This window comes from Paenibacillus sp. FSL H8-0261 (assembly GCF_045040645.1).
GTDB lineage: Bacteria > Bacillota > Bacilli > Paenibacillales > Paenibacillaceae > Paenibacillus_AQ.
In genome coordinates this window covers 1,672,471-1,730,141 of record NZ_CP150297.1, presented here as the reverse complement: position 1 = coordinate 1,730,141, position 57,671 = coordinate 1,672,471, and the positions used below count along the sequence as shown (strand labels likewise).

Here is a 57,671-nt window from a genome sequence, read left to right as displayed (position 1 = left end):
AGGAACGATGAGCTTCTCTGTATCCGCTTCCAGATCGACCTCCAGTTCAAGAGGGATTTCGTTGCGGATCTTCATGATGTCGATATAATGGCTAAGCAGTCTGCATTCTTCCCGTAAGGTAGCCGGTTCATTGACCTTCAGATAGGCACGGAGAAGACTCATTAGCGAATCAATGATCCCGCTGTGCAGCTTATCTTTAGCCAAAATAAGGCTACATTTGATCGAATTCAACGTGTTGATCAAAAAGTGGGGACGAATCTGCATAAACAGCGCCTCAAGTTCCATCACTCGCTTCTGTTCTTGCTCCAGCTCGATGTCGTGAATCAATCCTTGCAGTTGATCCAGCATAGTATTCAATGTCTGCCCTAGCTCAGCGATTTCATCCTTGCCCTTGACCTCCAGCCTGACATCAAGATTCCCCATCCCGAACTGGCGCACAACGCGCTGCAGCTTCATGATCGGACTATGCAATCTTTTGGCAATCAGCATGGAAGTAGCCGAAAAGACAATAAACAAGAGAAGCACTAAACCAATACCACTATAAAAAGTTCGCGAAATCTGGCCCGACCATTCTTTCTCTGAAGCTTCATAGACCAGCTCCCAATTGGATTTGTCGATGGCTCTGGCCGTACGCAGGCTCCCTCTAGCTTCCTTACCTTCTGGGGCTAGCTCTGAGTTCCCGGCGATAAGACCTCCTCTGGAATCAAACAACGCCAGCTTGCCAAACTCGACCGGCCCGAGCAATTTGTTGAAATAGGCATCAGGAATCGAGATGAGAAGCACGGACACCTGCTGTTTCTCCCGGCTATCATAGATTACTCTGGCAATATAGTAGCTACTGCTTTTACCGGAACCGCTGTCAGCCATCCCAAGCCATTGCAAGGTCTCCGGTTCGTGAATATTGACACGTCCCATCAGCTTGTCCATGTTGGCATTAATCACGGATAAATTCTCAGTCCCAGAGGAAATCACAAAGTGTTTCCGGTTAACCAAATACATGCGAATGTTATTATTTAGCGGCTTAGAGTTGATGAGCGAAAACACATCCTGAATTTGCGTAAACTGTACGTAATCCTGATAGGTATTCAATCGCTCGGTATCTGCAAAGACCTTCAGATTGGCGCGAAAATTGGTATCGTTTACAATAAAATGCGATGCAAATGTCACATCATCAATGGTCTTGTTTAGTTCGTCAATCATAACGTTCAGAAAGTTATCGTTGCTGAGCTGCAGCTTTTCTACCATCGTATCCCGAATAAGCACAAAGGAGACGATCGATACTGCAATCAGCGGAATAAAAATCAGCAAAAGAAATGAAACCTGGATACGTCTATAGTAAGTGAATTTGAACATGTTTTCTCCGCGCCTCTCTCATGCTCTTTTCTTTTATTCTATCAGCCCGTTATCCAGTATACATGCATTATTTGATTACCGTGACTTTCTTTTGACCGTTTGCGAAAACTATAAGCACTACTTCACCAAATATTTGTATACCTTCCACTACATAGGAATCTAAGTGACTGGATGGAACCTCGTGGCTGATCACGATAATATGCTCCTCATTCCTTTCAGGGAAGCTGATCCGGCATGCCTCCGCCTGCACGGCATCCACAGGTTCACCCGTATGGCGGTAAATCGGCACCTGTTCAACCAGTGGACAAAACAGCTCACCGGAAGGCTGCGGGTACAGCATCTGCATCATCGATACCGTTCCTTTTCCCGTTCTGGAGTAAACGGCATGTTGATTGGGTTCCAGCAGATTGTATTCGCGGGAGATTACCCCGTCATCAATCTTGCCCTGAAGTCCTTTAACATTAACGGGAATGATGCAAAGATTGGCTTCCTGCTCATTTTTTGTACGGCAAATGAATGTCTCGTCTTCCATCTGAACCGCTCCGGGTGCAAAATGAAAATGCTGGGAAAACGTATGCTCCTGACGGCAGCTAAAGCTGTCGACCAGAAGCCAGTAATAAGGCTTGATGAATATGATCCTCCTTAGCAGGTGTACCGGATCATCCAAATGACGGTAGCCATCATGGCTGCCCTCAACATAATCAAAGTCCGGATTGCTGATCCATTTGCTGCCTGTCGGCTTCGCAATTTGGGAGAAGGACCATGTATCCGTGATTTCAGTGAATCCAATTCCGTCAACAGTAGTCGTATTATGGGCAGCGCTTTCTTTTAACGCTTTTCTGAGTGGTGTGTGATCACTATAGTTGTATCTGCCCAGATCGGTAAGCATATCCCGCCCAAAAGCATACAGATCGAAATGTAGCAAATCCGCGTGACCATGTCCACCACCAAGCGGTCCGCAGTGGAAATATAGGTACAAGTCCTGCTCGTCCCAACCCGTTCGCATCATATAATGACCGGAATGTGTGAAAGAGCGCGACAAGTAAGGCGGTTCCTCCGCAATCAGCTGCTCGTAGCCTTCAACTCCATTCATTCCGAACAACCAGGCATTGTCATAATCCATATGATCATATCCGCCAAAGCGGAGCACAGAATCCTGGAACAACCAACCTGCATAAGTCAACATCGAACGGACATCGCTGTCATCGCTATCCCCGAGCATCGGCTGCCGATGATTCGGTTTGGCCCAATACAAGGAAGCGACGGCCATTTGATGAACTTTTTGCTGAAGTCCATCCTGTAGCTCCAGTCCATTCATGCGAGCCAAGCGGATGCAATCGAGAAAACATACCAGAACCTCATGGTGATAGGTGGGCGATTGCTCCCAATGGATACCATCCGCCATAACCTGGATTCTAGCTGTCTCCCCCAATCTCTCCTCACCGAGCTGTCGCCAAATCTTAGCTTTAGAAAACTCAGGGAAGTAGAGCGCGGTTTGGAATAAGCCACAAGTCTCCAGAACGCCCCAATTGCTGATATTCTTCCAGCCCGTAAACGATAAAGCTAAATATTCGCTGTGTTCATGAAGGGATATCATCACTTTCGCCAGAAGCGTCGGTGTGAGCAGCGGACTATCCTGTATATAGGACAGCGCTTTGATCCAGTTCGCACAGCGAAGACCCGCTTCAATTGTGCGCCAAGTCAACGTATCATTCGTAGGCATGTCTGGAACAGGATTACGGTCCATCCAATCTTCAAGCTGACAGCAAAATGTTCTCGCATACTCCTCATTACCTGTTATCGCATACGCTTGTCCTAATGCCACCCAGTAGCGGTGGCGATTCAGCATATAAGCCCATTCTACATCCTTATCCGGAATATAACGCCAGTCAATTTCTTCCTCAAAGGTAACCGGAATGCGGCTGCGCTCCATATCCCAGGGAAACCGAAAAAGAAACGTCTGCTCCATAACTTCATCCGCCGTCTTCATTACGACTTCCAGCTCATCTGCGCAATATTGCTGTATATAATCGATATGCTGCTGTTTCCGACTGTCCTCTGCCCGCCAGCCCGGCGTGCTCCGACTAGTCAAATACCGATGCAATTCAGTCAGCGCATCGTCCTGCCGTGCTTGGCTGAGCGCATCCTTCACGGGCGCTAGAGCAGGTAACTCAAGGTCGAGTAGCGTAAAGACAGCATAGGGAGAGGTTGATCGGACATCAGCGTTCATACCAGTACCCCCTGGTGCCTTTTTGCAGCCGCAGCAACGCTTCGAGGTAGAAATAATCTCCCCAGATCATGAAATCATCCGGAGACAGACCGCCGCGTACATGGTAAGATCCGTGCTTCAGCAGCCCCTCCGCATCTTCACCGATCGTGGAATAGTTCTGCACAAGTGAAGTCATCGACTGTATTAATCCCTGCTGAAAATAAGCCCGTTCGGAATCTTCCTCCTCCATTAGCTCCAGCAGTTCCAGTAGTCCAGCCGCAACAATTGCAGAGGCCGAGCTATCCCGGTACGTATCCGCAGACACTGGAGCATTAAAGTCCCAGTAAGCGACATGATCCTGTGGCAAATGGTCCAGAAAATATCGGGCCATCCGCTTGGACGTTTCCAAATACAACGGATCCTTAGTATAGCGGTAAGATAATGCAAAACCGTAGACGCCCCAGGCCTGCCCGCGCGTCCAAGTCGATCCGTTAGTATAACCCTGGTGTGTAGCGCCGCCAATCGGCTCTCCTGTCTTCTGGTCGAAGAAAAACGTATGGTAGGAGCTGTCATCTCCCCGCACCAGATAACGTTTCGTTTTATCCGCCTGCATGACCGCCACCTGCCGATATAGGGAATCACCGGTCTGTTGTTCCGCCCAATACAGAAGAGGGAGATTCAACAGACAATCAATAATGATGCGCCCACCTTCCTGGGCATCTCCCACAGGTCCCCAAGCCTGAATATAACCACCGCCTGTGCGCCAGCGCTTCAGTAATAAGTCCGCCGCCTGCAGTGTCAACTGACGCGCGGATTCGTCTTTATCTATAATCCACTGGGCCTTGGAGGATAACGAATACAAAAATCCGATGTCGTGATGATCAAGCACCGTCTTTGCCGCGAAACGGCGGTGGAAATCCTCTACGGTATGAGATGCCGCGATACGAAAGCTGTCATCCTGCGTATATTCATAGCACAACCACAACATGCCGCTCCAGAATCCATTGGTCCAGTCGTCATTGTTATTGAGCTGGTAAGTTCCATTCATGCTGACATGAGGGAATCTGCCCCCGAATCGGTCTATATTTTTACGTACCTTCTCTATCGCATCTTCAATCGCATTGCTCCACATAAGTTCCTTGCTCCCTTCGGGCTCTTCGTTTCTTATGTTTCATGATAAGGAGAGTCAACAGGATCTAATAGGGGCGATTTTTGCTTTGATGTGCATTATTTTGACTTTTGTACGAAGTAACAAAACGTATAACTGTTTATGGAAAAATACGTTAGAATCAGAAAGTGACTTACAACTTTCATTTTTTTTAGAAACGGAGTGTCCTATTAATGAAAAAGCTAGGTGCATTATTTTTATCCATTTTCATGGTTATGTCTGTCTTTACCACTGCCCATGCGGCTGAAAAGCCTGTCGGTGTGTGGATTGATGGAACAGAAGTAAAGTTAGGCAATTCTAATCCTGTTGTAGAAAAAGGAACTACCTTGGTTCCTATGCGTCCACTCCTAGAGAAGCTTAATGTAAATATGAATTGGAATAAAAAGACCCAAACCGTAACGGGGACCAAAAATGGACTAGCCCTCTCACTGACTATCGGCAGCACCATAGCAACGGTAAACGGGGAGAAGAAAAAACTAGAGGTGGCTCCTAAAACCATCAACAATGTCACCTATGTTCCTGTCCGCTTTATCGGTGAAACGATCGGCTATAAGGTAGAATGGAATGCGGCGCAGCGCACCATCACCTTTGTAGCTAATAACGAGGCTGCAGGGAGCACCGGATTCTTATGGAAAGTGGAGAACAACGGTAATACCGTCTATCTACTTGGCTCTATCCATGTGGCTAACGACAAAATGTACCCGCTACGCACGGAAATTGAAGCTGCTTTTGAAGCGTCTCAATATCTCGGGGTCGAAGTTGACTTAACAAAGGTTGATCAAACGGAGATGCAAAAGTTCCTTACGGAGAAAGGTTCTTATACAGATGGGACCAAGCTCAAGGATCACGTATCCGCTGATACCTATAACAAAGTTGTTGCGCTTCTGAAAGCGAATGGTCTTGCAGGAAATGCATTCGATTCCTATAAGCCATGGGTCGTTACTCAAGGTATCTCAAGCCTACAAATGCAAACAACAGATTATACACCGGATACGGGTATCGACCTATATTTCACACAGAAGGCAGGCAAACTGAATAAACCTATCATTGAATTGGAAAATATGCAATTGCAGCTGAACATGTTCAATCAATTCTCAGATGGATTGCAAGAAAAGCTTCTCCTTGATACACTCGATAGCCTCAAGCAAACGGACAAAGCTGCAGCAACGGCTTCGCTGGATGCATTATCCCAAATGTGGATGCAGGGGGATGAACAATCCCTCGTAGCTATGACACAAGCGGTCGCTAAGGAGCCAGAATACTATAAGGGTCTCGTTTCGGATCGGAATGCCAACATGGCGAAGCATGTAAAAGAGTATTTAAATAGTGATAAAAAAGCGACTTATCTTGTCGTTGTTGGTGCACTACACATGCTGGGTGATGATGGCATTGTGACTCAATTGCAAAAAGACGGCTTTAACGTCGTCAAACAATAAATACTAGTGTCAAAATAAATAAGGCTGTCTCTTAGTCATCTACAATGACTTTGGAGGCAGCCTTTTATTTTTACTTTTTTAGCTCAATCTAAAAATAGTAGTAAATTGACGTGAAGACAGAGCGGAGGGGTGGAGGGATTCTGGAGAAACGCCAGTGTTCGCCTTTAAAGACCAATTTCAACTGCTAATCTTTCTACCACTTGATTAACTGATCCACCTTCACCGGAAGTCCAGTAGCGATCGAACGATTAGCCGCAATCCCGGTCATAATAGACAACGCCCCATCCACATGGGAAGCTGCACGATTAAACCGATCCTCCACAGGTCGTTCAAAAATATCACGGAGCATGACCGGATCTCCGCCCCCATGTCCCCCAACGCCTTCTTCAATTTCAACTTCATAAGGCGGCGCAAAATGAGGGAATACAGTGATTTGCTTGTCCTTTAGTGCCCCTTCATCTTCTTTCTTCCCCCCGGCGTTTACATAGGACTGTTCAACAACCTTAACTTCCATCCGCCCCTTCGTCCCATTAAATACTACAATGAAGCCTTCCCAAGGCAAATAAGCATTAAGTGAATAGTTCATAATCGTCTTGTTTTTGTATTTGACCATGACTGCCATCGTATCCTCAATGCTGATATTATCACCGAATACACTTTGATCTCGCAGGTACCCATCTTCATGCTCGGCATCCAGATACATTTGCTTAAGCTGCTCGTTGTCTTTTAGATGAAGCGCAAAGGGATCATTTTCCGCTGCACTACTACCATGGGCACGCTGATAAAACTCTGTCACCCCGCGCTTCTCCGCATTCTCTCTGCCATAGAACCTTAAATCTCCCATGGCATAGACCGTATCCGGACGAGAGCCCAACCAGAAATTCATCAAATCGAAATGATGTGTTGATTTATGAACCAACAGCCCTCCGCTGTTCCGTTTATCCCGATGCCATCTGCGGAAGTAATCCGCCCCATGCTGTGTATTTAGCAGCCACTCAAAATTAACGGATAACACTTCTCCAATCGCCCCATCCATGATCAATTCACGGATTTTGGTATTGTGCGGGGCATAGCGGTAATTGAACGTAACACGCAGTTTTTTCCCCGTCTGCTCAATCGCTTCAAGAATTTCCTGACATTTCTCTTCATCTACCGTCATTGGTTTCTCCGAAATCACATCACAGCCAAGCTCCATCGCCCGGATAATATAATGGTGATGTGTGCGGTCAATACTCGTAACGATAACTACATCCGGCTTAGTCTCTTCAATCATACGATCAAACTCATGAGCTTTATAAGTAGGAACCGCATGATACTGATATTTCCCTTTCAGTAATCGATTCGCATAATCCATTCTTGCCCCATTCACATCGCAAAAGCCTACAATTTCTGAAGTTTCACGATAATTCGTAGTTATCTCACCATAGAAGAACTCCGCTCGGCCACCGGTACCTACGAATACATATTTCTTCTTCGACACAAGGATCACTCCATCGCTATTGATTTTGATGCCGTTTCTTCTTATAGTTTATAGTATAAAATACATTCAAATCTAAGCGATTATTAGCAAAAATAGCGAAAACTTTGCATATATTAGCTTCATTATCTGAAAGGGGCAAATCTACAATGGAACAGGAGCTAGAACCTCCATTTATCATTGAACAAATCAAAAGAGCCGGCCCATTCAGCATGGATTCCGACCATTATCACGATACATATGAAATTTATTATTTACTCGCAGGTGAGCGCAGCTATTATATCAACAATCTGATTTATACCTTACGCAAAGGTGATCTGATATTTATTAACAAAAATGAACTCCATCGCACCACTTCTAAGGGCTCAGTACGCCATGAGCGAATATTGATTAACTTTGAGGAGGACTTTCTGCAAAAAACGTTGGCGAACTACGACCTAAGTATTCCTTTTTTAACTACACAAAGCTTACTTCTGCGTCCCGGAGTACATGAACAAGGAGCCATCGAATCTATCCTCTTCTCCATGCTAAAAGAACAAGAAGAGCATCGATCACAGCAAATCCCCTATCTTCAGACACTGCTCATCCAGTTATTTATTGAAATGAACAGAGTACAAGAAATAAGCCGCGAGCCCATCGCTCCTGAGAGCAGTGAGAAGCAGCTTAAAGTCTACGAAATGATCGATTATTTACAGGCACATTATGTTGAAAAGCTTACATTAAAACAGCTATCCGAAACTTTTTTCATCAGCAGTACCTATCTTTGCCGTTTATTCAAACAGACCACTGGCTTCACCATTGTTGAATATCTAAACTACATTCGGATCAAGGAAGCCCAACGACTCTTGCAGAGCACTAACACTAAAGTCACTGCCATTGCAGAGAATACAGGCTTTGACAGCATCGCCCACTTTGGGCGGGTGTTTAAGCAAATCGCGAAATGCTCACCTCTGCAATACCGCAAACAGAATCGCTGATCATCAGGCCTTGATTACACCTTTTTTGATAATAATATTTCCATAAAGTGCTTCTTCACCTGTGACTACAACAGCATAACTTTGCTTAGAACGATTGTAGAAATCAAACCGCTCCTCATATTTAATCGTCGCTTCAGCGTCATGTTTGGCGATTATCGACTCGTACGTGGACCATATCACCGGCACCGTAGGATCTCCCTCAACCACAGCCATAAACGCCACCTGATGTTCCACATAATGATCAAGGGGCAGCAGTTCCAATATTGCATCCAAAAGCTCAGGTATCCCAATACCATCATATCTTAGTACTTTTGAGTTTAAGGAGTGTCCTGGATAATTAGCATCTGCCAGTACAAGCTCATCACCATGACCCATTTCCATCATCACACGTACCAGTTCCGGAGATAGTAGCTTAGGGATTTTTTTCAACATCCAAGCACCTCATTACTTCCCATAAAAAGATCTCAAAGCAACCAGCTCATCAATCCGATGCTGTGGCAGCTCTCTCTCCCCGTCAATCATACGTGTAATAAAGGTAATCTTGGCTGTATATTCGAGTCTCTCCATATTCAGATAAGCCTCCATAACATCCGTTCCCCAAGTAAGTGCTCCGTGATTTTCGAGCAGGACTGCTGTTTTTTTGCCAAGGAAAGGCATCAGTGAGTCCGGGATTTCTTCTGTTGAAGGTGTTCCGTATTCCGCCAAAGGAATATCCCCGATCATGATAACCGACTCTGGCATCATCATTTTATCGAGCGCCTCACCTTTAATGGCAAAAGCGGTAGCATACGGGGGATGTGCATGAACCACACCATTCATCTCAGGTAGCTCATTATAAATTCTCAAATGCATTTTGGTTTCCGTTGAAGGTCTGTATCCTTCCGCCGCTTCAAGAACTTCACCTTGCAAGTTTACTTTTACAATCATATATGGCTCTAAATATCCCTTGCTTACCGCTCTGGGGGTAGTGAGAATTTCATTCTCTGATAACCGTGCTGAAATATTCCCATCATTGGCGGCAATGAAATCTTTATTAAACAAATTTCTGCCAATATCACAAATCTGCGAACGTAGTTTTTGTTCCAAGTTATCCATAAATTCTCTCCTCGTATCCTATTTTTTAGAGTTTTTCACCAAAGAAGGCTGGTATGTCTTAAAGGTAAAAGATCGTGCCACGAACTCTTTCGCCTTAGAAACTCCCAATTTCCCCAGGGCAGCCAGCTGGACAATGATATTGCCAATTCCACTGGCCTCCACTGGCCCTGCAACGACTTCTCTACCCGTAGCATCAGCGGTGAGCTGGCATAATAACTCATTTTGAATCCCACCGCCAACCATATGAATGATAGTGATTGTCTTGCCGGTGATCTCTTCCATTTCTTCAATCGTTCTACAGTATGATTGCGCAAGGCTCTCAAGGATAACGCGTATAAACTCAGCTTTCGTATTAGGCGACTGTTGCCCCGTTCGCTCACAATATTCCTGAATCCGCTGCATCATCACACCAGGTGTGCTGAAAAGCTGGTCATTCGGGTCAATGATCGCTGGCGCCCCATTAATCGTTTGGGCTAATTCAACCATTTCACTTTGACTAAAATTCTCTCCTGCTTTCGCCCAATTCCTCTGGAGCTCCTGTAGAATCCATAGTCCCGTTGTGTTTTTTAGCAAACGATTAGAATTACCGTAGCAACGTTCATTTGTGAAACCATATTCATAGCTTTTCTCTGAAATGACCGGCTCAGGCGTCTCCATACCAACCAACGACCACGTACCACAGCTTAAAAATGCTGCTTCATCCTTACGAGTATAAGGGATCGAAGCTACTGCTGAAGCCGTGTCATGTGAAGCGCCGGCTATCACTTTCATCGGGCCTATATTAAGCTCCTCTTGAATAGTCGGCAGGATAGATCCAATAACTGTTCCCGCATGAACCTGTTGTGGAACTAGACTACTCGGAATCCCAAGCCTGTTAAATAATTCAGAGGAGAGCTCTCCCGTTACAGCATCCACTAAGCCGCTTGTACTCCAGATCGTGCTTTCTGCTGCTTTTATACCTGAAAACAGGTAATGAAATAGATCTGGCATCATTAAAATCGTATCCGCGGTCTTCATAAGAGAATCATTATCCTGAAAATCAGAGAACAGCTGATAAAGCGTATTAATGACACTTGGCTGAAGACCGGTCATACGGAATTGCTCCGCCGGTGACAGTAGCGCTTCCAATTTGAGACGGTGAGCCTCCATCCTCCGATCCCTGTAATGATGGGGGGAATAGAGCATCATTCCTTTTTTATCAATAAACCCGTAGTCGACTCCCCATGTATCCACACTTAAGGACGTCAGTTCTCCATGTTGCCTAAAGGCTTTTTGAACCCCTTGCTTCATTTCATGGAAGAGCCTTAGAGTATCCCAATATAAATGCCCGTTGACCTGTACCGGGGTATTCTCAAACCGATGAATTTCTTCCATTTGCAGCTTATCGCCATCATATATCCCCAGCATAACTCTTCCGGAACTGGCGCCGAGATCTATGGCTAGAAGCTTAATCGTATCACCCATTGTTCACCACACCTGCTTCACAGGAAGATTTTAATAGAGGGGTCCAAAGTTCTGACATGCTCTGTAATCTGCTCCCTCCAGATCTTCGGTACCAAATAACGACCATACCCGAGGTCTAAAAATACGTGATTCCTCAACATTATGCATGCTGACCGGAATGCGCAGAATAGACGCCAGCGTAATCAAATCTGCCCCAATATGCCCATAACTGATCGCTCCATGATTCGCGCCCCAATTATTCATGACATCATACACTGATTGGAAAGAACCACTATTGGTTAACTTAGGCGCAAACCAGGTTGTTGGCCAAGTCGGATCTGTTCTTTGATCCAGTGTATGGTGAACATCTTCAGGCAGCTCAACCGTGTGCCCCTCTACAAGCTGAAGAACAGGTCCAAGCCCTTTAACCAAGTTCATCCGTGCCATAGTAACTGGCATCCCGCCTTTAGTTAAATAATCCGTAGAGAAGCCGCCCCCACGGAAATATTCTTGAGAAGCCGGACGGAATTGGGTATGGCTCAAACAAGCTTCTACCTCATCCTCCGAAATTTCCCAAAAAGGTTTAATCGCAGGTTTACCGTCTATCGTCTGCTCACCCGTCCCATCAAGAGCAGCCGAACCCGAGTTGATCAAGTGAAGTATTCCGTGTGCTGCCTCACCTTCCAATTGATGACCCGTTACTCGCTTAACTGCATCTGGACTCCAAAAGGTTCGGACATCCGCAAAAATTTGTGCAGTATTCGTAAGCAAATAATTGAACAGCATCGTTACTCCGTTCAGGCTATCATTCTCTGTCGCTACGATATAAGGTGTACGTTTGCCATTCCAGTCAAAAGAGGAGTTCAGTATCGTTTCCATGAAATCCCCATTAGGAAAATGATCCGTCCATTGGCGCTGACCTTGGAACCCACCCACAATCGCATTATGACCGTTGGCCTCTTCCTCAAAGCCCAGCTCAGCGAGAACAGGATTTCCGATCATCAGATCACGGGCGATCAATGTCATTTTCACACAAGTCTCCCACTGCTTCTCTTTCTCATCATCACTTATTTGCAGATGCTTCGGATTATTATCGGCACCAACTTGGCAGTTTTCTTTGGTCCACGCGAGTGCTCGCTTATATTCCTCTTTATCATAAATCTCCTCTTCAAAGCGGCGTACATATTCTGACATATCTATATATTCATTACGCATTCCCAGATACTCTTGGAAGAACTGTTCATTCACAATCGATCCAGCAATCCCCATCGAAACAGAACCCATTGATAAATAGGATTTCCCTCTCATTTGAGCGACAGCCAACCCAGCTTTGGCGAACTGCAGCAATTTAGTCTGCACATCCGCTGGAATCTCCTCACTGCTAGACTCCTGAACATCCTCACCATAGATACCAAACGCCGGAATTCCTTTTTGTGCATAAGCAGAGAGAACAGCAGCTAGATATACCGCACCTGGGCGTTCTGTTCCGTTAAATCCCCAAACCGCATGTGGGATTGAGGCATCCATATCCATCGTTTCAGAACCATAACACCAGCAAGGGGTCACAGTAATCGATACGCCAACATTAGCCCCAGCAAATTTCTGAGCCGCAGCAGCAGCTTCTTTAACACCACCAATCGTAGAATCGGCAATGATGCACTCTACGGGGCGGCCATCCGGATAAAATAAGTTCTCTTCAATAAACTTAGCTACCCGCTGAGCCATACCCATGGTTTGAGCTTCTAACGATTCGCGAACCCCTCTTCTTCTGCCATCAATGGTCGGGCGGATGCCAATTTTCGGATAGTTTTCTATCACTGCTGTTCCTCCTCAAGATCATCTTAGTATCATCGGTAATGGACCTATTTCTCCTTCATCATAAAATATGGAAACGCTTTAGTCAACATAAAACAACATATTTATAGATAAATTATGTGGTTTTATGTGGTATTAATATTATTATACTGTGGTATTATGTGAATATGAGGTTATTTCTTTGATTTATTGGGCAATGTAGTAAACTAGGAAGTAGATGATGATAGAGGTGAGTGAACGGATGAAAGCATTTGAACGGCGGGATTTAATCATTAATGAGCTGTATAGACAAAAGAAAGTCCATGTCGCTCAGCTGGCGCAAAAATTCAATGTCTCGGAAGAGACCATTCGGCGGGATCTGGATAAACTGGATAAGGAAGGACTTGCCAAGAAAAATTATGGCGGTGCAATCCTTAATGCCCACACGAATGAGGACCCTCCCTATGTGAGTAGACATCAGGTAAATATAGAGGCCAAACGTACGATAGCTGATCATGTTCTCCAATTAATTAATGATGGGGACAGTTTGGTGACGGATACGAGTTCAACAGTTTTTGAGGCTTTACGGAGAATTATAGAGGAGAAAAACAATCTGACGATTATTACGAATTCTTTGGTTGTATTATCCGAATTTCAACATTCTGGGCAAAAGCTAATTTCTACTGGTGGAATACTAGGCCCCGAGACTAGCTCCTTCGTTGGACATACCGCCTCACAGACTATTCAAAAATATAATGTGGACGTAGCCATATTCAGCTGTAAAGCGTTGTCTATGACTGGTGGGCTCAGTGATTCGAACGAAGAAGAAAGTGAATTGAAGATTCTTATGCAACAGCAGGCGAATAAAGTAGTTCTGCTCGCAGATCACTCTAAGTTCGACAGGACTGCGTTCATTAAATTATTTAGTTTCGATAGAGTGGATTATATCGTTACAGACGAGAAGCCTTCTGAGGAGTGGATCGAGTTTCTGAATAACTATCATATATCTCTTATCTATGCACCCGCTGAGTAATCAGTAGGTGCATAAATAAAGATAAGGGGAAACCTTTATTTCACTAGTCGTTTAAAAGACCGCTTTTCTCTACGATCTTCAGCCACTCCCCAGCAATCAGATCATGCCCAGCCGCTGTCGGGTGAACGCCGTCCCACAGCCAGTAGGCTGGATCTATTCTACGAGTAGCTGCATCAAATGCTTCCTGTAAAGGAACAAACTCAGCATTAAATTCCTCTGCAAGCTGCTTAACAACACCCTGATAATGAGTAATCCGCTCTTTCCATTCGTCCCATTGTTCTGCCGGAGCTCCGGTATTTAGAATAAAAGGCTCACACAAGACCAGCTTCGTTTGCGGAAGTACTTCCCCAGTTTCTTCAAGCACATGACGGTACGCACGTTCAAAGCGGTCCGTTATACCACTTGGTTCCCCTTTCATTGTTCTCCAAAGATCATTAACACCAATTAAAATACTGATGATATTCGGTTGAAGGTAAATCGCATCCTCATTCCAGCGTGCATATAAATCGGAGATCCGATCCCCACTAATTCCACGGTTATAGAACACGAGATTCTGCTCAGCCCGTTCGTTGCCTAGCTTACCGCCAATGATATATGCATAGCTATGTCCTAGAATATGATTGGGATCTTCATCACGACCACGGTTTCCATCCGTAATAGAATCACCCTGAAACAAAATCACTTTTTTAGCTTTAGAAGTTGGAATAGTCATTACTACGATTCATCTCCTTGATCTCGTCTTTTACATGAAACATTCAAGTTGAATGTTTCATAGGATACAAGTAAAGTTAACATATACAACTCAAGGAGGGAAGAAAATAATGAAATACAGAAGACTAGGCAAATCAGGAATAAAAGTCAGTGAAATCGGCTTAGGCAGCTGGCTTACATATGGAACAGCAGCAGAGCAAAAGGCAGCAGATGCCTGCATCAGCAAAGCTTTTGAATGCGGTATCAATTTCTTTGATACAGCTAATGCTTATAACCGTGGTGAAGGCGAAAAAGCAATGGGCGCTGCTCTTCGCGCCTATGAAAGATCATCTTATGTGCTGAGTACAAAGGTATTCTTCCCCATGGGGGATGATGTGAATAATCGCGGTTTGTCTCGCAAGCACATCATGGAGCAATGTGAAGCTAGCCTTCGCCGTTTAGGAACCGATTATATTGATGTTTATTTTTGTCATCGCTTTGACAGAGAGACGCCTGTGGAGGAAACTTTACGCGCGCTGGATGACCTAACTGCACAAGGTAAGATTCTGTATTCGGCAGTGAGCGAATGGAGCGCAGCTCAAATTTCTGACGCCACCGGCATTTCGCGCAGACTAAATCTGCGTCCGCTTATTTCCAATCAGCCTATCTATAACATGTTCGAACGTTACATTGAAGATGAGGTACTTGAGGTATGTCAGCGTGAGGGCCTCGGACAAGTGGTCTTTTCCCCACTCGCTCAAGGTATTCTGACAGGTAAATACAAACCTGGACAACAGCCTCCGGCAGGAACCCGCGCAGCTGATGATTCGGTAAATGGCGTCATTCGCAGCTACTTCCGCGATGATGTACTGACTGTTGTCGGACAGCTGGATGAACTAGCTAACAGTCTTGATTTGAAGCTGTCGCAACTAGCGTTAGCTTGGACCCTACGGCAACCTGGTGTAAGTTCTGCAATTATTGGGGCCAGTAAGCCAGCACAGGTGGAAGAGAACGCCCAAGCTGTTGATGCCATTCTATCTCTAGATACTTTGGAGAGAATTGAAGAGATTCTAAAGCCAGTAGCCGATTTCGCTCCAGCGAGATAATCTAAAAGAGGTTGTACCAAAAGCCACAGCAATTGGCTTAGGTACAACCTCTTTTTTTCTTAAGAAATCAATTTGGATTCTTCGGCTTGTTCAGCCGCCTTTTCGATATAACGCTCCAGCGGCTTTTTGAGCGTTAGCGCCAGTAAGAGTGCTATTACACCGAATAGGATCAAATAAAGACAATCGCGAATCGCCACTTCCGGCAGAATCCCCCCTACCGCCTCCCGCATCAAACTAATCGCATAAGTAAATGGCATAAACGGATTCAATATTTGAAAGAAATGGCCTGTTGTACTGATTGGAAACGTACCGCCAGAGCTTGAGAATTGAAGCACCATGAATACGATTGCTATCCCCTTCCCAACATTGCCGAATACGGAGACAAGTGTAAAAACAATCGTCACGAATACGATACTAATTAATACTGCAAAAAGGACAAACCACACCTTGTCCACCACATAACATTTCAGAATAAAGATATTACCAAGTACAGCCACCAACGCTTGCAGAATCCCAACCGTAAGAAACGTCAGCAAACGTCCAAAATACAATTGATACCGCTTGTACACAATTCCCTCAGTATCCACTCCCGTACGGAGAAGTGAGATTAGGAGTGTGCCACCTACCCATAAGGAAAGTACAACATAAAAAGGAGTCATAGCCGAACCATAATTCGGAATAGGATATAACTTATTCTCTTTTAATACTACCGGATTGGCCAAAAATTCACTTTTGCTCTTAATATCCCCTCCGAGCAGCTCAGCAATCTCTCCCAGATCCACCTCATCTTTGATCTGACGGATGGTGGCTGCCGCTTTACGAATCGAATCTTCCAGTATCGGAAGATCATTTCGCACCATATCCGCTGCGACCGCCACTCCCTTATCCGCACGGGGGAGACCTGTACGTATCAGATCAGAAATCTGGTGCACCCGTTCCTCTACAGCCGGCAGATCCTGACGGACGAAATTTGCAGCTTGTTGTATTTTTTCTCCTGCAACAGGCAAGCTGCTCTGAATTAGTGGAAGTGTATCGCGAACAAAAGTACCAAAGCTCTGTGTCTTATCTGCGACACCGCTAGCTGCTGTATGTACCGCTTCACGAATAACTGGTAAGTCCTGCTGTAGACTAGCCAAGCTTGATCGTCCGAACTCAATTGCTGCCATAGTCTCCTCAAGAAGGGTACCCAGCGCCGATAGACGATCCGGAACTTGTTCCAGGGCAGTGGCTGTAGTCTCAGCAGCAGTGGATATTTGCTCTAATGTATTTTTTATAGCAGGGATAGTTGCCGCTTCATATTCGGAAATAAGCTTCGAAATGGCTACGTTCCCTTCGCCAGATTTAAGACCCAATTGCTTAACATTACTCGGATCAGGCTGACCCTCATTTTGTAGATCCGTCGCCAGTGAGTTTACCAAAGAAGTCTGTCTGCTCAAGGCATTGTTTACAACCTTCAAGGTGCCAATCTCAGCATTAGTTACTGTTCCTGGTGAGAATGTATTCAGTGCCGATAACAAAGAAAGCGTATGATCCATCACGTTACTTCCCGACACCAGCTGAGCGGAAACTGACTCAAGTTGCTCGCGTACCGCTTGCGGGTCAAGATCTTCTCCCTGCAGCTGTTCAGCAAGCTGAACTACTGCGTTCTCCGTATTTTGCAGCAGGTATATATTTTGTTTGAGGGCGGCAGGTACCGCTTCAAATGCAGCATTACTCTTCTCTAAGAACTGTTGAAGCTCTAGAACAAAATCATTTCCAGCAGTTACAATTTTGTCGGCCTTAGGTAGCGCAGTTAGGGCAGTGTTAACAACTTTATTTGCTTCCGCAAGACCTTCCGACGCCTTGTCCATGATTTGTTCCACTTCACCAAAATGATTATCAAGTTGAACGATTAGCTGTGCTGCTTGTTCAATTTTGGGTAGCTTATCCTGCAGCTCCCCTAAATGATCTGCAACATTGGCAATTTGAGGCCAATGTTCAGCTATTTTTTCTAAAGCCAATCCCGCCTTTTCCACATCAGGCAGCTTATTCTCCAGCTTAGAGATGCGCGTTGCCGATGCATGAATTTGCGGCCATTGCTCCTCAATTTTCAATACATGTTGGCCTGCCGTTTCAATCTCGGGGAGACTTGCCTCTAACTTAAACAACCCTTTTTCAACCTTGCGTATAATAGGCAATTCAGATTGGAATTTTGAATCAATTTGCTTTAAAGCCGTAAATACGGTTTCGCTAATGGTTTCCGTAAAATTCTCACTGATCTGTGTTGTAATTGAAGAGGCACCTTTATCTGTGATTTTAGGGGCAATCGCATTTATCTTCTCATTGACGGTATATTCAATCTCTGGTTTCACGATCCTGCCTTCGAGGATTCCTGTCATTCTTTTGGAGAAATCAACAGGGATAACAATACTAGCATAATAATCTCCACGCTTCACACCGTTGTGCGCAGCTTCTGCATCTACGAAGGTCCAGCCTAAGCTTTTATTATTCCGAAGACTTTCCATGACATCATTGCCGATATTGAAGCTCTTATCCTTCACAGTGGTCCCTTCATCCAAACTGGTTACAGCAATCTTAATGCCAGAGGTATTACTGTAGGGATCCCACACCGCCGCAACGTTAAACCAATCATACACAGAAGGTAACACCACCAAAGCAGCGATCAGGAACACGGCCACAGGAACCTTAAATACGTTGCGCCAGTCGTTCCTATAAATCCGTAGTATTCCACCCATTCGTTGCTCCCCCTAATCTGTATGTTTTGACATTTTAATATGCCCGAGGAGACAAACTTTTACTATCATTTTTAGTGGATTCATGACCGGCATCGTTTTTCAGAAATATTTTTTTAAAAATTGCAACAAAACCTGCTCGTTTAACGTAATAGAAGTATATAGCCCGTTTAGGAAAAAACGTAGCGGGTAATAAGATATATACAACCTTTTTACATATCTCAAGGGGGAGATTTCTAATGTTTAAGAAAAAGTCAGCGTATGTGTTACCGGTTGTTGTTCTATTGTTTCTTTCCCTAATTACTACTGCTAGTACCGTTGGAACACGAGTAGATGCGCAAGATAGTGGCAAGACTCAGCAACAGACGGTATATATCCATACTATTCAATCCGAGAATGGCAAGCTTTCCATTACAGCCGATGAAATAAACTGGTATCAGGGTGCTGATGCTGACCGAATCTTTGCTGAGAGAGACCCAGAAGGTGCAGCAGAAATTGGCGGAGCTCCAGACGGATATTATGTTGTTAATGATGTTGATACACTGACAACCTATCCGATCGCGGATAACGCAAAAGTCACCATGCAGATCTTTGATCACACTGGTAACATTGAGGACTTAGACATTCAGTGGAACGAAGCTATCACCTTACAGCAATTTATCGATCAATTTAATAAAACGGATATTTTCGATCTAAGCCAGTTCCCTTATCACCTTACGATTCAGGACGGCGTAATCACTTCCATCGTGCAACAATATATACCTTAAGCAGCAACACGTAACATATGAAAGAGAGGGTTACCCAGCGGCCATTTACGTGGCTAATGGGTAACCCTCTTTTTTTGCAAAACGGATTATTTTTATTGCGCATCCTTAACAGGAACTCCAAGATTCGGCGTGCCATCTTCATTCCAATGGAAGACCTGAGCACGAGTATGACGGTTTGGATCATAAAGAGGATCGCCAGTAATTTCTTTATAATTGCGGCAGTGGTAGATGAGCACATCTTCCCCATTTTCATTGACTGTAAAGCTATTATGGCCTGGACCGAATTGTCCATTTTCTTCATTCGTTTGGAATACTGGATTTGGTAGTTTAGTCCATGAAGCTGCCTCCAGAAGTTCGCTGTCTTCATCCGCTACTAAAAGTCCCATGCAATAATTGAAGTCTGTAGCACTCGCCGAGAAGCTGATAAAGATACGACCATTTCGTTTCAGTACTGCTGCGCCTTCGTTTACTTTGTACCCAATAATTTCCCAGTCATGCTCTGGAGTAGCAATCATAGTCTGAGGACCTGTGAGTGTCCACGGATTGCTCATTTCAGAAATATACAGATTAGAATTACCCTCAATATTCAGGTCCTTCTGAGCCCATACGTAGTACAGTTTTCCTTTATGCTGAAACGTTGTCGCATCCAAAGCGAACGATTCCCAAGCAGTCTTCACTTGACCTTTTTCTACCCATGTTCCTTCTAAGGGATCAGCAGATGCATTCTCGAGCGCAAACATACGGTGATCGAACAAACCATCCGTCGTCTCCGTAGTCCGTGCTGCAGCAAAGTAAATGTACCATTTTCCGTCTATGTAATGAATTTCCGGCGCCCAAATGTTAGCACTAAGTGGCCCCGTCTCATACTTGCGCCATGCTACAACTGGTTCTGCAGTAGTTAATCCTTCGATGGTTGTCGATCTTCTTACTTCGATCCGGTCGTATTCTGGAACAGAAGCTGTGAAATAATAATATCCATCCGTATGTTTATATACCCATGGATCAGCACGTTGCTCCACCAATGGGTTGTTGTACTCTCTACTCGTATCCATAATCTCTCTCCTCTATAAAAGCTTTAACAATGCAGAACCATGCGGTGGAAGAACCTGCGTAACCCCTTCATTAGTAACTTCCAGGTCATGGCTTTGCCACAGATTACGTATCGTTTTTGGAACTGAAACATTTAGCTTTTGGAACGATACCTGAAGTGTCGACTCTTTGTCACTGAGATTAAACAACGCTACATAGTGGTTACCTTGTTCATCCTCAGAAGTCCAGATCGCATACTCTTCGTTCCGCTCTACTTGTCTACCACCCTTACCAAAATGATGCAGATGAAGCACTTCCCTATTGGTTAACAAAGATAATGTCCACTCATCATTGTCTCTAAGCTCTCCCCCGAACATTAAAGGTGAACGGAAAATAGTCCAGAGCGTCATCATGGTAACCTGTTCGTCTGGAGTAAACCTTGTAAATCGGTCTCCCCCGCCATCAACGGAACGAATCCCAAGATGACCTAGCGGCAGCATATCGCAGTCTGGCCAATGGCCTGGCTGAACGTAAGGAGCCCATTTTTCGCAGCGCTCGAACATTCCACGCAGCAAATGCCAATGATCCCAATAATCGTCGGTCATTCTCCACAGGTTAGCATGTTCAGCTAAGTGTTCAGCCTCTTCTACCGGAGCAGGTCCAGGTGAAAGACTAAGCACCATTTCACGACCACAGCGGTCGATAGCCTTACGGATCATGGCAACTTCGTCTTTGTGGTATCCATAAATACGTGAAGCGGCAATATCATCCACCTTCACATAATCTACGCCCCAACTGGCATACAGCTGGAAAAGAGAATCATAGTAAGCCTGACTGCCTTCTTTAGAAGCATCTACTCCATACATATCTGTATTCCACGGACATATAGAATTGGGATGTGCGATATCACGTGCAGTTTGCTCAGATCCTAGAATGGAACTTGCCGCATGAACGGCCTGTCGAGGGATTCCACGCATAATATGGATGCCGAATTTCAACCCTAATCCATGCACATATTCAGCGAGTGGGGCAAAACCTTTGCCTCCCTTTGCGGAAGGAAAACGATTTTCTGCCGGTTGAAGTCTGGAATACTCGTCCATGACCAGCGGTACAAAGTTACGATATTGCGAAGAGTTCGCTCCAGGCTCATACCACTGAATATCTACAACAACATATTCCCAGCCAAATCCCTTCAAATGAGCAGCCATATATTCAGCGTTGCCTCTTACCTCTTCTTCATTAACACTAGCTCCGTAACAGTCCCAGCTATTCCAGCCCATCGGGGGCGTTGCAGCTAACATAATGATTTTCACGTCCTTTTCTAAGACTTTCAGTTTAAAAATAGCATAGACAAAAAGACTTGTAAACACATTTATTTAAACCTTTTGATGCTTTTATAAAATAAATAGTGAAAATAACATGATTCCGGTGTAAAACCATCTTATTTCGTGAATTAGTTTCATTAATTTTTAAATTAAATTAGATTAAATGCAAAAACAGGAAAAAATCCCCCTTATTTTTATCATTCTACAAAATAAGGAAGGATGCTTTATTTATATGCTATATTAGTTTATAATTTCATAAAACAGTATTCATTTATGACCATTTGGAAGAAGGTATTGATAAAATGATCTATATTAAAGATTTAATGAGTGGTCTTGAAATATTCAAGGCGCTTAGTTCTGAAATCAGAATCCTCATACTCGAACTTTTAGCTACCAATCAAGCACTGAATCTGAATGAAATTGCCAAGAAGCTGAACCTCAGCAATGGCGCAATTACGATGCATATTAAAAAGTTAGAAGAAAGCGGTCTCATCGAGATAAACACATCTGTGGGTAAACACGGTATTCAGAAGGTCTGCTATTTAAATAAGGATAAGCTTATTGTTGATCTTCGCAGCAAGGATGTTGATAATCTCTACGAAGTAGAAATCCAAGTAGGACATTATAGCAACTATCAGGCTGTTCCGACCTGCGGTCTTGCTACCAAAGACAGCATTATCGGCGACTTCGACGAACCCCGTTATTTCGCTGATCCTCAGCGGATTGAATCCGAAATCATTTGGATGGCTGAAGGCTTTCTCGAATATAGAATTCCGAACTATCTTAAAGCAAATCAAACGTTCCGCGAAATCCAATTCTCGATGGAGATTGGCTCTGAGGCCCCTGGATCTAACGATAACTATCCCTCCGATCTTTATTTCTACTTAAATGGAATTGAAATCGGCTACTGGACTAGTCCTGGAGATTTCGGAGACACGCGTGGAACGTTTAATCCAGACTGGTGGCCTCCACATTTAAACCAATATGGTATGCTCAAACTGATCCGTATTAATAATGAAGGTAGCTTTATTGACGGTTGCCGGATTTCTGACGTGACCCTGGATGATATTCAGCTTGATTACAAGAGCGAGCTTACTTTCCGGATAGCCGTAACGGACAAGCCTGTAAACAAACGCGGGCTCACCATTTACGGCAAACATTTTGGCAACTATAGCCAGGACTTACTGGCGCGTGTTCTATATGATGTTCATGAAGTAGAAATTGGCGCTTCTCGTACTGCCGTTACCTTATCAGAGTAAAATATTCCCTAAACAAAAAGACCTTAGAACCAGCAATAACTGGTCTAAGGTCTTCTTTTGCTTTGTATATTTTTTTGAGTTTGACTCATAATAACCTTGTCTCCCAAACCACCGAGAAGGAGTGTTTCGAATGCGTGAAGGTCTAATTCCCGCTGTTCTTGGAACCGTCGTAACCGCTTCTAGCGCCGCTTTTCTTGGAAGCAAGTATAAGATGGCAGCAACAGGCGTACTTGGATTTGGTCTGGCTCATGTCGTATTGGGTGCCATTGATCTGTTTGAGCATCGGTAAGGATTGGAAGATGCCGGGTGGCATAAACACTGCCCGGTTTTTTTGATATACATATTTTGCGCAATTAGAGCTACTTCTTCATACACGAATCATGAACCATGAATCCAACATTCCAGGAAGCATACGGACTCAGATGACGTTATCTGCTTATTTTTAGCCCATCGTTTTCAATAGCAGGAACCACACCGAACTCAAAAAAGAAGGGCTGTCCCATCAGCTATTTTCATAGCTTTTGGGACAGCCCCTCTTAGTATGTTGAATATTTATTTTATAGCAATATAAAATAAACGTTCCGCATCATCATCCGCCTCTATCCACTCGAAATCGGCGTAGGTCTTCACATCACTAAATCCAGCCTTAAGCAGTTCATCCTTCATCCACTGGGGATCGTAGGCACGCTGAATATGTGTCTCTTCGAAACGGCGATATACATCACTCCGTCCCTCTTCGCGAGCGAAAATGGACAGATGATGTTCTATTTCGCGGCGTGGAACATCCATCTCACAAGTCCAAATATAAGACACCGATGGTTCGTCCAGAATAAAGGGCTGCTCTTCTTCATAACGGATCAGTGTGTTTGGATGATGTACATCGAACAGAAAGGTGCCGCCTTGCTTTAGTCCTGCAAAGGTACTAGCAAAGACAGCTCTGATATCGTCTTCTTCCAGCACATAATTCAGACAATCACAGAAAGAAATCACAGAATCCACAAGCTCTGGAAGCTCCCATTCCTTCATGTTTTGTCTAATCCAACGAACACTACCTTCGCGCAAGAAACGCCGTCCCTGGGGATGCTCTTCCATTTTGCGCTGTGCCACTGAGAGCATATCTGAAGATAGATCGATTCCGGTCATATGATACCCTGAACCCGCCAAAGGAATAGTGATACTCCCGGTGCCGCAGCCAAGCTCAGCCACGGTTACAGGCTTACCGTATTTGCTCCATGCGGTTTCAGCAAAGGAGATCCAATCAGGATACGGCATATCTGCCATGAGCTCATCGTATACATAAGCAAATTTCCCATAGGAAGACACTAGTACACCGCTTTCTATTACAACATTTAATATGATTCTATTATTGACCCATCGAGCATAAACGCTCTAGGCGTCCCCACAAGATCTCTTATGTTTTAAATTATTCGGTTGTTTCTTCATTTCCCTCGGTTGAACCTTCCTCTTCCTTAGGAGCAAGATACGTCCAATTCTCTTTTTGGGTAATATGGCCTTCCTTCATCAGCTTTCCAAGCGCACGCTTAAAGGCTGATTTACTAATTCCGAAACGCTGCTTGATAATATCCGGTGGTGTAGCATCCGAATAAGGCATCGCTCCACCCGGACGGGCATGCAAGAATTCCAAAATCGTGGCAGAGTCTACATCCATGCCTACTTCTTTACGGAGACCCATAGAAAGGTTAACACGACCATCCTCGCGAATATGGGAGACACGTGCTTCGAACTGCTCTCCAAGACGTAGTAGACGACTCCGTTCAGAGGAATGGACCATACCGATAATACCAAAGCCTAAAACCCCAGCATCTACAAGAACAAAAGTCCCCATCTGCAGCGGTTTGTACACCCGGGCTGTCACAGTCTGTCCCATCCAGGATTCAGGCGCAGGAAGAGCTAGCGGAGCTAGTTCCTGTTCTCCAGCTAATTTAGCACGAAGACGCCCCTGTTTATCATGCTCCATAATCGCATACACATAGTCGCCGATCTGAGGGCGCAGCTCTGGAAGTTCTGGAAGCTCACGAATGGGCAGCAGCAGCTGCCGTCCGAGACCCATTTCCAAGAAGCAACCTAGACGCGGATGGATATCAGCCACTTCCAATAAGGCCATTTCGCCCAATGTCAGAAACGGTTTCTTCATCGTTGCTGCTAGACGATCCTCGGTATCGAAGAAGATAAAGACTTCAACTTTATCGCCTGTCTTAACCTTCTCGGTAAGCTCAGTATAATGCAGCATAACATCCTGATCTCCTGCATTCAGGAAAAATCCGTATGGGGATACCTCTCTTACTACATTAAGTGTAACTGTAGTTCCTGCAATCAGGCTCATACAGTCTCCACTACCTTCGCATCCGACCACAGACGCTCAATATTGTAGTATTCACGTTCATCGCGGTGGAAAATATGAACAATAACATCTCCAAGATCCATCAGCACCCAGCGTGCTGAATCCATTCCTTCGATCCCCTTAATTACTCCGCCGGCTTCATGGACCACTTTGCGGACTTCGGTGGCGATGGACTGAACTTGCGTATCCGAATTACCGTGACATACAACAAAGTAATCACTAATCGGTGAAACAGTACGCAGATCTAATGCCACTACGTTCATTGCTTTTTTATCTTCCACAGCCTTAAGGGCCAGTTCTAACAGCTTGCTTGGTTGTACACTCATATTTTATCCTCCAATATTCTAACTAAATCATTACGCGCCAGTACCGTTAACGGAAAGATCACTCGGCGTTTTTCCAGTAGCAAACTAATCGTAGAATCAAATCCAGCGACTAGTCCTTCTTCCAAACTTACTTTAGCCAGCTTACGTATCTTATCAACCCCTGGAAAATCGCGGCCAGGCTCGATATAGTCGGCGAGACAGACAATTTTCTCAAGTAAACTCATGTCTTCACGACCTGAGGTGTGAAAACGGATCGCATTAAGAATATCCGGATCTGTGATCCCATAATCTTGCTCTGCTACAAAGGCACCTACTTCTGAATGCCACAGCTGCTTGTCATGCTTCAGAAGATTCAAGTTCAGATGATTCTGCTCGATAATCTCCTTCATTCTCTCCACAGGCCAATACTTGGCCACATCATGCAGAATTGCCGCTGTCTCCGCACGCTCAGGATCAGCGCCATATTGCTCCGCTAGTTGAATGGATGACTCCATGACGCCCAGTGTATGCTTCCAGCGTTTAGCAGGCATTTGTGTCGAGACCACCTCAATCAGAGCTTCGCGGCTGTATGCCATACAATCCACTCCTTTGAACATAATCGAACACTGCCTCAGGTACCATATAACGAATGGATTTTCCAGTTGCAGCCCGTTCTCTTAACATCGTTGACGAAATATCAACCAGAGGCATATCTGCTAGCAGTACCTTTTCTGCTATATAAGTTGGCAATGCGTCTAGATCAAGAGGTGTTCCCGGACGACCTACGCCGATAAATGTAAGCCGCTGCACAAGCTCTTCAATCTCGTTCCATTTCGGTAAATACTGGACCATATCCGCTCCGATGATGAAATAAAGATCGAAATGCGGATATGCCTCTTGCAGCCGTCTTATAGTCTCATACGTATAAGAAACGCCACCTCTGACAACTTCCCAATCTAATGTGCGAAAAGCTTCATGATTGTGTATCGCTTCCTGCACCATTGCCAGCCGATCTGCTCCAGATACCCCTGCCTCATGTTTATGAGGCGGAATATGTGAAGGCATAAACCATACTTCTTGAAGTCCATAAGTTTCTCTAGCTGCTTCCGCTGCCATCATATGACCAATATGAAGAGGATCAAAGGTACCTCCCATAATTCCAACTTTCAAGAGGACACCCTCCTCGGTAGTATGCTTTCAGGTATTAGCGTGGCAGCTCAATAGTTTTGTTATCACGCGATTCCTTGTAAAGGACAATGGTCTTTCCGATCACTTGTACAAGCTCAGAACCCGATTGTTCGGCCAATGCAGCACCGATTTCCTTGGGATTCTCAATATTGTTGCTCAGTATACTAATCTTCATAAGCTCACGCTTCTCAATAGCTTCTTCAATGTGACGTACGAGGTGATCGTTTACTCCACCTTTGCCCACTTGAAAAATAGGATCGAGGTGATGCGCCAATGAACGAAGATACCGTGTTTGTTTACCAGTTAACATAAATGAATAACTCCTTAATTAACATATATTATTACCCTAAATTGATGAATCCATTTCTTACTCTTTTCCACCCAGACAATGGAGTATGGTCTGTCGCATGATTTCCGTAGGAGCAGGCTGCCCTGTCCAATATTCCAGTGCATAGGCTCCCTGATAGACAAACATCCCGAGGCCTCCATGAATCGTACAGCCTCGTTCAAGTCCTTCTAACAATAGACGCGTGCGCAGTGGATTATAAATCAGATCACTTACGACCATCCCTGCACGAAGCAGTTCAGGATCTATAGGTGTCTCATCCATATGAGGATACATTCCTACAGAGGTTGTATTGATCAGTACATCAACGCCATCTAGCATTTCCGCTACTTCGTTCATGCTAATCCCGACCACATTCCCTTTGCTCTGGCACTCTGCAGCCAAGTCCTGTGCCTTATCAACACTGCGATTAGCGATAAGGATAGAAGAAGGCTTCTCCTGAAGCAGTGCGGCAACAATTCCTCTTGCTGCTCCACCGGCTCCAATCACCATAATCTTCGTACCTGACAAATCAGAAATAGCTTCCGCTTTAAGCGAACGTACATAACCGATTCCATCCGTATTATATCCGGTGAGTATCCCGTTATTATTAACAATCGTATTGACTGCACCAACGGCTACCGCACTTTCATCTAATAGATCCACATAAGCCATCACCGCAACCTTATGCGGAATCGTCACATTTACGCCACGGAATCCAAGCGTGCGAATCGCTTGCACCGCATCCTCCAGATTCTCTGGAAGGATATGAAGCGGCACGTAAGCACCCGGAATTCCCAGTGCTTGCAGTGCTGCTTCATGCATAATAGGAGATTTGGATTGTATAATAGGATCTCCCATTACGCCCAGTAAAATATTCCCGGTATTGTAGCCCTCGGTTGCAGTTATCAAAGACACTGTAATAGCCTCCCGTTAGATCATCGAAGGGCGGGTAAGCACCTTCACACCACGCGGAACGTGGATAGCCACGACTGCGCCTTCTGTCCCGTTGACCTTAATCCAGCCCAAACCTGAAATATATAGATCGCTCCGACTGCCTTTATTAATTCGGAACTCATGCCGTTGCCATGGTGGCAGCTTGTCCATCCGGTCACTTCCTGGAGGAGACAACATTTCACCACGATGGTCCGCATAAAGGGAATCTGCACGTTCCAGTTTGGTGCGATGGATTTTTAAAGTACCACTAATAAAGCAAGTGAACGATTGATGCGGACCTTGCACAAAATCAAAACGTCCCAGTCCACCGAAGAATAACGTCTGTCCTTCATTCAACTGGTAGACAGCAGGCTTCAACGGATTGGCCGGCATAACTGCATCCAGATCCTGACGCTCAACTAGTTCACTATAACGCCATGGATACACGATCCCTGGCGTATCTATAATATAGTGGCCATCATCTAGTGGGATTTTGACCGTATCCAGTGTTGTACCAGGGTAACGCGAGGTGGTTAGCTCCTGCTCCAAATCACTATAGTCCGAAATCAAACGGTTGATAAGCGTGGATTTCCCTACATTCGTAGCACCCACTACATAAACATCACGTTGACCACGCAGTTCTGTTACAGCTTCCAGTAAACGGTCAAAGCCTTGATTACGTTTCGCACTACAAAGTACGATTTCAGCTGTCCGCAATCCTTCTTCTTTACAGCGTTGTTGCATCCAGTTACGCAGTTTATTCCAGTTCGTAACCTTAGGCAGCAGATCACATTTATTCACTGCAAGAATAACTGGGTTATTACCGACAAACCGCTGAAGGCCGGAAATCAAACTGCCTTCAAAATCGAAAATGTCAACAATATGAATAACAAGTGCATTCTTCTCCCCTACTCCACTCAGCAAGCGAAGAAATTCATCCTGGTTCACAGAAACAGATGAAGCCTCGTTATAATTCTTAATCCGGAAACAGCGTTGGCAAATCACAGGGTCCCGATCTAGTGCGACTTCCGGAAGGTATCCTGGTTGATCCTTATGCTCCGTCTGAAGCTTGATACCACAACCGCTACACTTCTCAGCACGCTGTGTTTCACTTTGTTCGTTCATTACTATTTTTCCTCCTCGTGCCACAATCCTTTTTTACGAAGCCGTGTCAGAGCAACTCGCTCTACCCGACGATTAAATCTTGTGCCGAACCCTTCATCCTTAACGGAGATTGGCAGCACCAATACGGTATACAGGCCAAGCCGATTGCCGCCGTATACATCTGTAAGCATTTGGTCTCCCACCACAATCGTCTGCTCCGGTGGCAACTCCATCTGCTTCATCGCTTTGAGAAAAGGAGCATTACTCGGTTTACGAGCCTGATGCACAAATTCAATATTAAGCGGTGTAGCAAAGCGTGACACCCGTTCCATGTTGTTATTGGATACGATGATGAGCTTAAAGCCCACTTCCTTCACCTTCTCAAACCATAACAACAGCTCCGGAGTAGCCACAGGCGCTTTGGCACCGACCAGTGTGTTATCCAGATCCGTAATGATTCCACGGTATCCCTGTCGATACAGCTCTTCTAGAGAAATATCGAATACCGTATTCACCCGGAGTTTGGGAACTAACATTTCAAACAATACGTTCACCTCGATTTCATACAAAAAACTATAACATACTCCATGCGCTACGCAAATAAATCTATAGCAATGATTTACTGCATAAAGGCTATTTCTTGGATCTTATCGTTCTCCGCAGCCGCAAAGCTTCAGTATACACGCTCTGCCAGTCTTTGTCTTCAATAACATCAGGGCTATACTTCGCTTGTTCAAACATCGTTAGCAGTGAAGAAAGATGATTGGCCACAGCAGGTCGTTCCTGACTCCAGCGGACTACGGCTTCACGCAATGTTTCATGCTCTTCCTTCATCATTCCCTTACGATGCAAATACCTTACCCAACGCTCAGTTTCAGCCACAACTTTCTGATCAGGCGTTAAAGGCCGGCCCATTCGCATCTGTTGAACGAAGAAGCGAAGCTTAAAGCGAATATGCCAAACTTTAAAAATAGTCCAGGATAATAATACAACCACTGCCGCCAAAATTACCCATAAACCCATATGGAAGCCTTGATCTGCTTGTGCATTAGTCACAGGTGCAGGTGTTGGTTCTGCCATTTCATCTTGATCTTCCGGGTCTGTCTCCGGTATTTGCTCATTCTTAGTCAGGAGAGGAACATTAAACCCCGGTGTAGCTTCAACAGGAATCCAACCATACTCACCAAAATAGACCTCAGCCCAGGAATGGGCATCAGCATTGGTAATCGTGTAATTATTATTTGCCGCACCCACCTGCTGCGCCAGATTCATAGGCATTTCTGGCTGTTCTCCAGGTGCATAACCCTTAACCCATCTTGCAGGGATGTTTAGGGAACGTGCCATAGTGACTAGTGCCGTAGAATAATAATCACAGTAACCTTCCTTCAGCTCGAACAAAAATCCATCTACAAAATCCTCACTTGAAACACGTGTTATATCCGGCTTGTTGGTATATGGAAAGGTTTGTTGTAAGTATTGTTGCAAAAGTGCTGTTTTTTCATACGGTGTTCTTCCTTGGGCTGTAATTTCCTCGGCCAGATCTTTAACCCGTTGAGGGAAGTCATCAGGCAGCTGAAGGAAGCTTTCCTCCAGATCATTACCTTTGTATAGCTCCTCATAGGTCTTTGCTGTCAATTCCTGAACAGGAATGACGGGAACTTCAGAAGTCAGCTCGAAGGTCGAGGGATAGTCTAGTTTCTTCTTATCCATATCCCATAGAAGCTCACTATCACGATCTCTCCAGAAAAGACCCTTCCCGGCTGCCTCACCATTCAATGAATCCACCGAAGTTACAGAATAAGCACCGAATAACACCGGAAATTCATTATTGTTAAGCACTTTAACCGTCTGTTTCAATGTGCGGGTAGTGACCTTAGAAGCCACACTTTGCTCCAAGGATTTCCCCGTCTCCACCTCTTCTATAGGTCCTCGCTTCAATCGATCCTTATCCGACCATCCACTTCCAGAATAGATTCTGCGTGTTTCTCCTCGCATATAAACACGCAAATCTGAAACCACTGTCATCACCGGGGTATAATCGAAGTTAAAGCCCCCGCCCAGGTTGTCATCATTGAGACTATAGCCAGACGAAGTATTGTTAACAGAGGAACCTGAGCCCGTATTGGAATTCGTTGTTCCAGTTGTGCTCTTACCAGAAGATTTCCCAATTCCATTCCACTCTTGCCACGCTGTATAAGGATCCGTCAAAGTAGGCCTTACATCCGGCATATTCACACCGATTAAAATAACCAGAGAGAAGACGATTGCGATATTCATGACTATTTTCGAGGGATATTCCAGCAAATGTACCCATCCACGCGGATAATGTAGCTGAAAACTTCTCAGGTGCTGGCTGACAAGCCATCCCATACCCGCAAATACCGTCCAAGCCACTTCCTGCCACAATACAATAGATGTAAAGGAATCAAGCGCAGCCAGCGCTACAATGTTCATTCCTATAAACCATAAGATACGCTTCTTAGAGGATACCCACCAAGACGACAGCAACAGCAAGGCAGAGGCACCAAGAGCAAACCAGATATACGGCACCATATACACACTAATATCTTGGAGCTTATCCACAAGGGTTGTAGCCCATGGATCAGGAACATAAATTCCGTAATTAGAAATGATGCGATAAACGATATAGATAATAGCTACTGCTTCCATAATCAGTCTGAATTGAACTTTAACAGGGACAAAAATCTCAATGACGGTGATCGTTAATAGGGCAGCCCATACAGAAGCAGTGGTTTGATTTAACCAGATGGGTTCCGTATAAGAAATCCACTGCTGTGCAATAATCAATAGCCAAAATAGGCCGACGGAACGGTGCCAGGAGAATTTTATCTGATTCCACCAGGTTCTCATATCATCCTTCCCCTCCTAACACTGAGGGAAGCTCTTGAAGCGAGCTAATACCATAACCGGTTATTCCACGAGATCTAAGGACGTCTATCCAATCGTTACCTCTATTTACCTCTGCCGAATTTCGCACATGAATATGAGAAGCAGTCATTCCTCTGCTGTCAGCCCAACGTAGTGCATCAAGTACTGGCTGTCCACGCTGTGGACTAATTAACACGAAGTAAGAGCCTTTAGGAAACATACGGTATCCTTTTTCCAATCGGGAGATAAGCGGACCGCGTCCCTCAGCGTTTAGATCGATTAAATATTGAATCATCTTCTGACGCTCAGCAGCACCTTCAACTGGTGCGAACACCTTCGTCGTCTTATCCAAACAACACAGTCCAATTCCAATTCTCTCCCGAATGCCGAAGCCGAGTAATGATGCCGTCACCGAAACTGCTAGTTCGAATTGATTCGTATTCATATAAGCTGATGTGCTTCCATCAAGGACTATAATGGTTTTGGGAATCGACTCATGCTCAAATTCTTTGGATTTCCAAGAGCCTGTCTTAGCAGTAGCGTTCCAGTGAATTCGCGTCAAGCGATCACCATATACATAGTCACGGACGCCATTAATCTGTGTGGTTTCACGCCGAGATTGAACAACGGATGTCTGCGGTCCAGATAGCCGAGATTTTCTCTCATATAACTGCCAGCGCGGAACGTAGATCGCACGAGGCAAAACCTGAAATTGTCCTTCCGATAAAAATGTTCCCTTATGCTCGACAAGCCCAAATATATCTTGGCTGATAATATCCGTATTAGCGAATGTGTATGTTCCACGCTCTAAGGCTGGTGTCTGAAACTTTAGTTCCCCAATGCCTCTGAGGCTTGGGATCACACTTTCTTCAAATACCCACGATTCTCCATTATGCCGCTTAAGAACTTCCCTTACAACAACGTAAGGCAAGGGCAAAATCCCGGGGATTGTAACCTTTAGTTTTACACGAAGATGCCCTCCGGCAGAGAGCAAATCTCCCTTGTCTTGTTCAGAATAAAGACTGCGAGTGCCCTTCGCTCGCCGAACGCCTCCTAAACCTCCAGCAATCAAATATGCAATAAGTACAGAGACCATGATAAACAACATAAATGCTGTTTTCCCGCCCTGAAAAAGTACATATAAGAGTGTAATACTCCAAATTACAAGGATGCTTGCAAGCTTAGAGGGCTGAATGATGGCTGCAACCGACGACAAATAACGTCTCATATCATTGCCTCATCGTAACAGGCACATGAATGCTCTGCAGAAGCTTTTGAAGCAAAGATTCTACGCTAATATTATCTAGGCGCGACTCTGGACGCAGCAATATTCGATGACCCAAGGCAAATGGAGTAAGGATCTTCACGTCATCAGGCAGAACGTAATCTCGTCCTTGCAAAAAGGCATAAGCTTTACAAGCCATCATAAAGGATAGTGAGGCACGTGGACTTGCACCCAGCATTACAAGTGGATGTTCTCTTGTCTGCCGCACAATATCTAACAAGTAATTCAGCACAGGATCACTCATGAAGATGTCGCGAATTTCTTCCTGAATCCCTGCAATTTGTTCCATGCTTGTTACGGGCGAAAGCCTGTCCACCGGTTGGCCTTCCTGATGGCTCAGCAATAAATTTTTCTCCGTCGCTGCATCAGGATATCCAAGGCTAATTCTCAGCATGAATCGATCTAATTGGGCTTCAGGCAGTGTATAGGTTCCCTCAAAGTCTATCGGATTCTGGGTAGCGCATAACATGAAAGGATGAGGAAGTGGATACGTCTCTCCATCTACGGTAACGTTTCGTTCCTCCATCACTTCCAGAAGTGCGGATTGTGTCTTCGTAGTAGCACGGTTAATTTCATCGGCTAACAAAATATTCGTCATCACCGGACCAGGCCGGAAATGAAACATCTCATCCCTAGGATGATAGACAGATACACCTGTAATATCACTCGGAAGTATATCTGGATTACACTGAATCCGGCGATATTCACCGGACATTGATCTTGAAAGTGCGCGTATTAGCTGGGTTTTTCCTGTTCCCGGTACATCCTCGATCAATACATGACCACCAGCAAGCAGAGCGGTTAACAATAATTGTATTTCAAATGATTTTCCAAGTATGCAGGATTCCAAATTAGTGCGTACAGCATTCATGGTGTGCATCGATTCTTGACGTACGGGCATATATAATCCTCCTAGCCAGAATAAACAGTATTATTTATATTTTACATGATTAGAGGACCCAAAGTACATTGTTGAAGATCACGAAGTGAGGATACAAAAAAAACCATAAGATGAAACATCCTACAATTTAAAAATAACAAAAAAAGATTGCCGTCTTTTTCTGACGACAACCTTTTCATATAGCATCAACTTTACCCCTTCGGCCGTACAACTAAAGCTGCCAAAAAGGAGAACACAATAGCTGACGAGATGCCGGCACTTGTAATATCAAAAATACCCGTAACTACACCGATCCAGCCATCCCGCTCCAGCTCCGTTAATGCCCCGTGAACCAAGGAGTTCCCAAAACTTGTGATCGGAATGGTTGCCCCAGCACCCGCAAATTTCACAAGCGGGTCGTAGATACCAAAAGCATCAGCAATCGCTCCGGCTACAACTAAGGTACTCATCGTATGTGCAGGTGTCAGCTTCAATACATCGAACATCAGCTGCCCTATAACGCAAATGGCTCCTCCAATCAGAAAAGCCCATAAGTAAATCATCATTATGCTTCACCTCCGCTCTCTATGGCTACGGCATGAGCAACACATGGAATACTCTCTCCCTGCTGATAAGACAAAGGTGATAAAAGTGCACCCGTTGCCACTATAAGCACCCGTTTAAGTTCACCTTTTTTTAACCGCTTAAGGATATGACCATAGGTTACAACCGCTGAGCACCCGCAGCCGCTTCCTCCAGCGATCACATATTTCTGTTTCTCCAAGTCGTAGATAAGCAAACCACAATCGTCAAAGGTTGTTTGCTCCATAGGAATTCCTTCTTTAGCCAATAGGGTCTTGGCTATAGGTAACCCTACGGATGCCAGGTCGCCGGTAACAATTAAATCATAGTGCCCGGGCGATAGACCTGTATCCCGAAAATGCGCAGTGATGGTATCCGCCGCCGCAGGTGCCATAGCCGTCCCCATATTAAAAGGATCTGTCAAACCAAGATCCATAATACGTCCAAGCGTGGCCGAAACCACGACTGGATAGTTACCCGAACCGTCATTCTGACCCACTACAGCACAACCCGAACCTGTAACTGTATATTGCGCCGTTGGGGGTTTCTGCGAACCATATTCCGTTGGATAACGAAACTGCTTCTCCACCGTACAGTTATGACTTGATGTTCCCGCTAGCGCATACTTACCGCCTCCAGAATCAACGATCATTGAGGCAATCGCAAGGCTCTCCATAGAAGTAGAGCAAGCACCAAAGACTCCGAGATAAGGCACACCTAATTTTCTTGCCGCGAAGGAGCTGCTGATAATCTGGTTCATCAAATCTCCGCCGACAAAAAACTCCAGCTTTTCTTTATCGATATTTGCATTAATCAGAGCCAGCAGGGAGGCTTTCTCGAAAAGAGCACGCTCAGCCTTCTCCCATGTCTTCTCGTCCATTTCCAGCGAATCAAATATAAAATCAAAGTCTGAAGCTAAAGGACCTTCTCCCTCTTCTGGCCCTACTACAGCGGAAGAACCCAAAATAACGGGACGGTTCGTGAACTCCCAGGTCTGACTACCAAGCTGTTTCATGTATGTGCACCCCCGTCTACGCCCAAAAAGAGATAGACGATACCAATAATGAAAGCAGCTACGGCACCAAATACGATAACCGAACCTGCAAGCTTAAACATATTGCCGCCTACACCAAGTACAAGACCCTCAGCGCGGTGCTCTAGAGCTGCAGAGCACATACTGTTTGCGAACCCGGTCACTGGGACTGCAGTTCCTGCACCAGCCCATTGCGCCATTTTGTCGTACACGCCAAAGCTGGTCAGAATTACAGAGAGTAGGATCATCACCGCGACTGTCGGACTGGCGGCTTCCTTGGAGCTCATATCGAAAATTGCCATAAAAGCCTCCTGAACACCTTGTCCAATAACACAGATTATGCCGCCAGCAATAAACGCTCGTATGCAGTTTTTGAATACGGGCCTGGCAGGAACAAAGGGCTTGGACAATTTCTCGTAATCTTGTGGAGTCAGGGTGTCAAGCTTCAGCTTGACACCCGATTTCTTAGTTTTCGCCGGCATTGAGGCACCTCCTGAAAGTTAGGCGAAGGGGGCTGACAAGCATCATAGTACTCACTTTTAAGCCCCTTAAGTTGTTCTTCGCTTAGAAGTTTTCCTTATTGTTTGCCATCCTCCGCTTCGTTATGTCCCTCCAGTTCAGGAAAAATACAGTAACACAACAATCAGCAATAAAAAGAGCACAAAAATAAGTACTGCTTCTCTTTCTCTTGGATTGTGGCGCCAGTATCGTCTGCGCGTTCCGTTTCCTTGTAGGCTCCTACTTGATAATCCTCCCTGCACCCTTCTTGGGGGTACGCTGCCCGCTACCCTCATTCATCTTCGCATCCTTTCTAAGGCTCCTGCCACCAAAGCCTCTAATGCATAGTATTCGTGGAGCTCGTGCCCGGTGTTCATTGTCTCTTGTCATGGACAAGTGAGCCCAGAATGTTCATACTAGGTTGCAGGAAGAAATAACGATGTGGTCCTTTATGGATAACATCCGTTTCTCGTAGAAATATAAGAATGATGTATAAATGAGTTCTTATATTTTAATAAAGGAGTGAATTCATATGAATCAAGAAACATTGGACATGTTCAAAACACTTACCGAATTTCCCTCAGCCCCAGGATTTGAGCGCGAACTCCGCGCTTACGTCAAGGATGCTATGACTCCTTATACTGAAGAGTTCGTACAGGATCGTCTCGGTAGTTTGTTCGGCGTACTGCGCGGCGAAGAGAACGGGCCAAAGATTATGGTCGCTGGGCATTTTGACGAAGTAGGTTTCATGGTAACTGGAATTACTAACACCGGTATGATCCGTTTTCAACCACTTGGCGGCTGGCTTGCCTCTGCTGTTGCATCCCAGCGCCTACATATCATTACACCTAAAGGAACGCTGACCGGAGTTGTTGGCAGTACGCCTATCCATTTGCTAAGCAACGAAGAACGTGGTAAGACTGGCGAAATCAGCAAAATGTATATTGATATCGGTGCAGACAGCCGTGAAGAAGCAGAAAGCTTTGGCGTTAGACCAGGCCAACAAGTTCTGCCGATTTGTCCTTTCACTCCCCTTGCTAATCCAAAAAAAATCTTGGCGAAAGCTTGGGACAACCGTTACGGCGTAGGTCTCGCCATTGAACTAGTTAAAGCATTGCACGGTAAAAAGCTGCCGAATACCGTTTTCGCTGGTGCCACTGTACAAGAAGAAGTAGGTCTTCGGGGTGCGCGTACTGCGGCTAATCTCCTGTCACCAGACATCTTCTTCGGTCTGGACGCGAGCGCTGCTGCCGATATGACTGGTGACAGTCAGGCATTTGGCCATCTGGGCAAAGGAGCTCTCTTACGTATTTTTGATCCTACGATGGTTACACATCGCGGTCTGATTGAATATGTACAAGATACAGCGGATACCCACCGGATCAAATATCAGTATTTTGTATCCCAAGGCGGAACAGATGCAGGTCAGGTTCATGTTAGTGGAATTGGCGTTCCTTCCGCAGTAATCGGAATATGCTCCCGCTACATACACACAGCTTCATCAGTGATTCACAGTGATGACTACGATGCTGCTAAAGAGCTTCTGATCAAGCTGGTAGAAGGCCTTGACCGGACTACACTACAGACAATTATTGAGAACAGCTAATCGCACAAGAAATGACAGAAGAAGCCCTCAAACACTTTTACAGTGATTGAGGGCTTCTCTTTATGTGAATAGAACTGATTTAAATCATATCTAGCGGTACTTTCCAAGAAGGTATTGGGAAAGCTTCGTCCAGCTTCCAAATTTCATCGTCACTTAGCGTAATCAAGCCTGCAGCAGCATTCTCAATGACGTGCTTACGAGAAGAAGCTTTTGGGATAGAAATAACATCCTTTTCACGCATCGTCCAAGCTAACATAATCTGAAGCGGAGTTGCCTGATGTGCACTGGCGATTTCCTGAACGACTTCACTCTCGATTACTCCTTTTCGGAGTGAACCAGCTTGAGCAAGCGGTGAGTAAGCCATTACCGGGATCTTGTGACTTCTCTGCCATGGCAGCAGTTCAGTTTCAATTCCTCTGGACCCTAAATGATATAGAATCTGATTGGTTGCACAATGAGTTCCCCCAGCAATACCAAGCAGTTCTTTCATATCGTCGACATCGAAATTGGATACACCCCATCTTGCTATTTTTCCTTGAGAGACTAGTTTCTCCATACCTACAACAGTCTCTTCTAGTGGAATATCTCCCCGCCAATGCAGCAAATAAAGATCCAGATGATCCGTATTCAAGCGTTTCAAGCTTTCTTCACAGCTGCGGATAAGGTGCTCATTCCCGGCATTATGTGGATAGACTTTTGACACCAAGAAAACTTGATCCCGAATACCTTGAATAGCCTCACCTACTAAAAGCTCCGAGCGTCCGTCCCCATACATCTCAGCCGTATCTATTAAATCCATGCCTAGCTCCACGCCTAATCGCAGGGCAGCAATCTCTTCCTCCCTACGGGAATTGTCGTCACCCATATTCCAAGTTCCCTGCCCAATTCTGGGAAGTGACGTTCCATCTGGAAGCAGCATGCGGTTAGATTGGTTCATTCTTGCGATTTCAGCCAAATGTTCGATTGAATCCTTAGTCATATTAAAAATCCCCTTATTGAAGTATTGTATACTTACTTTATACGACCTATAAGAACCTTTCTAAACATCTGAATCGTGTCCAATTTATAACTAATCTCTCTTTTGAAGAGAAAAAGTAAAGAATGAATACCTAACTAAGCTATCAGCTTTAGTCCCACAGCGGCCCCCAGAATCATAATAATACAGACGATCCGGCGCCAGTCTTTGGCCTCTCCATACAATATCATCCCCAGAATCGCTCCGCCGGATGCGCCTATCCCCGTCCATACAGCATAAGCTGTTCCCATCGGCAGACTCTTCATAGCTAAAGACAGGAACAGAAAGCTTGCTCCAAAACCAAGAAAGAGCAGCGCGAACGACAGGAAATTCCGGTGTTTATTCAACCTATTAATCATAGCTACTCCAAACATTTCAAACAAACCAGCAACGACCAGAAATACCCATGCCATTTAAGACTCCCCCTTTACTTCGGCTTCTTTGGTCACCATTTTCAATCCTATAACGCCTGCCAGCAAAATAACCACTAGAACCAGCTTCATTAACTTGAACGGTTCTCCGAATAAAACCATGTCCGCAACTACTGTCCCTGCAGTTCCCAGACCAACAAACACGGAATATACCGTGCCGACCGGCAATTTGGTACTCGCTGAAATCATCACATAGAAGCTTATTATTATAGCTACCACAGTTATCAGCCACTCCCACATCGTGGAGGCATGTTTTAAGCCGATGACCCACATGACCTCAAAAACAGCTGCACCAACTACCTTTAACCACTCTGAATTGTTCTTCATTCCAAGCCCTCCTTCAATTCACTAACTTTATAATTGCCCACGAAACAAACAAATAAGCCCGGAAGGTCATCGTCATTTATAACGATACCTCCCGGGCTTTTATCCCTCCGTGTAGACACGAACGATGCTGTTCGTGCGTTTTCCCTCGGACCAGACCAGCTGTGCACCAGCTGCGGAACCCTAGAAAACAATAACTATTAAGTTACATCGTATGGTAGCAAATCGGGGTGATAAAATCAACCTTTTCTAAATAAAAGTTTGACAACAATTCTGAAATAGGCGTGAACCAGTCGATCCACAATTCCCCTGCATCTTACTAAGCGTTTGTAAGTTTAAGGATCTTCATCAATTGGAACAATAGCATTGCACTCTCTTGGCGCTCAGTTTTTTTACCCAACTGGAATTGGAACGGACCGTCCGTCGGCAGAATTCCATTATCCAAGGCAATAACATAATAAGGTTTTACCCAATCCGGCAACTTAATAGAAAGTGCTGTCGAAGAGGTTTTATTAACAGTTGTGTTCATTTCGCCATATTTCAAGGCGTTGACAAGCATAACAATCATCTCTTGATGCGTAATTTCTTGATTCGGACGGAATGTTCCATCTGTAAAACCGTTTATCAGACCAGCATCGATGGCAGCATTGACCTGCGATACATACCAAGCACCTTCCTTAACATCCTTAAAACTTCTAGAAGCCTCCAGCTTCGGTAAAATACCTAAAGCACGATTTAGCATGGTGGCAAACTCAGCACGCGTGACAACAGATTCCGCCTTAAAACTTCCATCAGAATAGCCATTGATCACGCTTCGGTTCGCTAAGGCTAAGATACTGTTTTTAAACGGATTGCTGTTATTCAGATCATTAAATTGTGTATGGTTTTGAACTACAGTATATACAGAGTTCCCTTTACGTTTCATTGTGACCTGCAAAACTCCATCCTTCCATTCCCAGATGGTCGGAACCGGAACGTAAGTCTGTGTGACCGAATCATAGGTCAGGCCAGTATAAACAGCGTTAGCATCTTGGGCTACGTTAAAATTCATCACATGACCGACATAACTTGAGAAATTGGAAAGAATACGATCCTGACCACTTCCAATCAATTTAACTTCATACTCCACAGGTCCTCCCAGCGTAACACTGGCAGAGCCACTCAGTTGAGTAGTCAATTTGGCCTTGTAGTCACTTGCTGCTTGCGCAATCGTAATGATAACACTCTGCCCCGAACCACTGTTCCCGGAAACTGCCAAGAACAAGGAATTTACAGGGAGCTGAATCTTGCCCGATGATGATTCCAGAATAAGCACAGCATCCTTAGAGTTATTATTAATACTTGTTAATAAACTTAAATCTATCTGAAATTGACTGCTTTGAGTTGGCGTTTTTTCATCAGCCTTGATAATGATTACTGGATTTTTCTTGAATTCAGGATCATTTATTGTCTTTGAAATAAACGCTGTTGCCACTTCTGTCATAGATGACTTGGTTCCATCTGTGTTTTCTTTGATTGTGGTTACTACCTTGGCACTGTCAGTAGGGACAGCACCCGTGCTGCCACCGCCACCAGTTCCGCCACCACCAGCTCCACCGCCGCCAGCTCCGCCACCACCAGTTCCACCGCCGCCAGTACCACCGCCGCCGGTTCCATTGCCGCCGCTATCATTTGTAATAGGAGGTACAACGACTAAAGTCCCCATACTTTCAATTTTCTTGGCTGATTGCCGGGTTATAAGGAGTTTCTCCCCCGGATTTCCAACGTTACTTATAGTAATCATAATTGCGGTTTTGTTTGGATCAACGATCCCGTAACCAAGTAAACGGGTTAGTCGCTCATTGTAAACACGAACGATATCTCCGGCGACCAGGTTATTCACAACGATATTATCCGCTTGCACCTGGTATTTGTGTATAGTAATGGACGATACCAAGATATCTGGTGTGACTTTATCTTCAAGAATTGATCTGCTATAGAATGGTGATATGAAATCATCATTTTCCATGAAAATACCGATTGCTAAAGCTTCCACCGGCACATTTCTTTCAGAAATAGTAAGGGAGTAACTCTTTTGCCCACCATTTACTACTGCGATGGCATCTCCAAGCTCACCTTCTTCATTGATAAAGTATAAGGAATAGCGGACACCTGGTAATTCAGCGATTCCAGATTTCCATGTCACTGTACCCGAAAATTTATTGATGTCCGGATTCGTATCTGTGACTGAAAAGTCCACAGGCAGATAACTCGGCGCATCATAGATTGGAGCCGTTGTATGAACATCAAGTGTTCTTTCACTTCCATAATCTACAAAACGAACAACCGGATATACCCCAATACTTACCGCTCCTGCGGGCAGAGTCGAATGGGATATTTCATAAACAAGGAGTGAATCTGTCGATAATTCTGTCTTCTTATAGATACCAATCTGCTTAAGTTTATTTCCATTCTGATCAAGATAATAGGCGGTATAATTCGTAATACCATCTTGGTTAGCAGGAGGTTCAAAAGATAAATAACCGTCAATCGCGCCAAGTGTCAAGTTTTCGTCCACGAAGATGGCATTAGAAGGCTGACGCCCCTCATTCATTATCGCCTGCATCTCTTGAAAGTTATTGAATTTATATAACCTACCTGCATCGGATACAAAAATAGTATGATCCGCATCAACATATGTGTGCTGGTTGAACATTAACAAATCATACAGTTTGGTAAAGCTGTCTCTGTCGTAGACGGCGCTGTTACTGAATACGAGGCTGCCGCGCGCGTAAATAATTTGCTCCGCATAGGTCCCGTACAGGGTAGACGTTTGATTCGCATCCATTCTACGGTTCCCAAAGTACAGACTACCTTCATCGAGAAAGAGCTTTGCATCATAAGAACCACTTTGTACGTCTTTTCTCTCTATCACATCAAAATTATCAGAGTTGTATTTATAGAGGGAGAAGGTATCTCCACCATACAAAATATGTTGATCCGGGAGAAGCAAATAGGTGCTGGAGCGATTGATCCCAGTTTCCTTTTCATATACCGTATCTGTAACCGAGGTATAGACTGCCGAGGTTACACTGATACCGCCTCCAAATGTCCCGCCGTAATATAAAATTCGATTATTGTTATCAGGATAGACATCAAGCGGATAGTGCTTAGTGGTAATTTTGCTGACAGCAGCATCTGATGGAATACCATTTTGCAGATCCATAATATTGATATTGTTTTCACCTTTAAAGAGGATATAGAGCTTATTATTAAGTATTTTGATCTTACTCGGGTTGGAACCAATGAACATCTTCTTTACATCTCTCATATCTGCCTTACTGATAGTGACAAGCTCATTAGTGCTTGCCATAATAGCATAGATATAAGGAGAATTATCCGTAGTAGTCCAATCCGTAATCGCTTGATTGCTTCGAATGGAATAAGCATCTGTCGTTAACAGCGAAGTGGGTCTAGACGGGATGGTAAGTCCAATTCGGGTAATACTTTTGGCATTATCGAACCAGTTCGATTCACCTGCCAGATAAGCTTGACCGTTCGAGTCGAGCAAAGCAAATCTTTTGTCGGAAGGGAATAACGCCAATGGAGTATAGGTCTCCTTATCGTATACCCCTTGCGTAGTAAGAACATATGTATCTGATACATCCAATATAACAGCTTCGAGATAGGTGTAATCGCCATTCGTTCTCGAGTAGGTACCCGTGGTCTCTAGCAAATTCCTTTTATTGAACTGATGCCCACCAAAATATACGGATTGATCATCCACAAAAATATGCTGAAGCGATATGGAATTTCCTCCAATCTCCATATCGTCGTCAATATCCTGGCTCAGCACGGCACCGGTCTTAATATCTACAGCCGTTATTCCGGCATACGAGGATATTTCACCGACAAACAGCATATTGGAGGACTCATCAACTGCCAGAGCCACACCGTTATATAAAAAGTTTCGGAATAATAGACTGTTCGTCTGATTGGACTTGTCATATTTATAAACCCCATTACTAGTACCATAGAAAAGATATTTGGAAGTAGCAGCGACTGAGTTGGGGATTCCAGTTGTGATTATCGTGTTCGAGATTTGTTGAGTGGACAGGTCTACTGTCTTGATCATCGTCGCTCCGGAAAGCGCGATCTGCAGAGATTGCCCATCCCTTGCAAGATAAGACGGGTTCGAGCCCACATTGAGCGTCTTCTCAATCTTAAGATCACTAAGCCGAATAAAATAAAGATTATTGTCCGCGCTGGAGATGGCATAAATATAGCCAGCTTCTTCATCCATTACCCAGTCTGTCAAATTAGCCGGAAGCGAAAGTTCTAAAGGCACCGCTGAGGAATCTGCACTGGCTGTGGGAACCCCAACCCCCAGTGAGTTAAACAGTAAAATAAATAATAAAAGTAAAATGAAATAATTCTTCCCCTTTTTCATGTGCGGCGCCCCTTGTATTTTTTTGTAATTCTAGCAATTTTGATCATACTATAGAATACCAATATTTTCTACTTGGATTTAAAGCTACTGCCCTCTCGACACAACGCTACACATAGACAGCACAATTCGTGTTCAAGGATTGAACTGCAAAGAAACCAAGTTTCTGTTCAAAACAGCTAGCCGCTTATATTCTTTTTCACAATCCATTTATTCAATATTATGGTACAATTTAAGAGAATACAGCTTATAATGAACAACTAGGAGGGCGATCTAATGGTCTTTGGGATACTGTTTATTGGAGTCGTTGTATTTATAATCATACAGTCCATAGTTCGTAATGGTTCAAACTCGAACAGTAACAGATTTGAGAGAAATAGACGAGATGACGCCGCCAGCATGTCTTTTATGGCAGCTAGCCATCCAGATCTGCGGGATCCAAATAACCCGAATCATTCTAATCACCAACATCACCATCAACACCATCACGGGAGCGACTCCCATCACCATTCTGGACATGACAACGGTCATAGCTGGGGCGGGGATAGCGGGCACAGCAGCGGGGGAGATTTCGGTGGCGGAGATGCTGGTGGCGGTGGCGGATGTGATTAGAGCGTTACTCTATAACAAAAGGAAAAGGGCATCCCTGATATTGCTTCAGGAATGCCCTTTTTATGATTGTTACTTTTTTAAAACACCAATAATCTTTGCTTGCGTGTGACTTAAAAAATTCTCAGCACCGTGCGGGTGTAGTGGTTCACTCCAAACAAATCCGTCTCCTTCGTATCTAGGGATGAGGTGCATATGGTAATGGGTCAGGTCGTTAAACTTCCCTCCATTTTGGCAAATGCTTATACCATCTGGTTCGAACAAAGTCTTCAGAACAACTGACAACCTCTTCGCCCCGTCCATTATCGCATAGGAAGTCTCTGAATCGATTTCTTCGAGATCCCAATAATGCTTTTTAGGAAGGATCAGGAGATGTCCTTCGTTAAACGGAGCGATATCTAGCACACAAGTAATAAATTCATTCTCATATACTACTTTTACGTTAGGCTCAATTCCGTTAGCAATCCGACACCCCAAACACTCCATATAGCACACTCCATCCCATAATCAAAGGTCATCTCTATTATTGATTAAATTGAAACCGGCTGAGAAGCACCTCACCGTTAAAAACTACATAAACATCGCTAGTACCCGTCTCCACGGATACTTCGCCTTTCAATGTGCTCCACTGTTGCAGAACTCCACCAGAAGGGATGTTCACGGTTCCAACCAGTTTCCCAGCTGCGCTTCCGGTTCTGATCTCAATGCTGCCACCTTTTGCAGAGGAGACCAGAGCTTCAATTGCTACTGCTCCATGATCGAACAATACGTCATTAAAAGCGATCCAAGCGCCCTCTTTTACCGGATGTACCGAAGCCCCGCCTACTTTGCATTCGTCCAGATATACGCCTTCGTAGTCATCATAGTTCTCTGCCTTGGTGTTGTTATATAAATTACGGGAAGGAATGATGTCCCCTTTCACCGTTACTACTGAAGATAATTTAATATCAGCAGAAGAACGGCCGATCAGAATTGCGTATTCTCCATTTTCGACGCAATATTGTTCGCGTGTAACATCCCAGAATGCTAACTCTGTAACTGGTAATGCAAACTCTATAGTATTCGATTGACCTGCGGCGATGCTCACTTTTTCAAAGCCCTTCAGCTGTTTAATCGGACGTTTGACCCGGGAATTCAAAGCTTGCACATATAACTGAACAACCTCGTCCCCATCGACTGCCCCAATATTATCCACTTGAACGGAAATGTTAAGCGTATCGTCTTGCTGCAGTTCCTTTGTGCTCAAATTTAGATTCTTGTAATTCACTTCAGCATAACTTAGGCCGTGACCAAAAGGATACAATGGCTTACCGTCAAAGTACATATAGGTTCTTTTACCTTTGATAATATCATAATCCATCAGCTCAGGCAGCTGCTCCACAGAACGGAACCAAGTCATATTCAGCTTGCCAGAAGGACTGTAATCTCCGAACAACACTTCTGCAACCGCATTGCCAAGCTCTTGTCCACTGTGGGATGTATACAAAACTGCCGGGATATTCTCGTCAATCCAAGTGGATGAAATCGGATAACTGCCGACAATAACTACCACTGTATTCGGATTCGCTTCATAGACTGCTTTGACCAAACGTTCCTGCTCTTCCGGAAGTACAATATCAGGTCTGTCGATTTCTTCTTTTCCGTTAAGAAGTGGATGATTACCGACAAAAACCACTGCTACCTCAGCTGCTTTGGCAGCTTCTACCGCAGCATCCAGTCCGTTTGTAACGATGTTCTTTTTGAAAAGACGAGCGTCCGCACTTGCGACCTGATCAGCAACCTGCAGCGTGCCATCCTCAGCATTCACAGAGATCAATTTGTCATTCCAAGTCCGCAAAGAGACTTTACCCTCAGCTTCCGGGACGATGTTCAGGGATTCTTTTACAAACCAGCCGTAGATTTCATCAGCAGATGCTGTAAGTGTCTCCGCTTCGCTTAAAGTTACATACTGTCCACGACTTGTCGCCTTCAGAGTATTGTTAGTCCAGCCCCAAGCGGTATGTTGGAATAATTCTCCGTGCTCTGCTATGTCATGTTGTACAGCCAGCCTTCCGTCCTCACCCGTGATTCCGATGGCTTGGCCGTTTGCAGCTGAGGTAAGAATGATTTGATCTGCGCCGCTCTCAAAAGTAACGTGTTTACCAGGCAGCTTTTTGCTAACACCCTGCAGCGGGGTCACTCCATAAGGTAATGTGCCGGAATACCAGTCTCTGAAAGCTTCATCGCCAAGTGGACCAATAATCGCCATTTTGTTTAATTCAGTCTTGCTCAGTGGCAATGTTGCCTGATCATTCTTCAGCAGCACAATGGATTGTTTGGCAGCTTCCAAGGAAAGTGTGGCATGTTTTTTGCTAAGAATTACGGAATCGTCGATTGCTGTGTATGGATTACCTTCAGCGGGGTCAAACTCTCCCAGACGGAAACGAACTCTAAATGTGTTAGTTAGTGCACGATCCAGATCTTCCTCTGATAGTAGGCCTTGGTCTAGTGCTTCATGAAGAACCTTGATCGTCTCTTCAGTTTCTTCTGTTACGCTGTCAATTCCGTTTTTGATAGATTCCGCCATCGACTGTGCAAAAGATTCATAATACTTATGATCTTTCACAATCCCAAAAAGATCGCCGGCATCGCTTACGATAAACCCATCCATTTCCCATTCGCCTTTGACAACATCCATGACTGCCGGATGAAGAATAACAGGCACGCCATTCACCGAGTTATAGGCGGTCATCATAGACTGCGCGCCACCTTCTTGAAAAGCAGGCTTGAATGCTTCCAGATAATACTCACGCATATTTCTTGGATCGATGCTGGCGGAACAATTTCCGCGTTCGATCTCGTTGTTGTTCCCTAGGAAGTGTTTAAGCGTTGCGACCGCTTTCAAATACACCGGGTGATCGCCTTGGATTCCTTGCACAAGTGATGTGCTGAGTTGTCCAGTTAACTCTGGATCTTCACCGTAAGCTTCTTCCGTTCTACCCCAACGTGGGTCACGCTCCATATCCACCGTTGGTGCCCATAACGTCAGCCCATTCACCGTTGGATTCTTTTTGTAAAATGCTCTTGCTTCATCTCCAATGGCCGAGCCGATTTCCTTCATTAGCTCTGGGTTCCAAGTACAAGCCAGTCCGCTTGGCTGAGGAAAAGAGGTCGCTTTTCCAAGCCAGGAAATTCCGTGCGCCGCTTCTGTACCATGTTTATAGGCTCCAACGCCTAAACGCTCTATAGCCGCTTGATACTGAGGGATCAGACTTACTTTTTCATCAAGCGTTAATCTGGAGATCATATCCTGCACTCGGTCATTTAAGGGTAAATCAATCTGTTGAAATGGATATTTAGATGTCACTGTTTCCATCATAATCGCTCCTTCGGTTCAAGTTGATAGCGGTTTCATATGTTCTCGAGGTAGTTGTCTGTGTCTAACACAAATCTGGTCTATCAACATAATCATAGAAGATTAGCTCGATAAGTAACACCTTAACAATCTAAGTGAAAATCAGGTCAAAATTAGAGATTTATCGTGTGCTTCACTCGCCCGTCTCCCTAGTTGAAGTGAGATGCGGATGATAACGGTGCGAGGTGGATTGGAGAGGGCTGATCTGGGGTATTTTTACCCCTCTTTTGCTCAATTCCAACCTTTTGGGTCGGATCTGGGGTATTTTTACCCCTCTTTTGCTCAATTCTAGCCTTTTGAGTGGGATCTGGGGTATTTTTACCCCTCTTTCGCTCAATTCCAGCCTCTTGGATCGGATCTGGGGTATTTTTACCCCTCTTTTGCTCAATTCCAGCCTTTTGGGTCGGATCTGGGGTATTTTTACCCCTCTTTTGCTCGTTTCTAGCCTTTCGGGTCGGATCTGGGGTATTTTTACCCCTCTTTTGCTCAATTCCAGCCTTTTGGGTCGCATCTGGGGTATTTTTACCCCTCTTTTGCTCAATTTCAGCCTTTTGGGTCGCATCTGGGGTATTTTAATTGCCTTACCATAACTGAATATCCTTTAAGGAATGGATATATTCATATTTGCAGACTCTACCGCTCTCCTGAGAAACTATGGGGCAAAACTTTCCTTTTTCGCTGAGAGCACTCAGTCCTTTTCGAGCCGTACGCTTATCAATCCCAAGCTCCCTCACCAAATCAACCGGACGAATGCACCCATTCGTGCGAACCGCAATCCGCAAAATATCACGCTCCAGTCGGCTAAACTCCCCCTGCTCCTCCATCTTCACAGCCAGGTAAGGCATCAGCAATGGTCTTAGCAAAGTAATCGTAAGTTCAGGACTCGCATCCAGATCATCATAAGGAATCGCCACGACCCGATAACCCGCGATTTGCAGATAGGTCTCTCGATTCAGCTCCTGCCTGTAGCGCGTTCGATCTGTACTTTGCACATGTGGGCCGTAGCCTTTAACTTCAAACGCAAACTTAACCTGGCCAGGCTTCCACACAAAATCAACAAAGTAGGGCTTACTACGCCAATCCAACACTTCATATTCAGGATGAAGGTCATTGAAATGCCCCATCATAGGCCACCATACCTTCTCCAAAAACATCCGCTCACCATGGCCATGTCCACGCTCCAATCTCCCCCGCCGTTCTCCCGTTCTTCTACTAATATGATCCTCTACCCACTTACGATGCTCCTCCGTAAATCCCATACGTCACCCTCCTTCTTGGCATAAAAAAATCCCGCACCCAATATGGGTACGGGACGTGCTTCGTCCTATTACTCAAAAGTATAGTGTTCGCTTTCTGATGCTGTCAATAAACACTCTACATTCAATAGTAGATCCAGCAAAATTTAACTTATCGATCAAAAAAGCGAGTTGGTTAAGTACGTTGCGTTAAAGCAAAGCCAGCTTTAGTAAGCTCATTTGGAGTTAGCTCTATTAGAGTTTGTTCAGAGGAATTAGTTCAGTTACCGTCGACTCAACTTCCCATCCCAGCTACTTACCCCGCCCTGCAAATGTGCAAGCCGAGTATACCCCTGCTTGCTCAGAATCCGCGCTGCACTTTTGCTTCGCATACCGCTGCGGCAGTAGAGCAACACATCCCGATCCTTAGGGATTTCACCGAGCCGCTTTTCCAACTGAGACAGCGGGATGTTTTTCGCCCCCGGAATAAATCCACTCTTGTATTCATCCGGTTCGCGGACATCGATCAGCAGCCTATTTTTGGATTGCTCCATTTCGCTCCGAAACTCTGCCACCTTCAACGTTCTTACACTTACACTTGCGCTTTTACCAAATCCGAGACGGGACATTAATGAGCTTAAATCCATTATCCTTCACAACAACCTTTCACCGAAATGTCGGAGAGTGTTCTTTTACTTCCTAAAAAATCACCATTTACCGCATATAACTTTCGAAAGCCCTGTTTATACAGAATTCTCGCAGCTTTGTTTCTTTTATAGTAACTATCAGCAAGGATTAGAACCGAATCGTCAGTAGATAGACAATGTTGCCAGACATAGGCTAACCGCCCGATCGATATATTTATCGAGCCACGGATACTATCCTTCTCATAATCTACGGCATCTCTAACATCGAGCATTTTCATGTCCAGTGATTGATCTGCTAATTCGCGAATGTCACGGGCTTCTACATAGGAGAGTGAACGGACTGGCCAAGCGGAACGTAAGAACCTTACAATACTAAAAGCAATTACTATACTCAGTAGGATCCTAAACATCATGTTCATGCTGTTACCCCCGTACCAAAAAATCATCCGTCCAAGCGCTTAATCCGCCCATCATATTCACAACGTTATATCCTTTTTCGCTCAGCAGCTCACACGCCAGTCCACTTCGACCACCACTTAGACACATCACAATCATCTCTTCATTAGGATCTAGTTCATCTATACGCATTAACAGCTGCCCAAGCGGAATATGCTTCGCGCCGATCACATGCCCCTCCACCCATTCGGCGGGTTCACGTACATCCAGTAGCGTAGGAGCCTCTCCATTCTTCAGACGTTCCGCCACTTGCTGAGGGGTAATTTCCTTTGAAATTTTAAAAGACATCGAGCATCTCTCCTTCTCTTTTTTTTAAAAATAACTTGATTTTAATATCACTATATCATAATATTACGATATAAGGATATTGTAAAGCGAGGAGTTCATAACCATGGACAAAAATTTCAAAGCCTATAATCAAACCGCCGAAACCCTAAAGGCTATCGCTCATCCCGTTCGCTTGTGCATCATTAAAGGTCTGCTTGAAAAAGGCAGCTGCAACGTTAGCTTCATGCAGGACTGTCTCGACCTTCCACAATCTACGGTATCCCAGCATTTGCAGAAGCTTAGAGCTCTAGGCATTGTCGAAACCGAACGTAATGGGCTGGAAATTAACTATTCTGTTAAAGACGAGAAAATCAAACATCTAATTCAGCTATTTTTAGGGGAGGAATAAAACATCATGAGTAAAAAAGTACTGATTGTCGGAGGAGTTGCAGGAGGCGCATCAGCGGCCGCCAGGCTTCGGAGATTAGATGAAGAGGCTCATATCATCATGTTTGAGCGTGATCCGTACATTTCTTTTGCCAATTGCGGACTGCCTTATTATATCGGAGGTTCCATTCAGGATCGCTCCAAGCTGCTGGTTCAGACACCAGAGGCGATGCATAAACGTTTTAACATCGATGTTCGGATTCAAAGTGAAGTGGTGTCTATCGACCCTGTGAACAAGAAAGTAAGAGTAGAAAGTATAGAAAAAGGCTCCTATGAAGAGAGCTATGATGCGCTTATTTTATCACCCGGCGCTAAACCGATTCGTCCGAATCTACCTGGTATCGAGAGTTCCAAAATTCACATGCTGCGCAACATTCCCGACACCGACAAAATCAAAACCAAAGTCACAGCCGAAGGCACTCGTTCCGCCGTTGTGATCGGTGGTGGGTTTATCGGTGTTGAGATGGCGGAGAACCTCAGAGAAGCAGGTCTGGAAGTAAGCTTGATCGAGGCGGGTCCACAAATCTTAGCTCCGTTTGATACTGAAATGTCTTCTATTTTGGCAAAAGAGCTCGACGAGCATGGCGTTAATCTTATTTTTTCCGATATGGTCCAGGGGTTTGCAGAAGTGGGTGAACAAATAGAGGTTCAGTTGGCAAGTGGCACTGTGCTTCAAAGTGATATGGTTCTGTTGGCCATCGGCGTTTCGCCGGATACCTCTTTCCTGAAGGATAGTGGTTTAGAGTTCGGTCCACGCGGCCATATCTTGGTCAACGAGCGCATGGAAACAAATTTGGATCAGGTCTATGCTGTAGGTGACGCGGTCGAGGTGGTTGATTTCGTGAACGGAACTAAAACTGCTATTCCACTAGCTGGTCCTGCCAATAAGCAAGGACGGATTGCTGCGGACAACGTCAGCGGTCTAGGGACTACTTACAAAGGATCACAAGGGACTTCTATTATTAAGGTTTTTGGAGTCACGGGTGCTTCTACCGGCAATAACGAAAAAACATTACAACGTTTGGGCTTACCATATCACGTGATTTACGTACATCCAAGCTCTCATGCAACTTATTATCCGGGGGCAACTCCAATATCTATGAAGCTGATTTTTGATCCAAAAGGTACAGTACTCGGCGCACAAGCTGTGGGTTACAGTGGAGTAGATAAACGTATCGACGATATCGCTACAGTGATTCGTTTTAGAGGTTCGGTCACTGATTTAACGGAATTGGAGCTTACTTATGCCCCTCCTTACTCTTCTGCTAAAGATCCAGTGAATATGGCTGGCTTTGCTGCTGAAAATATTTTGAAAGGCATGACTACAGTATTCGTTCCTAAGGATTTAGAAGGTCGTGACAACAACAATACCATTTTAGTTGACGTACGTTCGGAAATCGAGCATGCCAACGGTCATATTGAAGGGTCCATTAATATCCCTGTGGATGATCTGCGTGGTCGGCTAAGTGAGCTTGACCCTAGTAAAGAAATTTGGGTATATTGCCAAGTTGGACTCAGAGGCTACACAGCTTCCCGGATTTTGCAGCAAAAAGGTTTCCGTGTGAAGAATCTGACCGGAGGCTATAAGACATATCAACTGAGTAAATATTCGCCTAAAAAAAAAGATAGTCTGACGCCAAATGCAGGTATTTCAGCAGCAGCCCGTAAAGAAATCGCAGCAACGGGAGCACCGGTGGGAACTGACACTGCTTCAGCTGCAGGCAATACCAACGCTACAGCTTTCGCAGCCAACTCCAGCACATCTGTATCCACCCCTGCCAAACAAGAATCCGATCTAACACCTGATTCCGTGCTTGATGCTTGCGGACTATGCTGCCCTGGGCCGCTGATCCAAGTCAAGATGAGCATGGACCCGCTCTTGGACGGGCAAGTCTTAAAGGTAACGGCTTCCGATCCGGGATTCTATGAAGATATTAAGGCATGGGCTCGCATGTCGAAGCATACGCTTTTGCAATTAACGAAGCTGCCTACTGGTATGATTGAAGCTTATCTGCGCAAAGGCATTACCGCGGATTCCGTACCTGCAGGAGCACAGCCTGTCCAAACTAGTAATGCAAGTACGATGGTGGTATTCAGCGGTGATCTGGATAAAGCGATCGCTTCCTTCATCATTGCCAACGGAGCAGCCTCCAGCGGCAAAAAAGTGACGATGTTCTTTACCTTCTGGGGTCTCAATATTATCCGCAAGGATGAGAAAGTGCCTGTGAACAAGAATATTATCGGTAAAATATTCGGAGCGATGATGCCCCGCGGCAGTCGGAAGCTAACGCTTTCGAATATGAACATGATGGGCATGGGCTCCAAAATGATCCGCTCTGTAATGAAGAACAATAATGTCTCTTCTTTGGAAGAATTGATTCAAATGGCTGTCGACCAAGGCGTCGAGATCGTTGCCTGCCAAATGTCCATGGATCTTATGGGCATCACCCGTGAAGAACTGATCGACGGCGTGGGGATCGGCGGCGTAGGTTATTACCTCGGTCAAGCCGATCAATCTAGTCATAATCTATTTATCTAAATACCTTAACACCGCAAAGAGACTCCTCTATTTATATAGAAGAGTCTCTTTGTTATATAAAAATGAACTCACCAGAATCGGTGATATAGATTTGAATAACCAAAATGCAGAAATTGGCTGGATCTGGATACAGAATCTAAAACCTGCTATCCTATTTAATAGGCATTCATCCGAATAATAACCTATTTTAGGTGGAATAAGGAGATTAAATGAATAACCCGATACATATTCTCGTTGCTGAGGACGACAGCGACATCAACCGATTGCTGTGCAACATTATTAAGAAAAGCGGCTACATCCCCCAACCTGCTTACTCGGGAACGGAGGCACTTCTCTATCTGGAGCAACGTCAATGGAGCATGCTGCTACTGGATCTGATGCTGCCTGGCATGTCGGGAGAGGAACTACTTGAGAAGATTGCCGGGCGGGACGATATGTCGGTAATTATCATTTCAGCCAAGGGTGAGCCCCAGACCAAGGTATCTGCCCTGCGGGCGGGGGCGGATGATTTCATTACGAAACCTTTCGACGTTGAGGAAGTCTCTGCACGGATCGATTCTCATCTACGTTTGTATTCGCGGATTGCGCAATCGGCGTTGCCTAACGTGCTCCAGCATCAGGGCCTTGTACTTCATCGAGATGCGATGTCGGTTACGGCAAATGGAGCGGAACTGACGCTCACAGCTCTAGAGTTTGAGATTCTCTCGTTGCTTTTGTCGGCCCCTAAGAAGGTGTTCACGAAAGCGAATTTGTACGAAAGGGTCTGGCACGAGCCATATTACGGGGATGACAATACTGTCAATGTCCATATGAGCAATTTGCGCAGCAAGCTAACCAAGGCCGCACCAGGAAGCGAATTTATCGAGACAGTATGGGGCATAGGTTATCGGCTCAAGCCTTAAGACATTCTTAAGATTTGGCTTTAGCTCTTCTTATGTTTTCAATTCTATACTTGGTCTATCACGAAAAGGAGGCCAAGACGAGATGTACGAGTATGTATTAAAAACAAATCAACTATCCAAAAAGTTCAAGGGCCATACAGCGCTGGACAAAGTCAATTTGTCAATCCGTAAAGGCTCTATTTATGGTTTTATTGGGCAAAACGGAGCTGGAAAATCAACATTAATCCGGATTGTGACCGGACTTGCTTTTCCGACTCAGGGGACGATCGAGCTGTTCGGAGCCAGTGAAGAGCAGGCCTTGATCCAGGCTCGTAAGCGAATCGGCTCGATTATCGAGAGTCCCGCTTTGTTCCCCCATATGACTGCGAGCGAAAATTTAGAAGCAAACCGGATTCTACGTGGTATTCCCGGGAAAGATTGCGTTCCTAGAATGCTAGAGCAAGTTGGACTGCAGGGCGCCGGCAAGAAGAAAGCCAAAAATTTCTCACTTGGAATGAAGCAGCGGTTAGGTCTTGCCATCGCCTTGCTGGGAGATCCAGAATTTCTGATTCTTGACGAGCCGACCAATGGGTTAGATCCGATGGGTGTCGTCGAAATGCGCGAACTGCTCAAGCGACTAAACAGTGAGCTTGGCATTACGATAATGATCTCAAGTCATATTCTAAGTGAGTTGCATTTAATGGCAAGTCATTATGGCATTATTCATCGCGGTCAGTTGCTTGAACAACTCACTACGGAGGAATTAAACGAGAAATGTCAGCAGTATTTGTTTATCAAAGTGGATGATCCGGGCAAGGCAACAGCCGTCATTCAGAACGAGCTGGGTACGGCCGATTTCGAAGTGATGCAGGATGGAACCATCAAGTTGTATAGCCGCATTGAGCAGCCAGGCAAAGTATCAACAGCGTTATTCTCTGCAGGCCTAGAGATCGAGAAGTTTATGCCTATGGGTGAAGACTTGGAAAGTTATTTTACGAAGCGAATTGGGGGGAATCCAAATGTATAATCTGATCAGAGTTGAATTTTTCAAGCTCCGTAAGAATAGATCATTTTGGACTTTTCTATTGGCACTTTCCGTCCTCTCGCTTGCTTACCCATTGCTATATTATTTTGATCATCGGTCCAATGGGGAACCTCAGATCACCGGCGCTGAATTTCTGACTACCTTTATTTCAAGCAATGCCTACATTATTAAATTCGGCGTAGCCATTCTGGCTGGATTCTTTATCTCTAACGAATATTCCACAGGAGTCATGAAGACGATCGCATCTTCGGGCAACACCAGAGGGCGGCTGTTCGCAGCAAAACTAATCGTATTCGCAGTTGGAGCCATGGCGATTTCGCTCGTCTTTCCTATTGTCAGCACAGTCGAAGTCACGCTGCTTTCGGGCTTCGGTCAGTTGCCGGAAGGAAGCACTACACTTTTCATACCGCGAGCCCTCGGGCTAACGTTGTTGTACACAGCTGGTTACGCAGCCATCGGGGCGCTGTTCACCGTAATCCTAACCGACAGCGGCAAAACTATCGGCTTCTCAATGATTTTCTTCCTTATGATCGATACGGTTTTGGCTGGTATAGGTTCGAAGATCTCTTTCTTTAGTAATTTGTACGATTATTCCATCTTCAAACTGGTGAGCGTTATCGGTAAGCCCAGTATCGACAGCGGAGATTGGCCAGCGCTTTTACTTGTACCGTTGTTGACAATAGCCGTTTCCGGGGTACTCGGTATTCTCGTATTCCACAGAAAAGAAATCAAATAATAAATAGGAGATGCAGGAGAGTGTTGCTTATTCTGACAATCATATTGTTTGCGGCAGGAGCTCTCCTGCTTTTCCGTTTGTTGATGTTAAGGCGAGAGCTAGGGCGGATAACAGAGCAATTGCATACCTACAACGAGCGAGCAACCGGCAAAAAAATTGATGTGGCTCTATTCGACCAGAAGCTTGAGGCGCTTGCGGGACAAATCAATCGTCAATCTGATTTAATCGTCGAAGCGGAAGCCCAGCGAATACGTGTCGAACAAGAATTCCGTCAGGCTGTAGCGAATATTTCACATGATATCCGTACACCCCTCACCTCCATCTTCGGTTATATTCAACTGTTGGAGGATGAGTCAATTACCCCTGATGAAAAACTTGAATATGTTGCCATCGTTAAAAATCGGACGAAACGGCTGCAGGCACTGCTGAATGATTTTTTTGAGCTTTCCTTAATCGAATCGCTAGATTATCCTCTACATACAGAAAAGCTTGGGATGACGGCCCTACTCTCGGAAATTCTGGTCGGATTTTACGATTCCTTCAACGATCGCAATATTACACCGGATATACGGCTACCTGAGGAAAATATATCCATATACGCCGATGAATCCGCTGTGCGGAGAGTTGTCGAGAATTTACTTGTCAATACGGTCAAACATGCGACCGGGTATGTGGAAATCCGTTTCGAACGACAGCAGGAAACAGCTGATTTAACGATAGTAAACGATGCGAAGGAACTAGACGGAAGCGATGTTAACCTCTTATTCGACCGATTCTATACCGCAGACCGTACCCGATCTTCTCAAGCCTCCGGGCTGGGTCTCTCCATCGCCAAAAGTCTGATGAATAAAATGGGTGGCACGCTAACAGCCGAACTGGAGGGTGAGAAGCTGATAATGACTTGCCGTTGGAAACTAGGCGATGCTGGCATTAACTTGGCTACTTAATTCACTTTATATTTGGACTAGACTAACCATTGTTCTAACCCGTTTATGGAATGTAGCCCATCCTCGATATTCAATGGCCTGCAGGTTCCAAAAAGACTCTTCTATTCATATAGAAGAGTCTTTTTGGTCGTTAAGAGCTAGCAGAGTAATGTTCAAATCTAACTCAGCAAGTTGATGCTTGCTTCTTCAAGCGATGGTATAAGAAATTTATGATCGATTGGCGATGACATCACGATTAGAATCGTATAGGTACCGTATTTGTCACATTGATTACCGAACTCCTCGAGGGCTCGTGTAGATTCGGTTACTACTTTCAATAAGTAGTTGTGTTCCCCACTTATACGATAACATTCGACGACATCAGGACTGGAGCGGCAGAAATCAAG

At 44.9% G+C, this 57,671-nt stretch carries 54 protein-coding genes and 1 riboswitch (2 of these 55 only partly in view); of the genes, 16 read left to right on the top strand and 38 right to left on the bottom strand.

The genetic code is table 11. The features are described from left to right. The 3 genes from MHI27_RS07625 to MHI27_RS07615 form a co-directional block, all read right to left on the bottom strand. Positions 1-1,353 carry the 5' portion of a histidine kinase gene (locus MHI27_RS07625; protein WP_405175965.1) on the bottom strand. The gene continues 378 nt to the left of window position 1, outside the view, so 1,353 of the gene's 1,731 nt are visible here — the first part of the coding sequence; its start codon is at positions 1,351-1,353; its stop codon lies beyond the left edge, outside the window. Between the two features lie 67 nt (positions 1,354-1,420). Further along, the gene (locus MHI27_RS07620; RefSeq protein ID WP_405175964.1) at positions 1,421-3,583 is read right to left on the bottom strand and encodes an alginate lyase family protein; all 2,163 of its coding nucleotides are present in this window, start codon (positions 3,581-3,583) and stop codon (positions 1,421-1,423) included. Beyond that, positions 3,573-4,694 (bottom strand): glycoside hydrolase family 88 protein, encoded by a 1,122-nt coding sequence (locus tag MHI27_RS07615; RefSeq protein ID WP_405175963.1) that lies wholly within the window; start codon positions 4,692-4,694, stop codon positions 3,573-3,575. The genes MHI27_RS07620 and MHI27_RS07615 overlap by 11 nt, the downstream gene beginning before the upstream one ends. Positions 4,695-4,903: 209 nt before the next feature. Between MHI27_RS07615 and MHI27_RS07610 the strand changes: the two genes are divergently transcribed. Beyond that, on the top strand, positions 4,904-6,166 hold the full coding sequence (locus tag MHI27_RS07610; RefSeq protein ID WP_405175962.1) for a TraB/GumN family protein: 1,263 nt from the start codon (positions 4,904-4,906) through the stop codon (positions 6,164-6,166). Positions 6,167-6,359: 193 nt separating this feature from the next. On the opposite strand, the gene MHI27_RS07605 is transcribed toward MHI27_RS07610, so the two are convergent. Further along, a complete protein-coding gene (locus tag MHI27_RS07605) occupies positions 6,360-7,646 on the bottom strand; it encodes a Gfo/Idh/MocA family protein (protein ID WP_042186001.1) in 1,287 nt (428 codons plus the stop codon). A 146-nt stretch (positions 7,647-7,792) separates the two neighbouring features. Here MHI27_RS07605 and MHI27_RS07600 point away from each other — a divergent pair, with 146 nt between their 5' ends. Then, positions 7,793-8,620 (top strand): AraC family transcriptional regulator, encoded by an 828-nt coding sequence (locus MHI27_RS07600; protein ID WP_405175961.1) that lies wholly within the window; start codon positions 7,793-7,795, stop codon positions 8,618-8,620. 3 nt (positions 8,621-8,623) lie between these two features. Here MHI27_RS07600 and MHI27_RS07595 read toward each other — a convergent pair whose 3' ends face one another. From MHI27_RS07595 to MHI27_RS07580, 4 genes are read right to left on the bottom strand one after another with little or no spacing between them, the layout of a single operon-like run. Then, on the bottom strand, positions 8,624-9,052 hold the full coding sequence (locus MHI27_RS07595) for an RbsD/FucU family protein (protein WP_042185997.1): 429 nt from the start codon (positions 9,050-9,052) through the stop codon (positions 8,624-8,626). Between the two features lie 12 nt (positions 9,053-9,064). After that, a complete protein-coding gene (locus MHI27_RS07590; RefSeq protein WP_405175960.1) occupies positions 9,065-9,715 on the bottom strand; it encodes a class II aldolase/adducin family protein in 651 nt (216 codons plus the stop codon). A gap of 18 nt (positions 9,716-9,733) precedes the next feature. Continuing rightward, positions 9,734-11,179 carry a rhamnulokinase family protein gene (locus MHI27_RS07585; RefSeq protein ID WP_405175959.1) on the bottom strand — a complete coding sequence of 482 codons (1,446 nt, stop codon included), beginning with the start codon at positions 11,177-11,179 and terminating at the stop codon, positions 9,734-9,736. 30 nt (positions 11,180-11,209) lie between these two features. Continuing rightward, positions 11,210-12,976: an L-fucose isomerase gene (locus tag MHI27_RS07580; protein WP_339801738.1), complete on the bottom strand. Its 1,767-nt coding sequence runs from the start codon at positions 12,974-12,976 to the stop codon at positions 11,210-11,212. Positions 12,977-13,214: 238 nt separating this feature from the next. Here MHI27_RS07580 and MHI27_RS07575 point away from each other — a divergent pair, with 238 nt between their 5' ends. Beyond that, entirely contained in the window at positions 13,215-13,985 is a 771-nt protein-coding gene (locus MHI27_RS07575) for a DeoR/GlpR family DNA-binding transcription regulator (protein WP_042193458.1), read from the top strand. Between the two features lie 43 nt (positions 13,986-14,028). Here MHI27_RS07575 and MHI27_RS07570 read toward each other — a convergent pair whose 3' ends face one another. Continuing rightward, positions 14,029-14,697: an SGNH/GDSL hydrolase family protein gene (locus tag MHI27_RS07570; RefSeq protein WP_405175958.1), complete on the bottom strand. Its 669-nt coding sequence runs from the start codon at positions 14,695-14,697 to the stop codon at positions 14,029-14,031. A 109-nt stretch (positions 14,698-14,806) separates the two neighbouring features. Between MHI27_RS07570 and MHI27_RS07565 the strand changes: the two genes are divergently transcribed. Beyond that, positions 14,807-15,781, top strand: coding sequence for an aldo/keto reductase family protein (locus MHI27_RS07565; RefSeq protein ID WP_405175957.1), 975 nt, complete (start codon positions 14,807-14,809; stop codon positions 15,779-15,781). 59 nt (positions 15,782-15,840) lie between these two features. Here the strand turns inward: MHI27_RS07565 and MHI27_RS07560 are convergent, their stop codons facing one another. Continuing rightward, positions 15,841-18,516 carry a YhgE/Pip family protein gene (locus MHI27_RS07560; protein WP_405175956.1) on the bottom strand — a complete coding sequence of 892 codons (2,676 nt, stop codon included), beginning with the start codon at positions 18,514-18,516 and terminating at the stop codon, positions 15,841-15,843. A 236-nt stretch (positions 18,517-18,752) separates the two neighbouring features. Between MHI27_RS07560 and MHI27_RS07555 the strand changes: the two genes are divergently transcribed. Next, positions 18,753-19,280, top strand: coding sequence for a hypothetical protein (locus MHI27_RS07555; RefSeq protein ID WP_042185981.1), 528 nt, complete (start codon positions 18,753-18,755; stop codon positions 19,278-19,280). Between the two features lie 92 nt (positions 19,281-19,372). Here the strand turns inward: MHI27_RS07555 and MHI27_RS07550 are convergent, their stop codons facing one another. After that, positions 19,373-20,332, bottom strand: a complete 960-nt coding sequence (locus tag MHI27_RS07550; protein WP_405175955.1) for a family 43 glycosylhydrolase — start codon at positions 20,330-20,332, stop codon at positions 19,373-19,375. Positions 20,333-20,344: 12 nt separating this feature from the next. Beyond that, complete coding sequence (locus MHI27_RS07545) at positions 20,345-21,610, bottom strand: glycoside hydrolase family 27 protein (RefSeq protein ID WP_405175954.1); 1,266 nt, start codon at positions 21,608-21,610, stop codon at positions 20,345-20,347. A gap of 326 nt (positions 21,611-21,936) precedes the next feature. On the opposite strand from MHI27_RS07545, the gene MHI27_RS07540 reads away from it, so the two are divergent. Continuing rightward, positions 21,937-22,893 (top strand): transcriptional regulator, encoded by a 957-nt coding sequence (locus MHI27_RS07540; RefSeq protein ID WP_042131966.1) that lies wholly within the window; start codon positions 21,937-21,939, stop codon positions 22,891-22,893. 130 nt (positions 22,894-23,023) lie between these two features. Further along, entirely contained in the window at positions 23,024-23,182 is a 159-nt protein-coding gene (locus tag MHI27_RS07535; RefSeq protein WP_036675694.1) for a hypothetical protein, read from the top strand. Between the two features lie 263 nt (positions 23,183-23,445). On the opposite strand, the gene MHI27_RS07530 is transcribed toward MHI27_RS07535, so the two are convergent. From MHI27_RS07530 to spoVAC, 15 genes are all read right to left on the bottom strand, one after another. Beyond that, positions 23,446-24,216 carry a class I SAM-dependent methyltransferase gene (locus tag MHI27_RS07530; protein ID WP_042185976.1) on the bottom strand — a complete coding sequence of 257 codons (771 nt, stop codon included), beginning with the start codon at positions 24,214-24,216 and terminating at the stop codon, positions 23,446-23,448. Positions 24,217-24,316: 100 nt separating this feature from the next. Next, entirely contained in the window at positions 24,317-25,237 is a 921-nt protein-coding gene (locus MHI27_RS07525) for a S1 RNA-binding domain-containing protein (protein ID WP_042185974.1), read from the bottom strand. Further along, positions 25,234-25,581, bottom strand: coding sequence for a ribosome silencing factor (rsfS, locus tag MHI27_RS07520; protein ID WP_042185972.1), 348 nt, complete (start codon positions 25,579-25,581; stop codon positions 25,234-25,236). The genes MHI27_RS07525 and rsfS overlap by 4 nt, the downstream gene beginning before the upstream one ends. After that, positions 25,578-26,156: a bis(5'-nucleosyl)-tetraphosphatase (symmetrical) YqeK gene (gene yqeK / locus MHI27_RS07515; RefSeq protein WP_405175953.1), complete on the bottom strand. Its 579-nt coding sequence runs from the start codon at positions 26,154-26,156 to the stop codon at positions 25,578-25,580. Before yqeK ends, rsfS begins: the two co-directional genes overlap by 4 nt. Continuing rightward, complete coding sequence (locus MHI27_RS07510) at positions 26,128-26,730, bottom strand: nicotinate-nucleotide adenylyltransferase (RefSeq protein ID WP_042185968.1); 603 nt, start codon at positions 26,728-26,730, stop codon at positions 26,128-26,130. The genes yqeK and MHI27_RS07510 overlap by 29 nt, the downstream gene beginning before the upstream one ends. 34 nt (positions 26,731-26,764) lie before the next feature. Then, positions 26,765-27,058 (bottom strand): ribosome assembly RNA-binding protein YhbY, encoded by a 294-nt coding sequence (gene yhbY, locus MHI27_RS07505; protein ID WP_042185967.1) that lies wholly within the window; start codon positions 27,056-27,058, stop codon positions 26,765-26,767. A gap of 57 nt (positions 27,059-27,115) precedes the next feature. Then, entirely contained in the window at positions 27,116-27,991 is an 876-nt protein-coding gene (aroE, locus tag MHI27_RS07500) for a shikimate dehydrogenase (RefSeq protein WP_269321813.1), read from the bottom strand. Positions 27,992-28,006: 15 nt separating this feature from the next. Continuing rightward, a complete protein-coding gene (yqeH, locus tag MHI27_RS07495; RefSeq protein ID WP_379422761.1) occupies positions 28,007-29,134 on the bottom strand; it encodes a ribosome biogenesis GTPase YqeH in 1,128 nt (375 codons plus the stop codon). A gap of 2 nt (positions 29,135-29,136) precedes the next feature. Then, positions 29,137-29,658 (bottom strand): YqeG family HAD IIIA-type phosphatase, encoded by a 522-nt coding sequence (locus MHI27_RS07490; protein ID WP_042193454.1) that lies wholly within the window; start codon positions 29,656-29,658, stop codon positions 29,137-29,139. An 88-nt stretch (positions 29,659-29,746) separates the two neighbouring features. Further along, a complete protein-coding gene (locus tag MHI27_RS07485) occupies positions 29,747-31,984 on the bottom strand; it encodes a DUF4129 domain-containing transglutaminase family protein (protein WP_405175952.1) in 2,238 nt (745 codons plus the stop codon). Between the two features lies 1 nt (position 31,985). Beyond that, complete coding sequence (locus MHI27_RS07480) at positions 31,986-33,230, bottom strand: DUF58 domain-containing protein (RefSeq protein WP_076298147.1); 1,245 nt, start codon at positions 33,228-33,230, stop codon at positions 31,986-31,988. Between the two features lies 1 nt (position 33,231). Continuing rightward, positions 33,232-34,188, bottom strand: coding sequence for a MoxR family ATPase (locus MHI27_RS07475; protein WP_076284318.1), 957 nt, complete (start codon positions 34,186-34,188; stop codon positions 33,232-33,234). A gap of 191 nt (positions 34,189-34,379) precedes the next feature. Then, positions 34,380-34,730 carry a stage V sporulation protein AE gene (gene spoVAE, locus MHI27_RS07470; RefSeq protein WP_036675923.1) on the bottom strand — a complete coding sequence of 117 codons (351 nt, stop codon included), beginning with the start codon at positions 34,728-34,730 and terminating at the stop codon, positions 34,380-34,382. A 2-nt stretch (positions 34,731-34,732) separates the two neighbouring features. Next, positions 34,733-35,764 (bottom strand): stage V sporulation protein AD, encoded by a 1,032-nt coding sequence (spoVAD, locus tag MHI27_RS07465; RefSeq protein ID WP_076284319.1) that lies wholly within the window; start codon positions 35,762-35,764, stop codon positions 34,733-34,735. After that, a complete protein-coding gene (gene spoVAC / locus MHI27_RS07460; protein WP_076284320.1) occupies positions 35,761-36,264 on the bottom strand; it encodes a stage V sporulation protein AC in 504 nt (167 codons plus the stop codon). The genes spoVAD and spoVAC overlap by 4 nt, the downstream gene beginning before the upstream one ends. Before the next feature lie 548 nt (positions 36,265-36,812). Here spoVAC and MHI27_RS07455 point away from each other — a divergent pair. After that, entirely contained in the window at positions 36,813-37,886 is a 1,074-nt protein-coding gene (locus MHI27_RS07455; RefSeq protein WP_042185952.1) for a M42 family metallopeptidase, read from the top strand. Between the two features lie 79 nt (positions 37,887-37,965). On the opposite strand, the gene MHI27_RS07450 is transcribed toward MHI27_RS07455, so the two are convergent. From MHI27_RS07450 to MHI27_RS07435, 4 genes are all read right to left on the bottom strand, one after another. Beyond that, a complete protein-coding gene (locus MHI27_RS07450; protein ID WP_405175951.1) occupies positions 37,966-38,865 on the bottom strand; it encodes an aldo/keto reductase in 900 nt (299 codons plus the stop codon). Between the two features lie 134 nt (positions 38,866-38,999). Continuing rightward, entirely contained in the window at positions 39,000-39,314 is a 315-nt protein-coding gene (locus MHI27_RS07445) for a multidrug efflux SMR transporter (RefSeq protein WP_042125359.1), read from the bottom strand. Next, positions 39,315-39,659 carry a multidrug efflux SMR transporter gene (locus MHI27_RS07440; protein WP_042125357.1) on the bottom strand — a complete coding sequence of 115 codons (345 nt, stop codon included), beginning with the start codon at positions 39,657-39,659 and terminating at the stop codon, positions 39,315-39,317. A gap of 86 nt (positions 39,660-39,745) precedes the next feature. Then, a riboswitch (guanidine-I (ykkC/yxkD leader) is annotated at positions 39,746-39,854 on the bottom strand. A 121-nt stretch (positions 39,855-39,975) separates the two neighbouring features. Further along, the gene (locus MHI27_RS07435; RefSeq protein WP_405175950.1) at positions 39,976-44,085 is read right to left on the bottom strand and encodes an S-layer homology domain-containing protein; all 4,110 of its coding nucleotides are present in this window, start codon (positions 44,083-44,085) and stop codon (positions 39,976-39,978) included. Positions 44,086-44,358: 273 nt separating this feature from the next. Between MHI27_RS07435 and MHI27_RS07430 the strand changes: the two genes are divergently transcribed. Then, positions 44,359-44,694, top strand: a complete 336-nt coding sequence (locus tag MHI27_RS07430; protein ID WP_076298150.1) for a hypothetical protein — start codon at positions 44,359-44,361, stop codon at positions 44,692-44,694. Positions 44,695-44,763: 69 nt separating this feature from the next. Here MHI27_RS07430 and MHI27_RS07425 read toward each other — a convergent pair whose 3' ends face one another. Both MHI27_RS07425 and MHI27_RS07420 read right to left on the bottom strand, forming a co-directional pair. Continuing rightward, entirely contained in the window at positions 44,764-45,177 is a 414-nt protein-coding gene (locus MHI27_RS07425) for an HIT family protein (protein ID WP_076298151.1), read from the bottom strand. Positions 45,178-45,214: 37 nt separating this feature from the next. After that, positions 45,215-48,046, bottom strand: a complete 2,832-nt coding sequence (locus MHI27_RS07420; protein WP_405176702.1) for a glycoside hydrolase family 3 C-terminal domain-containing protein — start codon at positions 48,044-48,046, stop codon at positions 45,215-45,217. A gap of 224 nt (positions 48,047-48,270) precedes the next feature. Between MHI27_RS07420 and MHI27_RS07415 the strand changes: the two genes are divergently transcribed. Continuing rightward, positions 48,271-48,675: a hypothetical protein gene (locus tag MHI27_RS07415; protein WP_405175949.1), complete on the top strand. Its 405-nt coding sequence runs from the start codon at positions 48,271-48,273 to the stop codon at positions 48,673-48,675. On the opposite strand, the gene MHI27_RS07410 is transcribed toward MHI27_RS07415, so the two are convergent. The 4 genes from MHI27_RS07410 to MHI27_RS07395 form a co-directional block, all read right to left on the bottom strand. Further along, positions 48,667-49,344 carry a hypothetical protein gene (locus tag MHI27_RS07410; RefSeq protein ID WP_405175948.1) on the bottom strand — a complete coding sequence of 226 codons (678 nt, stop codon included), beginning with the start codon at positions 49,342-49,344 and terminating at the stop codon, positions 48,667-48,669. The two genes, MHI27_RS07415 and MHI27_RS07410, sit on opposite strands and share 9 nt — an antisense overlap. A gap of 260 nt (positions 49,345-49,604) precedes the next feature. Further along, complete coding sequence (locus MHI27_RS07405; RefSeq protein ID WP_405175947.1) at positions 49,605-49,967, bottom strand: rhodanese-like domain-containing protein; 363 nt, start codon at positions 49,965-49,967, stop codon at positions 49,605-49,607. Beyond that, positions 49,967-50,386 carry a rhodanese-like domain-containing protein gene (locus MHI27_RS07400; RefSeq protein WP_405175946.1) on the bottom strand — a complete coding sequence of 140 codons (420 nt, stop codon included), beginning with the start codon at positions 50,384-50,386 and terminating at the stop codon, positions 49,967-49,969. The genes MHI27_RS07405 and MHI27_RS07400 overlap by 1 nt, the downstream gene beginning before the upstream one ends. A 4-nt stretch (positions 50,387-50,390) precedes the next feature. Further along, complete coding sequence (locus MHI27_RS07395) at positions 50,391-50,711, bottom strand: rhodanese-like domain-containing protein (RefSeq protein ID WP_405175945.1); 321 nt, start codon at positions 50,709-50,711, stop codon at positions 50,391-50,393. A gap of 103 nt (positions 50,712-50,814) precedes the next feature. Between MHI27_RS07395 and MHI27_RS07390 the strand changes: the two genes are divergently transcribed. The 6 genes from MHI27_RS07390 to MHI27_RS07365 all read left to right on the top strand — a co-directional run bounded on the left by MHI27_RS07390 (position 50,815) and on the right by MHI27_RS07365 (position 57,285). After that, entirely contained in the window at positions 50,815-51,099 is a 285-nt protein-coding gene (locus tag MHI27_RS07390) for a helix-turn-helix transcriptional regulator (RefSeq protein WP_042185935.1), read from the top strand. A 6-nt stretch (positions 51,100-51,105) separates the two neighbouring features. Further along, positions 51,106-53,676 (top strand): FAD-dependent oxidoreductase, encoded by a 2,571-nt coding sequence (locus MHI27_RS07385; protein ID WP_405175944.1) that lies wholly within the window; start codon positions 51,106-51,108, stop codon positions 53,674-53,676. 209 nt (positions 53,677-53,885) lie between these two features. Beyond that, positions 53,886-54,578, top strand: coding sequence for a response regulator transcription factor (locus MHI27_RS07380; protein ID WP_076284332.1), 693 nt, complete (start codon positions 53,886-53,888; stop codon positions 54,576-54,578). A gap of 82 nt (positions 54,579-54,660) precedes the next feature. Then, complete coding sequence (locus tag MHI27_RS07375) at positions 54,661-55,584, top strand: ABC transporter ATP-binding protein (RefSeq protein WP_405175943.1); 924 nt, start codon at positions 54,661-54,663, stop codon at positions 55,582-55,584. Then, positions 55,577-56,338, top strand: a complete 762-nt coding sequence (locus MHI27_RS07370) for an ABC transporter permease (protein ID WP_405175942.1) — start codon at positions 55,577-55,579, stop codon at positions 56,336-56,338. The genes MHI27_RS07375 and MHI27_RS07370 overlap by 8 nt, the downstream gene beginning before the upstream one ends. 20 nt (positions 56,339-56,358) lie before the next feature. Next, a complete protein-coding gene (locus MHI27_RS07365) occupies positions 56,359-57,285 on the top strand; it encodes a sensor histidine kinase (protein ID WP_405175941.1) in 927 nt (308 codons plus the stop codon). 158 nt (positions 57,286-57,443) lie between these two features. Here the strand turns inward: MHI27_RS07365 and MHI27_RS07360 are convergent, their stop codons facing one another. Beyond that, positions 57,444-57,671: the end of an Lrp/AsnC family transcriptional regulator gene (locus tag MHI27_RS07360; RefSeq protein WP_405175940.1), read on the bottom strand. The gene runs 231 nt beyond the window's last position; the window shows 228 of its 459 coding nt (coding positions 232-459); its start codon lies beyond the right edge, outside the window — the gene reads right to left on this strand; it ends in the stop codon at positions 57,444-57,446.

Excerpts from the sequence above, each read along its gene's own strand:
- MHI27_RS07620 (WP_405175964.1), bottom strand. The coding sequence starts at position 3,583 with ATGAACGCTGATGTCCGATCAACCTCTCCCTATGCTGTCTTTACGCTA.
- MHI27_RS07615 (WP_405175963.1), bottom strand. The coding sequence starts at position 4,694 with ATGTGGAGCAATGCGATTGAAGATGCGATAGAGAAGGTACGTAAAAAT.
- MHI27_RS07610 (WP_405175962.1), top strand. The coding sequence starts at position 4,904 with ATGAAAAAGCTAGGTGCATTATTTTTATCCATTTTCATGGTTATGTCT.
- MHI27_RS07600 (WP_405175961.1), top strand. The coding sequence starts at position 7,793 with ATGGAACAGGAGCTAGAACCTCCATTTATCATTGAACAAATCAAAAGA.
- MHI27_RS07595 (WP_042185997.1), bottom strand. The coding sequence starts at position 9,052 with ATGTTGAAAAAAATCCCTAAGCTACTATCTCCGGAACTGGTACGTGTG.
- MHI27_RS07590 (WP_405175960.1), bottom strand. The coding sequence starts at position 9,715 with ATGGATAACTTGGAACAAAAACTACGTTCGCAGATTTGTGATATTGGC.
- MHI27_RS07585 (WP_405175959.1), bottom strand. The coding sequence starts at position 11,179 with ATGGGTGATACGATTAAGCTTCTAGCCATAGATCTCGGCGCCAGTTCC.
- MHI27_RS07575 (WP_042193458.1), top strand. The coding sequence starts at position 13,215 with ATGAAAGCATTTGAACGGCGGGATTTAATCATTAATGAGCTGTATAGA.
- MHI27_RS07570 (WP_405175958.1), bottom strand. The coding sequence starts at position 14,697 with ATGACTATTCCAACTTCTAAAGCTAAAAAAGTGATTTTGTTTCAGGGT.
- MHI27_RS07565 (WP_405175957.1), top strand. The coding sequence starts at position 14,807 with ATGAAATACAGAAGACTAGGCAAATCAGGAATAAAAGTCAGTGAAATC.
- MHI27_RS07560 (WP_405175956.1), bottom strand. The coding sequence starts at position 18,516 with ATGGGTGGAATACTACGGATTTATAGGAACGACTGGCGCAACGTATTT.
- MHI27_RS07555 (WP_042185981.1), top strand. The coding sequence starts at position 18,753 with ATGTTTAAGAAAAAGTCAGCGTATGTGTTACCGGTTGTTGTTCTATTG.
- MHI27_RS07550 (WP_405175955.1), bottom strand. The coding sequence starts at position 20,332 with ATGGATACGAGTAGAGAGTACAACAACCCATTGGTGGAGCAACGTGCT.
- MHI27_RS07545 (WP_405175954.1), bottom strand. The coding sequence starts at position 21,610 with ATGTTAGCTGCAACGCCCCCGATGGGCTGGAATAGCTGGGACTGTTAC.
- MHI27_RS07540 (WP_042131966.1), top strand. The coding sequence starts at position 21,937 with ATGATCTATATTAAAGATTTAATGAGTGGTCTTGAAATATTCAAGGCG.
- MHI27_RS07535 (WP_036675694.1), top strand. The coding sequence starts at position 23,024 with ATGCGTGAAGGTCTAATTCCCGCTGTTCTTGGAACCGTCGTAACCGCT.
- MHI27_RS07525 (WP_042185974.1), bottom strand. The coding sequence starts at position 25,237 with ATGAGCCTGATTGCAGGAACTACAGTTACACTTAATGTAGTAAGAGAG.
- rsfS (WP_042185972.1), bottom strand. The coding sequence starts at position 25,581 with ATGAGTGTACAACCAAGCAAGCTGTTAGAACTGGCCCTTAAGGCTGTG.
- yqeK (WP_405175953.1), bottom strand. The coding sequence starts at position 26,156 with ATGGCATACAGCCGCGAAGCTCTGATTGAGGTGGTCTCGACACAAATG.
- yhbY (WP_042185967.1), bottom strand. The coding sequence starts at position 27,058 with ATGTTAACTGGTAAACAAACACGGTATCTTCGTTCATTGGCGCATCAC.
- yqeH (WP_379422761.1), bottom strand. The coding sequence starts at position 29,134 with ATGAACGAACAAAGTGAAACACAGCGTGCTGAGAAGTGTAGCGGTTGT.
- MHI27_RS07485 (WP_405175952.1), bottom strand. The coding sequence starts at position 31,984 with ATGAGAACCTGGTGGAATCAGATAAAATTCTCCTGGCACCGTTCCGTC.
- MHI27_RS07480 (WP_076298147.1), bottom strand. The coding sequence starts at position 33,230 with ATGAGACGTTATTTGTCGTCGGTTGCAGCCATCATTCAGCCCTCTAAG.
- MHI27_RS07475 (WP_076284318.1), bottom strand. The coding sequence starts at position 34,188 with ATGCCCGTACGTCAAGAATCGATGCACACCATGAATGCTGTACGCACT.
- spoVAE (WP_036675923.1), bottom strand. The coding sequence starts at position 34,730 with ATGATTTACTTATGGGCTTTTCTGATTGGAGGAGCCATTTGCGTTATA.
- spoVAD (WP_076284319.1), bottom strand. The coding sequence starts at position 35,764 with ATGAAACAGCTTGGTAGTCAGACCTGGGAGTTCACGAACCGTCCCGTT.
- spoVAC (WP_076284320.1), bottom strand. The coding sequence starts at position 36,264 with ATGCCGGCGAAAACTAAGAAATCGGGTGTCAAGCTGAAGCTTGACACC.
- MHI27_RS07455 (WP_042185952.1), top strand. The coding sequence starts at position 36,813 with ATGAATCAAGAAACATTGGACATGTTCAAAACACTTACCGAATTTCCC.
- MHI27_RS07450 (WP_405175951.1), bottom strand. The coding sequence starts at position 38,865 with ATGACTAAGGATTCAATCGAACATTTGGCTGAAATCGCAAGAATGAAC.
- MHI27_RS07445 (WP_042125359.1), bottom strand. The coding sequence starts at position 39,314 with ATGGCATGGGTATTTCTGGTCGTTGCTGGTTTGTTTGAAATGTTTGGA.
- MHI27_RS07440 (WP_042125357.1), bottom strand. The coding sequence starts at position 39,659 with ATGAAGAACAATTCAGAGTGGTTAAAGGTAGTTGGTGCAGCTGTTTTT.
- MHI27_RS07435 (WP_405175950.1), bottom strand. The coding sequence starts at position 44,085 with ATGAAAAAGGGGAAGAATTATTTCATTTTACTTTTATTATTTATTTTA.
- MHI27_RS07430 (WP_076298150.1), top strand. The coding sequence starts at position 44,359 with ATGGTCTTTGGGATACTGTTTATTGGAGTCGTTGTATTTATAATCATA.
- MHI27_RS07425 (WP_076298151.1), bottom strand. The coding sequence starts at position 45,177 with ATGGAGTGTTTGGGGTGTCGGATTGCTAACGGAATTGAGCCTAACGTA.
- MHI27_RS07420 (WP_405176702.1), bottom strand. The coding sequence starts at position 48,046 with ATGGAAACAGTGACATCTAAATATCCATTTCAACAGATTGATTTACCC.
- MHI27_RS07410 (WP_405175948.1), bottom strand. The coding sequence starts at position 49,344 with ATGGGATTTACGGAGGAGCATCGTAAGTGGGTAGAGGATCATATTAGT.
- MHI27_RS07405 (WP_405175947.1), bottom strand. The coding sequence starts at position 49,967 with ATGGATTTAAGCTCATTAATGTCCCGTCTCGGATTTGGTAAAAGCGCA.
- MHI27_RS07400 (WP_405175946.1), bottom strand. The coding sequence starts at position 50,386 with ATGAACATGATGTTTAGGATCCTACTGAGTATAGTAATTGCTTTTAGT.
- MHI27_RS07395 (WP_405175945.1), bottom strand. The coding sequence starts at position 50,711 with ATGTCTTTTAAAATTTCAAAGGAAATTACCCCTCAGCAAGTGGCGGAA.
- MHI27_RS07390 (WP_042185935.1), top strand. The coding sequence starts at position 50,815 with ATGGACAAAAATTTCAAAGCCTATAATCAAACCGCCGAAACCCTAAAG.
- MHI27_RS07385 (WP_405175944.1), top strand. The coding sequence starts at position 51,106 with ATGAGTAAAAAAGTACTGATTGTCGGAGGAGTTGCAGGAGGCGCATCA.
- MHI27_RS07380 (WP_076284332.1), top strand. The coding sequence starts at position 53,886 with ATGAATAACCCGATACATATTCTCGTTGCTGAGGACGACAGCGACATC.
- MHI27_RS07375 (WP_405175943.1), top strand. The coding sequence starts at position 54,661 with ATGTACGAGTATGTATTAAAAACAAATCAACTATCCAAAAAGTTCAAG.
- MHI27_RS07370 (WP_405175942.1), top strand. The coding sequence starts at position 55,577 with ATGTATAATCTGATCAGAGTTGAATTTTTCAAGCTCCGTAAGAATAGA.